The following is a 57671-nucleotide window of genomic DNA, read 5'->3' on the forward strand; positions in this document are numbered from 1 at the left end:
CCACCACTACATTGGAATCACAACGCAGGCCGGCGTGCACCAAATGATGGTGTACCGCACCGGTGGCGAGCAGAGCATCAATAGGCAGCTGGCCCTTGCGAATATCGCGGTCAGAAAGCACTGCGATTACTGTACCGGCTCGGACTGAAGCCTCAACCCGCGCACACAGCCTCTCAATTGCGGTTTTCAGGTCCAGTTCTGCAGGGTCGTAATTCAGGTCGAATATTTCCGCATCAAAGCCGGGGCGATCCAAGGATAGCAATGCGGTGTATTTCATATGGGACAGAACCGGGGAAGACAGTATCACCCGGTCTGCATGTGCTGGCGTCTCTTCAAATACTGATTTCTCACGCCCCAGGCAGGTCTCCAGGGACATCACTACAGTTTCGCGCAACGGATCTATCGGCGGGTTTGTAACCTGGGCAAACTGCTGGCGAAAGTAATCGTAAAGGGAGCGGTTGTAGCGGGATAAAACCGCCATCGGCGTATCGTCCCCCATGGAGCCGACCGCTTCCTGGCCGGCTTCCGCCATCGGGCGCACCACCTTATCGCGCTCCTCCAGCGAGGAACTGAATAGTTTTTGGTAAACCTTGAACTGTTGGTGGGAAAAATTGTTATCTACAGGGGCAGTAACCAGTTTTGAGCGAATGCGTCGCGCCTTTTCCTTCAACCAACGCTTATAGGGCTGGGCGCGCTTGAGCAAATTGTCGATATCGGCGGTGTGGTACAGCTTGCCCTCCAGAGTATCCACAGAAAGCATCTGGCCGGGCCCCAGCCGCCCCTTGGCCACCACGTCTTCAGGCGCATAATCGTAAACCCCGATCTCCGAGGCCACGGTAATAATATCGTCTTTGGTAATCACCCATCGGGATGGGCGCAGACCATTGCGGTCGAGAGTACACACCGCATAGCGGCCATCCGTCATTACCAGACCGGCTGGCCCATCCCAGGGCTCCATATGCATGGAAATATATTCGTAAAAGGCGCGCAGATCTGCGTCCATGCCCTCAACATTTTGCCATGCAGGAGGTACCAACATGCGCAGCGCACGGTGTAACTCCATCCCGCCAGCAAGCAGCATTTCCAGCATGTTATCCAGACTGGAAGAGTCGGAACCCTCACGGTTTACCAGTGGAGCCAGCTCATCCAGCTCCGGGATCAGCTCTGTGACAAACTTGTTGGTACGAGCTACCGACCAGTTGCGGTTGCCAGTAATGGTATTGATCTCACCATTGTGAGCCAGCATCCTAAATGGCTGCGCCAACGGCCAGCGCGGCATGGTATTGGTAGAGAAGCGCTGGTGGAACACACAAATTGCAGTTTCCAGGCGCGGGTCGGCTAACTCCGGGAAGAACTTTGGCAGGTCCGCGGGGATCATTAAGCCTTTGTACGAAAGAACACTAGTAGAAAGGCTGGCAATATATACATCGCTACTCAACTGCTGCTCAGCCTTGCGACGCGCAACATATAAACGCGCATTGAAGCGAGCCTCTCCCAGCGGGTCCTCGGCATCATTGATCAGCAGTTGTTCAAAGCGTGGCTGACAGTCATGGGCAATGGGCCCGAGGCACTCAGAGTTGGTTGGCAGGGTACGCCAGCCGACGACTTGCAATCCTTGGGCCTCCAGCTCTTTCTCTATCGTTACGCGAGCGCTTTGGGCTTCACCCTCATCGAGAGGCAACATTACCGAACCTACCGCATAGGCATCCGTCAGTTCAGCACCAAACAGGTCGCGGGCTTCGCCGCGCAGAAATGCATCAGGCTTCTGTAGCAGGAGGCCACAGCCGTCACCTGTTTTTCCATCGGCAGCAATACCACCGCGGTGGGTCATGCAAGTAAGGGACTCAATGGCTGTCTGCACCAACTTGTGGCTCGCCACACCATGTAAATGAGCGATCAGACCAAAACCGCAGTTGTCTTTGAACTCATCCAACTGATACAGACTGCTACCCATAGAATTCCTCGTCACTATCGATTGGGGGACCTCAGGTAATTCCAAAGCTCTACCTGTTATGGGCAAAAAATGCTCAAAGCTTGCGCTGCGCTCTCCTGCGGTCCTTAGCTAAAAGATCCCAAGATAAAAAAAGCCCTCTGGTGGGGCTTTCTTTATTGTTCTTGTTGGCGGTCGTCATGCCCCGCCATTATTGTCGGGGGGGCGCAATATTACTTGTCTAACACTGGATTTTCAATCTTTTGCAGTTTTTTTATCTGCCAAATACCAATTAAGCAGATACATTTCCTGTATCGGCAAATTCTAGTTATCTAGTCCTCCGTTTCCGGGGTCTTTTGAGGTAATCATCACTTGGCACCGCAGTTCTTTAGCGCCTCTATAACCTTTTCCCTCGGTGTATCATCAACCACTTTTGCATCACCCAGTGCCCTTAGCAGTACCAATCGCAGTTTCCCATCCACCACCTTTTTATCCACCCGCATAGCCTGCAAGAAATGATCAACGGTCATATCCGCGGGGGATTGCTGCGGTAGTTGGGCTTTAGTCAGAAGGCTACGAACCCGCACCAGCAGATCATCATCTACATCGCCTTGCAGTCGCGATAGCTCCAGTGCCATCATCATTCCTGCGGCAACCGCCTCGCCGTGTAACCAACGTCCATAGCCTTGAACGGCTTCAATGGCATGACCAAATGTGTGGCCAAAATTCAATATGGCACGACCTCCAGCCTCACGCTCGTCACTGGCCACTACTTCGGCCTTATCCCGGCAACAGCGATCGACAGCGTAGGCCAGCGCCTGTGGATTACGGCTCAACAGGGCGTCGATATTTTTCTCAATCCAGGAAAAAAATGGTTCATCGCAAATCAGGCCATACTTAATGACTTCAGCAATGCCAGCTGAGAACTCCCTATCAGGCAATGTCGTTAAGGTATCCATATCCGCCAAGACCAGGCGCGGCTGGTAAAAAGCCCCAATCATATTTTTACCAAGTGGGTGATTTACACCGGTTTTGCCGCCGACAGAGGAGTCGACCTGTGCGAGGAGAGTCGTAGGCACTTGAATGAAATCAACGCCGCGTTGATAGCAAGCTGCAGCAAAACCACACATATCTCCAACGACACCGCCACCCAACGCAATTAGGGTTGTTGTGCGGTTATGACGCTGCTCCAGCAAAGTATCGAAAATGCGATTTAGTGTATCGAGGGTCTTAAAGGACTCGCCATCGGGTAACTCGACAACGTCAACCTTATCGAAGCTGGACAGCCCCTTGAGTAATTGTTGGAGATACAGGGGCGCGACAGTTTCATTGGTAACAATACAAATCTGCTGTCCACGTATATAGGGCAGCAGGTACTGTGAATCACCCAGGAGTTTTGAACCGATAATAATGGGATAGCTACGCTCCCCCAACTCCACATTCAGGCAATGCATTGTGCTCTCCTTCCCGCCGCCGCTGAGATTCAGCGAATTGAGTAAATGAGAGGCACTTTAGCACAGAGTGCAAAAAGGTTATTGGGAGAGGGAGCCGTGCAACCGCTCAACCACCAGAGCCGCAGCCTGCTTGGGTGTTAGGTTGTCGGTATCGCAAATAACATCGGCTACCTCGCGATAGAGAGGTTCGCGCTCGCGCAATATTTCTTCGATACGCGCGCGCGGATCGGGAACCCGCAGAAGTGGTCGGTTGCTGTTTTTGGAGGTGCGCTCAAATAGCTGTTCTACACTGGCTTGCAGATAGATAACATGGCCATACTTTTGGAGTTGCCTACGATTCTCCTCAAGTAGCACTATTCCACCACCAGTACCGATAACCTGGCACTCTCCAAGGCAAAGCTCTTCGAGAACCTCACTTTCCCGGCGACGGAAACCAGCTTCTCCTTCTACATCAAAAATCCAGGGGATATCCGCGCCAGTTCTTTCTTCCAAGACCTTATCAGTATCGGCAAACGGCAGCTGCAATTGCGCGGCTAGCAATTTACCGATAGTAGATTTGCCGGCCCCCATGGGGCCGACCAGGAATATAGAGCGGTTAATCACTTAGCGTAAAAGGTCTCGTCTTCCATGATACGAGGCGTGATGAACATTAAGAGTTCACGCTTGTCATCGGTGCGGATACTTCTCTTAAATAAATTACCTAAATAAGGAATATCCCCCAACAAAGGCACTTTAGTTTCACTTTCTAGGGTATTACTTTCAAATATCCCACCCAAGACAATAGTCTCACCATTTCGCACCAGCACTTTAGTAGACAGATTGTTCACATTAATTGAGGGTATTGATGCGAGATCACTTACCTCAATCAATTCACCAACACTATTCTGCTCAATATTTAATGCCATGATAATATTGTTATCTGGGGTAATTTGGGGAAGTACCGTGAGTTCCAATACGGCCTCCCTAAAAGCAATAGATGCAGCACCTGAAGAAGTTCTCTCCAAATAAGGAATTTCCACACCAGATTGGATTGTCGCTTCCTGCTTATCCCCTGTAACTACTTTGGGCTGGGAAACTATTTCAGCCATACCCACATCCTCCATAGCCGAGAGTTCAAGCCCCAGGTAAAAACTGTCTTTCAGGATAGCATAAGCCAAACTTCCGACCGCACCTGGAGCCCCTAGATCCACCATCAAAGGATTCCATTTATTAGGGGCAGCCGTTAAAGAGCCATCGACAATTGCCAGATCATCATCGTCATTTGGCAGGAGCCCCCCTGCAGTAAGACCACCAGTAGTATCATTAATATCGTCAAAGCCAACATGATTCCACTGAATACCCAGCTCACTGGCAAAGTCACTATTAGCTGTAACAAGGCGCGCTTCTATCATCACCTGTCGGATTGGGATATCAATAACCTCTATCAACTCGCGGAACTGTGCAATTTTTTCTTCCGTATCTGTCAGTATAATTGTGTTCGTTCTCTCATCTACAATTGCACTTCCACGAGGGGATAGAATACTCATCTTACTTGAGCCTCCTGTATTCCCTCCAGTAAAACCACCCTGTCCAGAGCTTCCATTATTCTTCCCAGAGAATAGAGTGAAAATTTCTCCAGCATCGGCGTAGCGGACATGGATATATTCTGTTCGAAGAGGAGCAAGCTCTTGAAGTTGTTTGCGGGTTTCCAGTTCCTGGCGCTCCCGCTCAGCAATTTCAGCGGCAGGCGCCACCATAATTACACTGCCTTCCTGGCGCTTATCCAGGCCTTTTGCTTTCAAAATTAAAGCCAATGCCTGATCCCAGGGTACTCCGTCAAGTCGTAAAGTAATTCGCCCTTCAACTGTATCACTAGCTACAAGATTCAAATCTGTAAAGTCTGCAATTACCTGAAGGACAGAGCGTACTTCTATATCCTGGAAGTTCAGTGACAACTTCTTACCATTATATTGGAACTCTTTTTCCTTCTCCCGGATCTCGGCGGCAGTGAGAGGTTTAACACTGAGTACATATTCCGTATCTGCCTGGTAGGCGAGATAATCGTAATCAACATCGGTCGGATCAACAGCTACAACCGTATTTTGCCCATCATAATCAACGACAATGGAATTTACTGGTGTAGCAAAATCAGTGACATCAAGACGTTGACGTAGTGACTCAGGCAATTGGGCACCTAGAAAAGTTAAGTAAATTTTCCCCTTGGTGCGCTCTACATCAATATTAACTGCGGGATCGGTCAGGCTGACTATTATTTTGCCCTCCCCTTCCTCTCCACGACGAAAATCAACATTACTAATAGCCACAGAACCTGAAGTGCGGAACTGCTTTTCACCTCCAACATTAAAGCCACTGTCATGGGACATTGGGCTCGAGGGAGCCGCCACCGTTGCCTGCCCAGCCGAGCCAGCACCGATCTCCATTATTAACTGGTTGCCTTTAACTTCACTGGTATAAACCGGAAGCTGATCCAGGTTTACTATCATGCGGGTTCGGTCCTCACTCGAGACAATTACCGCACTTCTAGCTCCACCGATCCCGAGAGAATATTTCTTCTGTGGCAGCGCACTTTCAACACCAGCAAAATCCATCACGATTCGCGCCGGCTGTTCAATCGTATAACCTGTTGGTTCGGGGGGCACTTCCGTAAAAGTTAAGCGTAATTGCACCCGGCTTCCCGGCAATTCAGAGAATTGGATATCATTAAGCTGATTTACTTGGGCATGTAAGCCAGCTGGAAACACCAATAAAGCGAGCAATAATAGCTGAAACGGAGCCAAAAACCTGGCAAATTGTTTGTTAATCATTATCCGTTGTCCTTCTCTTCCAACGTCAGTGCCCGCGGCCTCTCAATCCAGCCACCAGTGCCATCAGGTACAATTTCCAATACGTCGAGCTGGTCAGCATTAGCATTTACCACACGCCCGTGATTTTTCCCAAGGTAATTACCAACTGTCACCCGATGAATACCTCCGGCACCATCATCAATGAGGCCCCATAGCTGGCCATCCCGCGACAAGGTGCCCACCATGGAAAGAGCGTCAAAGTTGAAACCTTCAAGTAACTCCCGCCGGCGATTCATATCGGGTGCAATATCCAGCTTCCTCCCCACTAAGCGTTGCTCTGACTCCAATATGGGCCTGGTAAACGGGCTTCTCAGTGCTGCTGCACTGTATACATAAGGACTATAGGGAGTAAACGTCGGAATTGGTTCTATCTGACCCTTAGGCCTTCGCTCAACCTCAGCCATTCTTTCTTTTAAGTCAGAATGGTCTGTATTCAAGCTACAGCCTGAAACTGTAAAAATTGTTATAACAAGGATGAAAAGTTTTATCATTCCTCATCCCCCTGGTCCTTATAGCGATAAGTCTTGGCATTTATTACCATATTGAGCAAACCGCCACCGTCGCGATTCGTTGAGATATTAAAGTCATGTAGAGTTACAATTCGCGGCATCCCCGCAATGCCACTAATAAAAGAGCCAAACTCATGGTATCCACCCTGAACTTGAATCTTAATTGGCAGCTCCACATAAAACTCCCCCACCAATTCATCTTGCAAGGCAACTTTTTCAATCGTTAAACCGCTACCACGGCCATACTCATCTATATCTTCAAGTAAACCTGGCACCTCTGTATCTTTGGGTAGCTGCTTGAGAAGAGCACCGAAAGTCTCCTCCATTTCTTCCAGCTGTTCCCGGTAAGCATCCAGATTCGCAGCTTCAAACTGTTTATTTTCAAACTGGGTAAATAGCTCTTGCTCTTTATTAGCGGCAACATTCAACTTGCTATATAAATCACTTACTAAAAAGTAATACCCTAGACCAACTATGATTGCCGTAATGATCGTTAGTAGCGCAACACGGCCAGGCAAGGGCCAAACTCCGACACGGCTAAAATCGATATCATTGATATCCAGATTTTCAAGCTGCTTTAACGTATCCCCCAACGCCATGATCAGAATCCTTTAATTTGCTTCAGTGGCATGTTCATTCTCTTTTTTACGTCCACTGAGATTCACCGCCAATTGAAAAGCACTAGCTTGTTCACCAAAAGCTGGACTCGCAGTGACGCCAGTTAGATTTGGGGAGTCATACCAATCAGACTGATCTAAGTTCCGCATAAAAGAAGAAACCCGGTTATTGGATTCAGCAATTCCGGATATCTTCAGGCTACTTCCCTCTCGCTTCAGGGTGCTCAACCAGAGTCCTTCCGGGGTAGCTTGGACCAACTCATCAAAATAGCGCACGGCTAAAGGTCTATTGCCCTGCAGCTCCTGAATCACTCGCATACGGTCAATCAATTCCTGGCGACGCTTCTTCAGATCTTTGATTTCACTGACTTGCTTATTGAGCGCATTAATTTTGACCTGGAGCATCTGGTTTCGGTCATGTTGGTTGTCAAGCTGCTTATTCACTGTTGACTTCCAACCAAATACGCACCCAGCTGCAACGAATACAACCAATAAAGCTACCTGCTGAAACTCCTTTTGCTTCTGTGCACGGTACTCCTGACGCCATGGAAGTAGATTAATTTTGGCCATATCAGTACTCCTTCTCTCGCATCGCGAGTCCAGCGGCGATCATTAGCGCTGGTGCTTCATTGGCCAAGGTCTGGCGGTTTATTCGCGAGGAGATATTCATTCCCTGGAAAGGGTTGGCTACCAGAGTAGGTTTGCCAAGTTTCTCTCCAACCAGATCGGAGAGCCCCTCCATAGCGGCAACACCACCACTGAGGAGGATATAGTCCACATCGCTGTATGATGTGGATGAATAAAAGAACTGCAGTGAGCGAGTAACCTGCTGGATCACGGCATCGCGGAAGGGCTCCAAAACTTCTATATAGTAATCCTCAGGTAGTCCACTTCCTCCCTGGTGCTTGGCAAGAGACGCTTCCTCCGCGGAGAGACCGTAACGGCGCTGAATCTCATCGGTAAGCTGGCGGCCACCAAATAGCTGTTCACGTGTGTATACCGTCTTTCCATCAACAAGCACTGACAGTGCGCTCATTGTGGCGCCGATATCCACTACAGCAACCACCAATTGCTCCTGTGGTGGAAATTGATCTTCCAACAGCGTGTAGGTCCGCTCGATGGCGTATGCCTCCACATCGACTACACCCGCCTCCAATTCAGCTTCGCTGAGGGCGGAAATTCGCTGCTCAATATTTTCACTGCGACATGCCGCGAGCAGTACTTCCATCTGATCTTCACCCTTTTCGGATGGACCCTGAACTTCAAAGTCCAGGCTGACCTCCTCTAGCGGATAGGGAATGTACTGGTCAGCCTCAAGCGCGATACGTGCCTCCAAATCCTCATCAGAGAGATCCGCGGGCATTTCCAGGGTCTTGGTAATCACTGCCGAGCCAGAAACAGCCACCGCAGCACGACGTAAGCGGGTCTTGGAGCGACGTATGACTTTGCGGATCGCTTCCGCTGTGGCACCAATATCATTGATGTTCTTGTCTACTACTGCATTGGGAGGTAGAGGTTCCACGGCGTAACTTTCGACACGATATTTATCACCGTTGCGACTTAGCTCCAGCAACTTTACCGCAGTAGAGCTAATATCGAGTCCCAGCATGGCCTTAGGGCCTTTATCCAGAAAAGGGAAAATCCCCATTTTTCTTATCTTTTCCGTGGGTTATGAAAGTTTGATGTTATAGCACTTTAAATTACCGCTTCAACCGGCATTTGCATAGGTAATAGCGCACAATATTCGTATAATTATTCACCGGATCACTCAATTGAAGTACACAGAAGCAGTTTCATGACCGTAAAAGCCCGAAATCGTCTACTAGCACTGCTCTGGCTCTGTCTCGCCGGAACCGCCGGCGCAGGCATGACTCTCGCCAGTATTTATCTTTACTTAAAGCCCGGGCTGCCCTCCGTGGAGAGCCTGCGCGACATTCGCCTACAGACACCTCTGCGAGTCTATTCGCAAGACATGAAGCTAATTGGTGAATTCGGAGAGAAGCGACGCAACCCGATCACCATTGAGCAGACCCCAGAACCCTTTATCAAAGCGGTTCTCGCCGCCGAGGACGCAAGCTTCTACTCTCACAATGGCGTCTCAATCAAGGGCCTGATGCGAGCAGCCTCGCAACTGCTCCAAACCGGCTCCATCCAATCCGGGGGCAGCACCCTGACCATGCAGGTGGCGCGCAACTTCTTCCTGAGCCGGGAACAACGCTTTATCCGCAAGTTCAACGAGATCCTGCTGTCCCTGCAAATTGAGCGGGAACTCAGCAAGAATGAGATCCTTGAGCTTTATATCAACAAGATATTCCTCGGCAATCGCGCCTATGGCTTCCAGGCCGCGGCTCACGTCTATTATGGCCGCGATATCAAAGACCTTAACCTGGCACAGTGGGCCATGATGGCCGGACTGCCGAAAGCCCCCTCAACCTTCAATCCAATCGCCAATCCAACCCGGGCACTAGTGCGCCGAAACTGGATACTTAAGCGCATGCTCGACCTGGACTATATCGATCAGGATGAATACAAACACTCTATTACCGCACCGGTGACCGCCAGCTACCACAGCCGCGACCTGGACTTGGATGCCCCGTACATTGCCGAGATGGCTCGCAAGGAGGCCGTAGAACTATTTGGTGACAGCGCCTATACCGATGGCTTCCAGATCATTACCACAATCGACAGTCGATTGCAGGATGAAGCGCGCAAAGCCCTACAGCACGGACTTGAAACTTATGATGCTCGCCACGGCTATCGCGGGCCCGAGCAGCGTTTGCCACCGGAGCTGCTGCATGATAGTGACCAACTGATAGATTTGCTCAACGAAATCCCCGTCCTAGGGGGCTTGGAACCCGGTGTGGTAACTGTGGTGGAACCCAAGCAGTTACAGGTGCAGCTACGGGACCGCCGGGTGGTTGAGGTTCCCTGGGAAAATGGCCTAAGCAACATCCGCCCTTATATCTCTGAAAGTGCCCGTGGGGCACGTTTGAAATCTGCGGACAAGATGTTTGCCCCCGGTGATGTAGTACGATTACGCCGCATAGAGGTAAATGATGCCAAGCCCCCTGAAAATGAGTCCCAGGCACTCAGCACAATAGGAGAAGTGATTGAACCAGATCCTTTCGCCGGTCCCAGTGACGAAGAAGATTTAGACTCCCAGGAACCGCAAGTCACGGAGGAATGGGAACTGACCCAGGTACCAGCCGCACAGGGCGCCCTGGTTTCTATAGCGCCCGAGGATGGCGCCATACGCGCTCTGGTTGGGGGTTATGATTTCCGCCAGAGCCACTTCAACCGAGTGACGCAAGCCGCCCGCCAGCCGGGTTCCAGTTTCAAACCCTTTATCTATGCATCTGCCATTGAACGGGGCTACACAGCCGCCAGTATCATTAACGACGCGCCAATCATTTTCGAGGAGACCAATTTACAGGATGTGTGGCGCCCGGAGAACGATGGTGGCACCTTCCTTGGCCCTACCCGCTTGCGCATGGCTCTTTACAGGTCGCGCAACATGGTCTCCATTCGCCTGCTACAGGCCCTGGGTCTCGACTATGCCTTGGGCTTCGTTGAACGCTTCGGTTTCGAGCGCAGTAAGCTGGCGCGCAACCTGACTATTGCCCTTGGCAGTTCCGCTCTAACTCCGATAGAAATGGCACGTGGATATGCCGCCTTCGCCAACGGCGGCTATCGGGTGGAGCCCTATCTTGTAGACAGGGTCCTGGACGTAAATGGTCAGGTGCTCTATCAAGCTCTGCCCCTCACCGTCTGTAACGAATGCCCAGTGCCGGGCAACGTCTCACTGGGCACAAATGAGGAGCCTGTTGACCTAGCGGCAATACAGGTGGAAGAAGAGGGCCCCGACCAGGGCAAGGAGCCCGTGGAGCTGGATGTGCTTCCAGTTGGCCCGCTGGATCCCTCTAAGTCTCAGGCGCTCCCCCTGGCACCTCGCGCAATGTCTCCGGAGACCGCATACATCATGGACTCCATTCTCAAGGATGTGATCAAGAAAGGAACCGGGCGCAAAGCCCTGGTCATGAAACGCGGGGATATCGCCGGCAAGACTGGTACCACCAACGGTCCCCGTGATGCGTGGTTCTCGGGCTACAGCCCGCACCTAGCAACCAGTGCTTGGGTGGGCTTCGACTCTTATGGCGAGCTGGGCAAGAATGAATACGGCGGTTCCGCCGCACTGCCCATCTGGATCGAATTTATGTCTGCGGCTTTGGAAGGGTTACCGGAGCGTCACCTGCCCCAACCAGATGATATTGTTACTGTGCGCATCAACCCTAAAAATGGCCTGCGTACTTCCTATGGCGGCATGTTCGAGATTTTCCGCACCAACCGGGTTCCCAGCAGGGAAGCCTACAACCCCTACCGTAACAGGTATACCGACGACGATATGGATATGCCTGGACAAGAGCAGCCAAATGAATCTCTGCCCGAGGAACTGTTTTAAGCCTCGTATCGGCAGGCCCTTGAGCACTTTATAGCTCTGGAGAACATTTGGAAAAAGAAATGGGGCCCTTTGGGCCCCTTAGTGCAAATCATGATACCTGAGACAGGCCCGCTCCAACCCCTGTAAATCGGGAATCACAGCCTCCTCACCAGAGAGCGCCACGTGCATCAATTCGCCGGGACTCAGGGTCTGCTCGCGCAGCGCCAGTTCATCCGGCGTTACCCGTACCAGGCGCGGCGTGCCCTGCAAGACCAGAGCGAAATACGGCAAGTCACCACTGGGATTACCGCTGCTGAGAACGGCGATCCGCCCGTTCTCAGTAGTAGTACCGAGGGGCTTTCCACGCATCACGTCAAAAGATAGCAGCGGTAGCCGCTGCTCTCGCCAGATAAGGTCTCCCAGGTACCATTCGGGAGCGTTTTGCACAGTCATTGGGGCCTGCATTGCGATGACCTCGGACAGACTGTCTACCGGCACGAGCAACTGCCCCTGCTGCAAGGGCAGCAATAGGCTGCTGACCTCCTGGGGGACATCTGCCGACAGCGCTTCAACTTCACTCATTGCCTATCTCTTGTCTGTATTCTTTCAATCCAATGCACAATTGCTTAGCTGCCAACCGCTGAGGTACCGGCGTATTCACGAATTGCCTCGAGCAATACGTCCTCCTGATAGGGTTTGCCGAGGTAGTGGTTCACCCCAAGCGACATGGCATGATCACGGTGCTTGCTACCGGTTCGCGAGGTAATCATCACAATGGGAATATCCCGCAAGCGGCTGCTGGAGCGTATGTGACGAGCCACCTCAAAGCCGTCCATACGCGGCATTTCGATATCCAACAGGATCAAATCCGGAACTTTGTCCTGCAGCTGGATTACCGCATCCTGACCGTCTTTGGCGGTGCTCACCAGATAGCCTTCACGCTCCAGGAAGCGTGTAGTTACCTTGCGCACGGTTACCGAATCGTCGACCACCATAACTGTCTGCTGACGCTCTTCCAGCTCCGGCTGGGGCTCCGATTGCAACTGCAACTGCGGCATTTCCGGGCGTGCCAACTGGGTAGCCTGGCGACGCAGCAAGGCATGGGCATCGAGAATGACCACCACAGTACCGTCACCGGTTACAGTTGCCCCGGACACCCCTTGCACCCCGGCAAATTGCGGGCCCAGACTCTTCACCACGATCTCGCGGCTGCCGCGGATCGCATCCACTTGCAGGGCCATCGCGTGCCCCTCGGAACGCACGAGCAGCACCGGCAGCTGCATATCATCGACACTGAGCTTGGGCTGGGCACCAGACTTCAGCAGAGTGCCGAAGTAGTTCACCTCGTAAAACTCACCCGCGTACTCAAAGCGGGCCTCACTGGAGCGGTAGTAGTGCTCCAGCTCGAAGGGGCTCAGACGTACGATACCTTCAATGGTGTTAAGCGGCAGAGCAAACAGATCCTCACCGATCTTCACCATCAGCGCGCGGTTAACCGAAACCGTAAACGGCAGGCGCACAATAAACTCTGTGCCAGCACCAGCCTCGGAGATGATATGCACACTGCCGCCGATTTGCTTGAGTTCGGCGGAGACCACATCCATACCCACACCGCGGCCGGAAATCTGGGTCACCTTTTCAGCAGTGGTAAAGCCTGCCTGCAGAATAAACTGCAAGATCTCATTATTTGAGAGCTCTGCATCCGGGCGCATCAGACCGTTTTCCACCGCCTTTTCACGCACTCTCATCAGGTTGACACCGGCACCATCGTCGCGGATGGTCAGAACCACCTCGCTGCCTTCGCGTGCCAGAGCCACATCAATACGGCCACGCTCGGCCTTGCCTGCAGCGAGGCGCTCCTCCGGCATTTCGATGCCATGGTCCACCGCATTGCGCAACATATGTTCCAGCGGTGCTACCATGCGCTCGAGCATGGATCTATCCAGCTCTCCCTCCACATTGGAGAACACCAGCTCCACCTGCTTGCCAAGCTCCGCACCTACCTGGCGCACAATTCTACGTAATCGGGGCACCAAGCGGGAGAAAGGCACCATGCGACTGCGCATTAGTCCCTCTTGCAGTTCAGTGTTTACCCGCGACTGCTGCAACAGCAGGGTCTCGGTATCCCGTGCCTTGTTATCGAGCGTAGAGCGTAGCTCCATCAAGTCGGAGGTGGATTCCAGCAGGGAGCGGGACAACTGCTGGATGGATGAGTAACGGTCCATTTCCAGTGGGTCAAAGTCCCCATCCTGCTCAGCCAGCTGCTCCTGACGGAACAAGATCTGCGCCTCGGTTTCACGGTCGAGACGGCGCAGCTGCTCGTTAAGACGCAGCAGAGTCGCATCCATTTCATCCAGAGCCAGCCCGAACTCGCTCATCTGCTCTTCGAGTCGCCCGCGTGAAATAGCCGTCTCACCGGCGAGGTTTACCAACTCCTCAAGCAATTCCGCAGCAACACGGACCATCTCCTGAGGTTGATTCCGAGTAGGCGCCACCACTTCATTATCCGCACTCTCGGGCTTGCGAATAAACGGCAGTACATTGCCACGCCCCTCGGCTGTTAGTGGTTCCGGTAACTGGGCAGCCACTGAAGACTGCTGTGCTTCAGTAGGAGCCTGCTGTTTCTCCGCTTCGGCTAGAAGATCCCCAGCACCCTGCCTTGAAGGCGCTTCGAGAGACTCTGCTTCAGCATTTATCTCCTGTTGCGGCAGCTCAATGGCGTCAATTTCCATTGTAGCGCCCTGTGCGGTCCTCTGATCCGCCCAGTCAGTGCTGATCAATTGCACGAAAGCTTCAAGCTGCTCGCCTGACATCCAGGCGCGTACCGTTTCAACACCATCAGTAATACGATCGTGAATACCGTGAGCATCGGTAAAAAACGCTGGCGAAGGCCGAGTATTATTACTCATACCCTCAATCACGGTTTCAAAACGGTGGGCGACTTCGCCAAGCCCCATCAGGCCAGCCATACGCGCACCACCTTTGAAAGTGTGCAGCACCCTTTTCAGGGCTTCGGACTTCTCGAGACTTTCCGGAGCATCCTCCCAACTCTGGATCAGTTCCTCCAGTTCATCAGTGAGATCGCCAGCCTCCTCCATAAAGACATCGACAACGTCTGGGTCAATATCCGCCAGTAGACGTTTTTGTTCAGCAATCTGATCCTCGTGATCCACTGGGACAGGCTCGACAGCCAAAGGAGTGACATGCCCTTCGTCTTCAGCATCTCTAACTGGGGCCTGGGCTTCAATTTCTGCCCGCGCCGTGGATCTCTCCTCGACATCGGCACGCACTTCTGAAAGCGTCTGGTATAGATCCTCCAGGGCGGGCTCATTCGCCACCGCAGGCGGCTCCTGCCTGACAGTCTCGGCAAAGCTATCTGGCTGGAACTCCACTTCGATGGACGTTTCCAACACCGGCTGAGACTCACCCACCTCTTCCGAGCCCACAAAAGAAACACCAGCAACTGGCGTGAGTCCATCAGCAGACGTCTCTACAGCATCTAGTTCCTGGGCCTCGATGCCCAGTTCACTGAGGTCGTAATCTTCTTCGGCGGCCTCGACAACTGCCTCTCCCTCGGCCAGGTAGCGCAGCGCCTCCTCCACGGCCTCACTGACTTCCGGCAGGTCCTGGGCAGCAGCAACGGCGTCCACCAGATCCAACAACTCATTGTGCCCCTGCTCGAGGGAAGCCCATAGCGCAGGCTCTTCTTCGAGCTTACCGGCCAATACTTTGCGATAAACCTCCAACAGCAACTGCGCCAACTCAGCAAGTGTCGGCAGCTGTGCACGGCTAGCAGCCTCTTGCAGGACATTCAGTTCATCGGCGACTTCTTTTATTTGGGACTTGTCTGAGGGATTAGCGCGCCACCGATTAAGCATCTGGTCCGCGTCCAAGAGGACGCGCATACCATCAGCCATCAAGACTGCGAGCAATTGCGGATCTACCGCCTTGGGTTCATTGGCCTCGCGCTCGCGAATCAAGTGACCGACAGAGCGCTCCTGCAGTTCTGCTACGCGGGCGACAAACTGTTCTGACTTTTCGACTGACAGAGGTTGCAATGCGCGGATTTGGGCGAGTACCTGACGCACGTAACTGGCGCCGTCACCGATCAACTCGAAAATATCCGCATCTATCGGCACTTGATAAATACGTAACTCTTTGGCGAAGCGCTCCAGTGGGGCCATCATTTCCGCGACAACTTTGACTTCCGCCATATGCGCGGAGCCTTTCAAAGTGTGCAGGGCACGGTGCAGCGGATCACTGGGCACCTCGTATATCGGCGCCACCGCACGCATTTGCTCGAGAAAATCATCCACAACCAGCAAGTGGGTCTCGGCCTCCTGGGCGAAGATCTCCCACAACTGCGCGCGGTCTTCACTGGTATCTTCTTCAATAACCTCGGCAGTTGGCGACTTAATTATATTGCCCACGGCCAGGGCTTCCGGAATATGCCCCCGGCTCAGTTGCTCGGCCCAAGCCTGCAACTGCAGGGTTAACGGCTGGTCCGGATCCTCGTTGCCTAAGCGGAAGGCCTCAATCATTGAGGGCAGCTTCTCCAAGACGCGTTCAATCAGGAGTACATGCGCGCTCTGCGGTTTAACACTGTCATCGATAACTCGATTCAGCATATTTTCCACCGCCCAGGCCAATTCACCGATGTCCAATGCCTCCACCATCCGGCCTGACCCCTTCAGGGTATGGAAGCCACGGCGGAATTCCGTTAGGGCATCCACATTGGTGAAATTGGCAACCCAATCCGGAAAATAGTTACCAATATGGTTGAGAACTTCACTGGCTTCTTCGAGGAAGATTTCAATAATCTCGTCGTCGATCAGGCTCTCACTGTCTTCGACCAAAACCAGGGCTTCTGCAGATTCCTGGACCTGCTTTCCTGCAGGCTCGGCAGAAGTTTGCTCTTCCCGAGCTATTTCCGAAGGCTGCACTGGGTGTTCCGCTACCATATCTGCAACGGTTTCAGCCTCTGCACTTCCCTCGGTAGCCGAGAACCATTCGTCCTCTTCCGTTACTGCAGCAGAAACCTCTCCATCAGCAGCATTCGGATTAAACCCTGCAGCACTTTCCGTTTCTGCATCAGCCAACAACGCAACATCCGTCTCCGCTTCTACCGACTTGGCCGAAACGGTAAAGTTGTCGGCCGGCTCGCTGTCAGCTTTTCCAGCATTGGCAAATTCGGGGTCAAACAGATCGAATCCATAGTCCCCACTATCACTCTCTGTATCGGTTTGGGATACTTCAACTTGAGGAGCAGCTACTTCCTGAGCTTCACCTTCGGGAGCAAAGCCCAAGTTCACCACACTATCTTCGGCCAGTGCCAGCAACATCTCGGCATCTTCCAGACCTTCAGAGCGGCGCTCCAGGTAATACTCAACGCTGGTTATCGCATCTGCCAGAGTATCGAGCATGCGCCATTCGGGTTGCTCGGCCTGCTCAACCAAAAATTTGCTGATATAGCGGTTACAGCAGGCAATGATTTCGCTGGCGCGCTGATAACCAACCATTTCCAGGCCGCCGCACACTTCCTGCAGGCGCTGCGGTACCCGACTCAGGTAACTGACATCCCAGTGACTGGCGACATATTCCATTACCGCCTCTTTGACTGCCTCAAGGCCCAGACGCGCTTCGCGCAGAACTGAGTTGGTGGCATCCCCCATAATCGGTTGTTCATCATCGACCTGTTTGTTGCGGTCGACCGTGGCCGCCAGAGCCGAATCGAGCTGTACCAGCTCACCCGCGGCACGCAGCAGGTATTCCTCGACATCAGTACCGCGCGATGCGTCGCGCAGGTATTCGTAAATGCCGCGGGCGCGGCTGCGCTGTGCTTCAAGCCCAAGCACACCGAGAGTATCCGTAATCCGTTTGGCCACTGCCACGGTCTCACTCAACGGCAGTTGCTCAACCGAAGCGCCACTTGGCTCCAGGGCTTCACGTACTAATTGCAACTCTTCGCGCAGTACAGTAATTGCGGTACCCAGGGCCTCGGGGCCCATTGCCAACACATCCTCAGTATCCGGACGCGGTGTGCCCGGCACTGCCTTGTCCAGAGCGAAACGCTGGTAAAGTTCTTGGCAACGCGGGCCGCTGGGACCTCCCAGATAAACGTAGAAAAGCAGGTTTCGCAGGAAATCCGCATCGAGACGCGCATCGAGCACCTTGGCACCGCGCCCCTGTAGCAAGCGGAACTCCACATCGACCCTGCGCAGCAGGTGACGCAGAGCCGGCTGTACGTTAAGGCGATACTCAGCGAGGGCTTCGAAGATGCCCAGTAGTATCTCCCACTGGGACTGCCGCCGGCTGCCGCTATACAGCAGTCGCATCTTTTCGATGATTTTGTTTAGGTAAGCGAGGCTCTCGCCACTGTTCACATCCCTGATCAGGCCCGCAGCTGCAACGTGATACATCTTTCGCAGCTTGGTCACCAACTCGAGCAAGCGCCTACTATCACTGGTCAGGGGCTGACGCCTGCCGGTAATACGATCCAGGGAGGACATGTCCGGGGAAAAAAGTGCGCCTTCGGTAATCAGGCGCTCGCGGCGCACCGCTCGCAGATCATTGAGCAGGGGCAACAATAAAACCGCGTTATCACGGCGCTGGAAGGAGACTTTTTCCAGGTAAAGTGGCAGTTCCAACATAGCGCGCATCAGGAACTCACGCGTCTCATCGGAGTTTTCAACACTACCGCTAGCAAGCGCCTGGACCAGCTGCTCCATTTCCTCAGCCAGCATCGCGGCGCCGCTGAGTTGTGCCATATGCAGGCTGCCGTGTACCTGGTGAACCAGAGATAAGCTGTTTTGCAACAGCGTTGCCCCCGCTTCAGGATCCGTGGCGAAAGTTTCGAGAAATTGGCGTGCTTGCGCCAAGGTCTCGTTAATTTCACCTATCAGCCAATCCAGGGCCATGAAGTTCGGATTGTCGTGACTCACGCCAAGTCCCCAATAATTCATTCTCTACGCAGGCGCTATACCCCGATGCGAACCTGCGTCCGCAGTTTTCCGGAAAGTATTCCGTGCGCCCCTTTGCGCCCGGCCGCCACCATGGTCGCCAGGCGTTTTTGTGGGTTAGGCCAGAGCCCGGTCTTCCCGGGGCTCCAAGGAATCGGTTTCTTCGCTGTCGATAGTGAAAGTATCCGCATCCATTTCCGGCAGCTCCACATCGTACAGTTCACCGTTCGTCTCAACGCTCTCATCTTGCGGCAGCTTGAAGCCGGCAACAGATTCACGCAACGCGCTGGCGGTTTGTGCCAGGTTACCAATAGACTGGGCAGTAGCCTGGGTACCGGCAGAAGTCTGCGAAGTGATTTCCTGAATCACGTTCATCGTGTTGGAAATGTGGCCAGCAGACGAGGCCTGCTGGCGAGCGGCGTTGGAGATGTTCTGAATCAAGGATGCCAGGTTGCTGGATACACTTTCGATCTCTTCCAGTGCAACACCGGCGTCCTGTGCCAAGCGGGCCCCACGCACCACCTCGGTGGTGGTCTGCTCCATGGAGATTACCGCTTCGTTAGTATCGGACTGAATCGCTTTAACCAGGCCCTCAATCTGCTTGGTCGCAGCGGCGGAACGTTCCGCAAGTCGCTGTACTTCATCCGCAACCACCGCAAAGCCCCGGCCTGCATCACCGGCCATGCTCGCCTGAATGGCGGCGTTCAAGGCCAGAATGTTGGTTTGGTCGGCAATGTCGTTAATCAGGCTCACGATATCGCCGATCTCCTGAGAGGATTCACCCAGTCGCTTGATTCGCTTGGAGGTATCCTGAATCTGTTCACGGATGTTATCCATGCCCTTGATGGTGTTCTGTACCACCTTGGCACCGTTATTCGCAATATGTACAGAGCGCTCGGCTACCTGGGCAGATTCGGAGGCGTTGGCAGAAACCTGGTCAATGGTCACCGCCATTTCATTCACTGCCGCGGAGGCTCCAGCAATTTCCTGCGCCTGATGCTCCGAGGCCTCGGCGAGATGCAGTGCGGTCTGCTGGGTTTCCTGAGACAGGCCGGATACTTCCTGTGCGGCGCCGTTGATTCGGGATACCAGAACGCGCAGCTGGTCGATGGTGAAGTTGATGGAGTCGGCAATCGCACCGGTGAATGCTTCGGTTACCGTTGCGGAGGTAGTCAAGTCACCGTCGGCGAGGTCTGCCAGCTCATCCAGCAGCTGCATAATGGCCTGCTGGTTCCGTTCGTTGGTATCGGATTCCTGCATCAAGCTTCGGCGGGTACCGGAGAAGGCCATTCCCATCATCGCGAAGATCAGAAGCACGAATGCGGCTGCCAAAATGGTGATAGTCATGTTGTTTGGCTGGCGCTCGTCGGCCAGGTTCACGATACGGTCGTTCAAGGTGCTCAGAGCTTCGAGCAGTTGCGGCGACGAGACGATAATGCCATCGGAGGCCTGACGAGTAGCAAACAGGGCCGGGGTCGCTTCGAAGATCTCGCGTACAGAAGAACTTACGAACTCAAACAACTCCGTAATTTCATCCAGAGAGCGACGCGCTTCTTCGTCGGTAACGCGGGAGATGCCCATCACCACATCACCGCTCTTCATACCGTCCACGACTTTACCAAACAGGCTGGCATCGGTGTTGAACTGGTCGGCGGCCGACTCTGCATCATCACCACCCTGCAGCATCTTATCGATATTCCGGCCAATACGCTCCGCACGCCATACCTGCAACTGCGCCTGCTCCACCTGGTTTGCTGGAGCGTTATTGGCAAGGAGGATTTCCACAATGTTGTTGTGCTCAGCCTGCAGTTCGGGCAGAGACGCGCTAAGGGTGGTGGCTACATCATTCAGGAAAATAATGGTTTCCTTGTTACCAATAATGGTGGCCACCTGCTCGCGCAATTTGCGCCAAACAGTGCCATAAGCCGCCAGTTCAGTATCGAGAGCCTTACGGCTACCCTTGTCCATGCCTTGTAACTGGTTCCAGGCAGTGGCCATTTGTGCGGAGACTTTCTCCAGTTCGGCAAATGCCTCATCATCACCGGACGTGGCCGCAGGTGCATAGGAAACCACCTGATAGGAAAGTGCACGCAATTCCGCAACTTGCTGCAGGTATTCTTTATCGCGGTCGCTACGGGTCTGCACCAAATAAATACTGACAATCAGTCCCGCCAGTACGGCGAGTACCAGCAGACCCAAACCCAACGCGGCAGGGTTACTGCGCAACGCGGAAAAGGAACTCTGGGAGCCTGTTTTCATATGTTTACTCCTAGCGGGCCCTATCATAAGGCCGGTTTATAACCACTTTTACTTTTAACACTTTAACGACTATGGCCCTCAGCCAGTGCGAACATCCCTGCACCGCTTGCGGGTCACTTCCGACACTTCAGTTCGAAGTGTCGGAAATAATCAGATTGGATTTTTAACGAACGGCTGCGTCCATAAAGCGGGAATCATTAATTAGAGCCCGCATATCGAACACCAACCATCGGTCCTTCTGTAAAATAAATTGGCCGTGCACCATTGGCGTAAATGGCTCAATCAAATCTGTTGGCGCTTCCCGGGCATATTCAAATGCCAAGTGCTGCATTCCATGCAACCTGTCGACAATCAATCCCACATAGGTTTTATCCCGCTCCAGCACCAAAATCCGACGCTGCTGGCGTGATCCGGCGAGGTGGCCGCCATAAAAAGCGGCGAGATCAACCAGGGGTAACAGGCGGCCGCGCACATTGGATACGCCCTTTACCCAAGGCTCCACACCGGGGATAAAGGTGTACTGCGGCACTTCGAGTAGCTCCACAACATCGTCCATCGAAGCGACAAAGTTATGGTTTAGAAGAGAGAAACCGATCCCGGTCCAATACGGCTTGATTTCCCGGCGGCCGGGCAGACCAGTGGCCTGCGACTTGGCACGCCGTGCGATATCAACAAGAGCTAGATAAGGTGTTTGTGACTGCACTTTGAGCAGCTGGCCGTCAGGCCAACACCTCCTCAATAGCACTTAATAGTTTGCCTTCATCCACTGGCTTGGTCAGATAGGCTTTGGCGCCCTGGCGCATTCCCCAGACACGATCCGTATCCTGGTCTTTGGTGGTGACAATAATGATTGGGATACCAGCGGTGCCACCATCTTTACTCAGCTGCCGGGTGGCCTGGAAGCCATTCAGGCCAGGCATCACAATATCCATCAGGATAAGATCCGGACGTTGGGTGCGCGCCACATCCACACCATTTTCACCATTGGGTGCGGTAATTACTGCGTGGCCATTCTTTTCCAGAATCGTGGTCAACTTGTGTGTTTCGGTAGGAGAGTCATCAACTATTAATACTCTTGCCATCATTTCCCCCATGACATTCTTTAATCGGCAACTGCTTAACAACGTCAGTGCTTGGCGGTTTTGTTGTCATTATCTTTGTTTGCGTGCGCCAAGTCTGCACTTACTACTAATTCACTGCCCTATTACAACAACTCTTGCCCCATCCAGACAGAAAAGGAATAGCGTGTGTTATTCAACTTAATCCCTCCGCCCAGTGACAGGACAGGCGGCTCTCTGAAGAGAACCCTATACTTTTTTATTCACCACAGTTCAGGCCGCATGATGTGGTTTGGCATGGGCGGAAATGGCACCCAAGAGTTCACTTTTACTGAATGGCTTAGTTAAATATTGGTCACAGCCTACTACACGCCCTTTTGCTTTATCGAACAAACCATCCTTGCTCGACAGCATTACAACAGGGGTGGAACGAAACTCACTATTATTCTTAATCAGTGCACAGGTTTGGTAGCCATCCAGGCGCGGCATCATAATATCGACGAAAATGACATCCGGACGGGAATCCGCGATTTTTGCCAGCGCATCGAAACCGTCGGTTGCAGTGACGACGGTACAACCCGCCTTTTGCAACAGTGTCTCGGCAGTGCGACGAATTGTCTTACTGTCGTCTATCACCATTACGGTCAGACTTTCCCAGTTAAGCTCCATAGTCTTTTTTGAATCCCCTGTTTACTTATTTTCGGGCACGCGAAAAGTATTTACCTGCACCCTTCTTCGGCCCATCTATGGGGTCTGGGTGTCTCGCTTAGCCAAATCGCACACTGAGTGGAACTTTTATCACAGAACCTCAGGTGAATCTACTGGAGTCGACACACCCCTAGCGATGCAGTTCAAATTATCATCACTTTACACCCCCGCGCAGTGGATGGTGCTAAAAAGTTGCACCTAGGCGAAGCTGCTCTTACCTTATCCACCCTACAAGTTGGGAGTGGCCATAATACGAAAGCCACAACCACCGCGGTGCGGGATAAAATATCCCATCAAATATGGAGGCCCATATGAATTACTCCCTCGGCGTGGTGATGGACCCCATCACCCAAATCAATTTTAAAAAAGATACGACACTTGCTCTGTTACAGGCCGCACAAGATAGCGGTTTCCAATTGTTTTATTTTGAGCAATCAGATTTGTACCTAGACAATGGCCGCGCTGTCGGCAGAGCACAACTACTAAGGGTGTTCGACGACCCTGAGTGCTGGTTTTCCCTAGGCGAACCCAAAGAAATACCATTGGGCGAACTCGACACTATTTTGATGCGCGTCGACCCCCCCTTTGACAATGAGTACATTTACTCCACTTATGTTCTTGAAGCCGCGCAACGCGAAGGCGCACTGGTGGTGAACAATCCACAAGCCTTGCGTGACTGTAACGAGAAGATTTTTGCAACCACTTTCCCGCAGTGCTGCCCGCCAGTTTTAGTGAGCAAGGATATGCGCAAGCTGCGTGAGTTCCACAAAACGCATCAGGACGTTATCTTCAAACCGTTGGATGGCATGGGTGGCGCCGGCATTTTTCACTGCAAACCGGACGGCGCGAATCTCGGCGCAATACTGGAAATGCTTACTGGAAACGGGCGCCGACAAATTATGGCGCAGCGCTATATTCCCGAAATCAAGGATGGCGACAAACGCATTCTGGTTGTCGACGGTGAAGCAGTGCCCTACTGCCTCGCTCGCATTCCCGAAGCCGGTGAAACGCGCGGCAATCTGGCCGCGGGTGGTCGCGGCGAAGCACGCCCACTGACCGATCGCGATCGCTGGATCGTGGAGCAAGTTGCCCCCACCCTCAAAGAAAAAGGTCTGTTATTTGTTGGTCTTGATGTTATCGGGGATTACCTTACCGAAATCAATGTCACCAGCCCCACATGCGTGCGCGAAATTAACGCAGCTTACGATACCGATATCGGTGCGCGACTGATGAGCGCCATCACACACCGATTGGCACAAAAGAGGTAAACTGGACACTTAAATTATTTTATACCCAGGCTGTTTGCCGATGAACGTGCCGGGCGGAAAGCTGAGCAAAACGCTCGGTAAAAAAAGCAGTAATCAATGACAATGAACTCCACTGCCAACACGACGCCATTTAACGCAGCTCAGCGCGAGCGTTTTGTGTTCTCACTATTTCTCGCCGGCGCCATCCACGCACTGCTGATTTTCGGCGTAGCTTTTACCGCGCCTGAGGGACCTAGGGCAGCACCTACGCTGGAAGTCACCCTGGCCCAGCATCACTCTGTGCAGGCGCCGGAAGATGCTGACTACCTGGCGCAGCACAACCAACTGGCTAGCGGCACCGCCGATACCCCTAGAGAACTGTCGAGCAACCGCCGCGCGGAATTTGCCGATACGCAAATTCACGATGTGAATCCGTTGCCGCAACAACAGGCTGCGCGCCCGGCAGATCAGCGCCGACAGCTGATCACTACCATTGGCGATAGTCCGCATCACGCGCCTGAACTCCCCGCCGAGGACAAATTCTCTGAAGAGAAGCGCGGCGATGCCCCCAGCGACCTATCCCAGACCAACCCAGAGATCGCCAGCCTGCAGGCACGCCTGGACAAAATTCGCCAGACTATCGCTCAGCGCCCACGGGTGCGACGCCTCACTTCGGTTGCCACCAAAGCCTCTGAGGATGCGGCCTACTTACACGATTGGCGCCAGAAAGTGGAAGCCATTGGCAGCGACAATTTCCCCGAGGAAGCCCTACAGCAACAGATTACTGGTAGCCTGCGAATGATGGTGCGACTGCTGCCCACCGGTGCGGTCGAAGAGGTGGTCGTCCTCGAATCCTCCGGAAAGCGGATTCTCGACGACGCCGCCCAGCAGATTGTGCGGCTTGCAGCCCCCTTTGCGCCCTTCCCAGCGGAGATCCGCAAGGAGGCTGATCGCCTTGAAATCATTCGTACCTGGCGTTTCGAGATGACCGGGTTCTCCACCACCGCAAGTGAGCTGCCCGAGCGCGGCTAAACTTGCCTTTCACGCAAGCGACCTAAAATCAAGCTATGCCCAATTCCAACATCGACAGTGACTTGACCCTCGGCAGTCTGCGCGGCCAGTTCCTGCTGGCCATGCCCGGTATGGAAGACCCGCGCTTCAAGCAAACCATTGCCCTGATCGTCGAGCACAATGAGGAGGGCGCTATGGGTATAGTCATCAATGCCCCCAGCAGGGTCCACTGGAAGGAAGTGTTTGAACAGCTATCCCTGCAGGACTCCAGCCTGCGTGGCGATGAGGCGGTACTGCTGGGAGGCCCCATGTCCCCAGAGCAGGGCTTTGTTCTGCACGGCGCTGGTGTTCAGTTCGATTCGACCACCGAAATCAATACGGATATCAGCCTTACAGCTTCTAAAGATATTCTCGAATCCCTCGCCGCCGGGCGCGGCCCGGACGATGTGCTATTGGCCCTCGGCTACGCAGGATGGGGAGCCGGGCAACTGGAGCAGGAATTAGTGGAAAACGCTTGGCTCACCCTGCCAGCTGAACCTGAGATCCTGTTTGCCACGCCTGTGGAAAAGCGCTGGCAGAGCGCCGCAGCGCGCCACGGCATCGACCTTTCCGGACTCGGTTCCCAATCCGGGCACGCTTAAGCATTCCCATGTCGTAAAAATTTTCACACAGCTTTTGCCATCAACCCGGACCCCCCCTTATATGAGTAAACCCTTCACTGCCCTGGCTTTTGACTTCGGCACGCGTTCCATCGGCCTCGCTTTTGGCCAAAGTTTGACCGCCAGCGCCAGAGAATTGCCTCCCTTGGCAGCAAAAGATGGCAAGCCCGATTGGGATAAGGTGCAGCATCTAATTAACGAGTGGCAACCTCACTACCTACTGGTGGGCTTACCGCTAAATATGGATGGCACTGAAAGCGAATTCGGTGCCCGTGCGCGCAAGTTTGGCCAGCGTCTGCATGGGCGCACCGGGCTGCCGGTAGAAATGGTTGATGAACGCCTCAGCACACGCGCCGCCAAAGAAGAGGCCGCTGAACGCGGTCATCGCGGCAGTTATGCCGACAACCCGGTAGACTCCATCGCCGCACGCATTATCCTTGAGGATTGGTTGCGCGCACGCAGCTAATAGATAACGATTCAGTAACCGATTTTGTACACAGCCCGCGAAAACCACAGCCGGTGCCGGTCTGATAGAATAGCCACCCACTCAACCCAAATGATTGAGCAGTATGCCCATTACCCTCATCCGCATCGCCACGCGCGAGAGCGCCCTGGCCCTCTGGCAGGCCAACTACGTCAAGGATCGCCTGCAGCAGGCACACCCTAATCTCCAAATCGAACTGTTGCCGATGACCAGCCGCGGCGACCGGGTCTTGGATATTCCCCTCACCAAAGTCGGTGGCAAAGGGCTCTTCGTGAAGGAGCTGGAAATGGCCATGCTGGAAGGCCGCGCAGATATCGCTGTGCACTCCATGAAGGATGTGCCGATGGAATTTCCCGAGGGACTGCACCTCCCGATCATCTGCGAGCGGGAAGACCCCCGTGACGCTTTTGTCAGCAACCACTACGCCAGTTTCGACGAGCTGCCCCAAGGTGCGGTAGTGGGCACTTCGAGCCTACGCCGCCAATGCCAGCTGCTGGCACGACGCCCGGATTTACAGGTCAAGTTCCTACGCGGCAACGTTAACACCCGCCTGGCCAAACTGGATGCGGGTGAGTACGACGCTATTATTTTGGCCGCCGCAGGCCTGCTACGCCTGGAAATGCGCGAACGTATTCGCAGCTTCCTATCCACAAATGTATTGCTGCCCGCTGGCGGTCAGGGCGCTGTGGGCATTGAGGCTCGCCACGATAGTGAGCTTGAAGCTTTACTGACCCCCCTGCATTGTGCCGAAACCGCCGCTCGACTCAGCGCCGAGCGCGCCTTGGTCAAACGCTTGAATGGCGGCTGTCAGGTGCCCATCGGCTGTTATGCTGAACTGGAAGGCGACAGCCTGTGGCTGCGCGGCCTAGTGGGTAGCCCAGACGGAAAAACCTTGATTCATGCCGAGTGTCGCGGCCCCGCCGACAACGGCGAAGCTCTCGGCACTCAGTTGGCTGAGCAACTTCTGGCCGATGGCGCAGGCAAGATACTTGAAGCCATCTGAGCCCCCAAGATGCCTGAATCGCTACGCGGCAAGCGCATATTAACAACGCGCCCGGCACACCAGTCTGGCAACTGGTGTGCATTGCTTCGCGCAGAGGGTGCGCAGGTCGACAATATTCCGATGCTGGCTATAGAGCCCATCGAAACGGGCGAAGCACTACAGGCCATCAAAAATCACATTCTCGACTTTGATCAAATCGACGAGGCGATTTTCGTCTCGCAAAATGCTGTTCACCATGGCGTGGATTGGCTGGAGGACTATTGGCCACAGCTACCACAGGGGCCGCGCTATTACGCCATTGGTGCAACAACGGCAAAGGCACTGCGCGCACGGGGTATTCCCTGCGAGCAGGTAGGTTCCCAAATGAACTCCGAAGACCTGCTCATGCTGCCATCGCTACAACAAGTTCACGGCAGGCGCATCCTGATCTTCCGTGGCTCCGGCGGGCGCACTTTAATCGGCGATACTCTGAATAGTCGTGGCGCTGCAGTGGATTACTGTGAACTGTATCGCCGTACCCTGCCCAGTGAGGCCCCCGGGCAGCTAAAGGAATATACCGCCACACCGGATGCAATCACCGTGCACAGTGGTGAAACCTTGATAAATCTGTCCAGTTGCATCGAACAGTCCGCCCATATGCGGTTGCGCCACACAGCGATCATTTGCCCAAGTAAGCGGGTCGCGAAACAGGCCCTGGAATTGGGCTTTACAAGGCCCCAAACGGCATCAAACGCCAGCGACGAAGCTATGCTGGAAGCTCTGGACAAAGCGCTGAGATAAATAACTATCGAATTCGCTGCCCTATTGCAGTAAAAATTCTAAAAGGGTGCCAACTCCGCTATTAAGGCCGGCGCTACTCGCTATAATTCGACGACAAATTCCAGCTGCGCCGCCATACCCATGACCAACGAAAAAACCAAGGACACCCCTTCCGCAAATGCTCCCGCACCAAACTCAGAGGTTGCGGAGCAGACGCAAAGTAAAAGCAACTTTGCCAAGGCGGCTCAGAGTAAGGCTGCAAGTAAAAAGTCTGGGACCGGAAAGGGGGCTGCCCCCTGGTGGTGGCTGGTTTTTATCCTTTTGCTTATCGCCCTGATCGCGTTCATCTGGTTCAGCTGGCCACAATTTCGCAACAGCATCAGTTCCCATTTAGACTTTTTACCCGGTAAGCAAAACGAGTCCTCCCAAGCTACGAGCAATATTGAAGAGATACCGCCCAAAAAGGTCGTCTCCAATACTGTTCCGGCCGAACAGCCGTCGCAGGATCAGCCCGAGAGCCAGCCAGGGCCAGTTTCCACTCAATCTCCGCAGGCTACCAGCCAAGCTCCCGCACTACAGCTCGATCAGCTACAGCGGGCAGATACCGCTCTAAGTAACCAGATACAGCAACAAGCGCAAACAATAGCCAAGCTGCAGCAACAGCTAGCAGTGATGCAACGCAGTATTACCGCCCAGGGCAATCGCCTGGGTGAGCTGGGCAACGTGAGCCGCGAGGACTGGCAACTGGCGGAAGCCGATTACTTACTGCGTATGGCAAACCAGCGCCTGATACTGGAGGACGACAGCCGCGCTGCCCTGGGATTAGTTGAAAAGGTTGATGCTATCCTGCGCCAGGTTAACCTGCCCGACTTATACGGGGTGCGCCAACAGCTCGCCAAAGACATCACGGCACTCAAGCTCGTGGAAAATGTCGATCGGGAAGGCTTATACCTACGCTTACGCGCCCTTGAGGAGCAACTGATCCGTGCTCGTATCCAACCCGAATTCGATATGACCCAAACCCCAGTAAAAGAGCCCCAAGTCGAGCCTGCACAAGAAAACCTGCCCGCCTGGAAACGCAGCTGGCGGCAGTTCACTCACTTCCTGCGTGAATCGGTTCGCCCCATCGACGGTGACATCAACCCGGTAATGCTCTCTCCGCAGAGTGAGGCCCGTTTTCGCCAAACCCTGCGCCTGAACATGGAGCAGGCGCAACTGGCCCTGTTACGGGGCGATTCCACGGTTTACAAGGATGCCCTCGACAGCGCCCACGACTTGCTGATGACCTATGGCACGGCTAGCACCCAGCGCAACACACTCGCCAAGCAGCTTTCCGAACTTAGCCAAGAGCGTATTCAGGCGCAGATGCCAGACCTGAACGCATCACAAGTAGCGCTTTACAACTATATTGAGCGGCTGCACAAAACCTCAGGTCAAAGCACTTCAGCACCGGGAGAGGATGCCCAGTGAGAAAGATCCTTTTTGCAGCCATTGCCTTGCTATTACTCGGCGCCCTGCTGCCACAAATCAACCACAATTACCCAGGCTATCTGGTGATCGGTTTCGGCGGCGAGCTCAACAAAGGCTACGAGATGAATCTCTGGTTCGCCATTGTCGCGCTGCTGGTTATCCTGTTGACGATATTCCTGGTTTTCTGGCTGGCACGCAGCCTGTTTCGCGCAATCAGGGGGAGTGTCGACCGGTTGCGGTTTGGCCGCCAGCGCATCGCCCGCCGGCGGCTTACCAGCGGCCTAGTGGAATTTATGGAGGGCAACTGGTCCCGTGCACGGCGGCAGCTTTTGAAGAGCGCACCTCGCTCCGAGGCACCGCTAATCAATTATCTGGCCGCAGCGCGCAGTGCCTTCGAACTTGGATTTCGCGAAGAGGCCAATGAGCTCCTGGCGAAGGCCGAGGCCTGCGGGGAAGACACCCGTCTCGCAGTGGCGCTGAGCCAGGCACGAATGCAACTGCAGGACAAACACTACGAACAATGCATCGCCAGCCTGAAGCGGGCCAAGCAAGTGGAACCCAAACACCCCGCCCTGCTGCAACTGCTTCAGCAAGCCTACTATGCCCTTGGAGATTGGAGTAGCCTGCGTGAACTTCTACCCGAGCTGGAAAAGCACGGCAATATGCGCGAGGAAGAATTACATCAGCTGGAATTGGAAGCCTATCAACACCAGCTGGGTGAGGCCGCCAACCGTCACGACAGTGACAAACTGCAAAGCATCTGGCATAGCTTAAACGGTCGCTGGCAACGCAATATGGAGCTGCGCAGTCTCTACGCCCAGCTGCTGCACCAGATTGGAGCCGATAGCGAGGCAGAAAAACAGCTGCGCTGGCTGCTGAATCGGGAGTGGAGCCCCAAACTGGCTGATCTGTATGGCTGCCTGACCGGCGCGGATGCCACCGCGCAGCTCTCCTCTGCCGAGGGTTGGCTAAAAGAATACGGTGAGAGCGCAGATTTGCTCACTTGTCTCGGCCGCCTATGTATGCGCAACGAGCTTTGGGGCAAAGCCCAACAGTATTTTGAGAAAAGCCTGCTGTTGCGCCAGGACCCGGTGAGTTCAGCTGAACTTGCCCGACTATTCCAGGCACTGGGCGAGAAGGAAAAAGCGGCACGGCTGTTCCAGGAAGGGTTGATGCTGGCAGTCAAAGATTTACCGCAGCTGCCCATGCCCAGTCAGGACAAACCCTTGCTTGGGGTGCATGCCTAAATCTGAGAACTTGTGGATATGTGGCCCTTTCCCAAAGGGGCCACATCTGCCAATAGCGCGTTTTCGTCGTCAAATAGCGGACATTCCATATTTGAACACTAGCAGCAGACTGGAGTAACACTCGAACAATTGCCCAGCGACAACAGAAAATTAAAGCAAAAGCCCAGGGGCAGGAAAAATTTAAATTGAGATTCAAGCAGGGTCCTCGGCATAAGGCTCCCTGCTTGCGATCAGAAATATTGTAAGGGTACATTTGGAAAAACGAATTACTTAGATATTCACAAACATCCCCGCAAATAACAACATCGCAAAAAAGGTAATTACTCCCTGTAGAAGAGCAATAAGTATTGCCTTTAAGAAGCCTGTCCCCAAAACCAGCATATAGGCAATAGCCGCCAATGGAATCGTCATTAAAACGCCGGCACTATCGCTCACCCCTGGCAACATGCCCCCGACAATCCGTTGAATAATCAGAGCCAATAACAGGGCAAAGAGGCAATAAAAAACCCCGGTATTTTTCGCTCCCAGCATGGCCGCTGCTAACTTTAGCGGCAAAACCAATACCGCCACCATTATGATGACAAAGATAATCAATTCCATTTTTTACCACTCCTTCACTTTGTAATTTTTAAATCAGTCTCCAAAATCAATAGGTTTTGTCAGCAGAAACACAACCATATAAACTTCGGCAATACCTGTCACCTAAAGCCAGCTTTATCAACCTTGCGAAAGCCACAGTAGCTCATCCAACAGGGCACACAACCATGTGCTCCATTAGACTAGGACACTAAAGTTCAAGATCCTGTGGATCATACTACTTTATGGGAATTGCGATGAAGCAAGCGCGTAAAAAAAGATGGCAGGAAAAAGCACTGCCGCTCTTTACTGAATAGAATAACTGTCAGTAATTTAGCTTAGAGATCAATGACAGTTTATATGCGCACTAGCGTCATCTCAGACGGCACAAAGCTGCCTGGCTCACTCTAGCCTTCTTTGCCTAGGAGTTTGCCGTATTCCAGCTACTCAAAAGCTAAGTAGTGCTGGTGGTTCGCTGGTAAATCCTCCAAGTGTGTCGGTTGTTCTGGGAATCTATAGTGAACTTTCAAACTTGGTCGTTATATTTACTTGAGCTTCACCAAATAACTTTTCGGTTTTGCAATTAGCTCCCTATATTCAGGGTGCTTAAGAGCCCCCCCCAGAATCGATCGTCCACATGACCCGCTTAAAATATTGATCGACAAAATTATTACTATATTTCCATTAGACGACTAGCAATCTTCTTCATCGCAACCGCTGATGTAGCATCAACGCCCCGATTCATCAGGATAATAAATCCATCTTTACGCTCAATATCAAAGTACATTGCCGTAAATACACCCAAATCTGATCCCATATGCCCCGTAAGCCCATTACGATCCCGCCAGAAAAAACGCTGCGAGTCGGAAATTGTCTCTGGCAATTGTAAGCGAAACATTTCCTTGTACATAGAATCAGACAGAATCTTCCTGTCAGACTTATCTCGGTTGTGCAATATAGCAAGCAAAAAGTCGCTGAGATCTGTAATAGTTGTACGAATACCTCCATCTGGATACTGAGGGTTGCCATTGTGCGGATAGGGATGGAAAGACCTATATTCAAAAGGTGGGTTGATAAATTTTCCTATAAGGTAATTTAATTTACTGGATTCACTATCAGTACACAGCCCAATAAATGGAATACATTGTTCCACCTTATAGGGAACGGCTATAGAGTCCAAATCCAGGTCATTGAGCCTCCAACTTGTACTCTCCATCTCCAACCTATTAAACAATGTATTATCACTGTAGCCAGCCAAAGATTGACCAGTAACAGACTCCACCAGAAATCCTGCCAAGCCTGCGGATAGATTACTATAGGATCTGCTTTCTCCTGGGAACGATTTCAGAAAATAATTTCCATTGTTGTAAAGACTACCAGTATTAATGAGCAGTGAGCGGAGATGCTGCTCCAAGCTGATTTCTGGATCACGATTCTCTGAATAATTATTATAATCGTAATAATCTGCAATACCTGCGGAGTGACTTGCCAAATTCCTTAAGGTAATTTGTTCTCCATCTATGTGTGGGTTATCGATTACAAATGGTAGATATACATTAACATCCTTGTCGAGCCCCAGTTTTCCCTCATCTACTAACTGCAGTAAGGTAACACCCATAATCGGTTTACTGATTGAGGCAATATTAAATAGGGTATCCAGGGTGACTGCTTTGCCAGATTCCAAGTCCGCCATCCCGTATACTTGTTGAAAAACAAGTTCGCCACCCTTTACTTTCGCCACCGCCATACCGGGAATGGCCGCCTCATGCATGATCGCCGGCATGAACTCCTCAATATTATTAATAGTGGCACTTTTCTCCTGCTCACTTGGTAATATCGCCCAAATCCCCAAAATACCAATAGTCAAAAAGCCAATTGTATAAATTATTCTCATCAAAATTTCTCATCCACATTTATTTAAAAAGCCGTAAAGACATGACATAAAAGTATTTGACGTCGTTGGTTTGGCTTATAGATGCAGATAAATTGAACTGCGATAAAGCATGGGAAATAGCGAGCTACGACTGCTAGTTCGATGAACTGGCAGTCTTTAGCGAAGCACCTCAATGGCGCCCTGATGGGAAAGGAGTAGCAAACGGAAACTGCTAAGAATGGCGTTATCCAAGACCCAACTTGGACCAGATTTCATCCACTTTTTTGACCACCTCTGGATCTTTCTCAATGGGAATACCCCACTCTCGGTCGGTCTCACCTGGCCACTTATTGGTAGCATCAAAGCCAATCTTGGAACCCAGGCCCGATACCGGTGAGGCAAAATCCAGGTAATCGATCGGGGTGTTTTCAACCGTTACTGTATCTCTTACCGGGTCCATCCGGGTCGTCATGGCCCAGATAACATCATTCCAGTCCCTTGCATTAACATCGTGATCAGTGACGATCACAAACTTGGTATACATAAACTGGCGTAGAAAAGACCAGATTCCCATCATCACTCGCTTGGCATGGCCGGCATACTGCTTTTTCATAGTCACTACAGCGAGGCGGTAGGAGCAGCCCTCTGGTGGCAGATAGAAATCGACAATCTCAGGGAATTGCCTCTGTAAAATCGGTACGAATACCTCATTGAGTGCCTCTCCCAAAATTGCCGGCTCATCCGGTGGCCGCCCAGTATAAGTACTGTGATAAATAGGATTCCTGCGGTGAGTCACCTTCTCCACGGTAAATACCGGAAAGCGATCTACCTCATTGTAATAGCCAGTATGGTCCCCATAGGGCCCCTCATCTGCCATATCATCGGGGTAGATAAACCCTTCCAGCACATATTCTGCACTGGCAGGCACCTGGAGCTCGCTTAACAAGGCATTCGTCACTTCAGTTTTATCACCGCGCAACAGGCCGGCAAAAGCATACTCAGACAAAGTGTCTGGTACCGGGGTTACAGCCCCCAAAATCGTAGCGGGATCCGCACCCAAAGCAACGGCCACAGGGTACGGCTCACCGGGATGTTGCTTGCACCAGTCGCGGTAATCCAGTGCACCGCCACGGTGACTGAGCCAGCGCATAATCAAGCGGTTTTTACCAATCAACTGCATACGGTAAATCCCCAGATTCTGGCGTTTTTTCTCAGGTCCACGGGTAATTACCAGCGGCCAGGTTACCAGCGGCGCTGCATCGCCCGGCCAACAGGTTTGAATAGGTAACGCGTGTAAATCTACCTGCCCTTTATCCAATATCACTTGCTGGCAGGCAGCTCCCTTGAGCACCTTTGGTCCCATATTCAAGACCTGCTTGAAGACAGGCAGTTTCTCCCAGGCATCACGCAGATTCTCCGGTGGTTGCGGCTCTTTGAGAAAAGCTAGGAGCTCCCCTACCTCGCGCAACTCGTCGATACTCTCACGCCCCATGCCCAATGCCACTCGCTCGGTGGTACCAAACAGATTCGCCAATACTGGGGTCTCATAACCCACCGGATTTTCAAACAGTAAGGCGGGGCCCCCACTGCGCAGCACGCGATCGGCTATCTCCGTCATCTCCAGATTCGGATCGACAGGATGCTGAACTCGCTTTAACAGGCCGCGTTTTTCTAACAGCTTGATAAAGTCACGCAGGTCTTTGTATTTCATGAGCTACCGGCCGAAAGAATAATCCAGCGCGCAGTGTAAAACAGAACAGACAAAATGGGGAATGGCGCCCTATTCAGGGTGCAAAAAGGAAAGAAGAAAGAAACGGCCCGCTAGCTAAAAGCTGCGGGCCGAAAAAATCTTAAGCTTGTCGCAAGCTTAGAAGCGAGGACGACGCGGACGATCTTCGCGAGGCTTAGCTTCATTAACGCGGATGTTACGGCCAGACATAGGCTGGTCGTTCATCTCTTCGATTGCTTTGCGCGCTTCATCGTCGTTAGGCATTTCTACGAAACCGAAGCCTTTAGAGCGGCCAGTCTCACGGTCGGTGATCACAGTAGCCCGAGAGATTTCTCCGAATGCGCCGAAAGCTTCGTGCAGGTCATCAGAGGTTACCGCGTAGGCCAGATTTCCAATATAGATATTCACAAAAGGTTCTCACTAGATGTGTGGGCTGTCGTGCAGTCACAAATGGATAACCAGCTCCACCAGATTATCCATTTGAGATTGGCCCTTTAACGGAGTAACTCCTGAGCCAATTCGGTCGGGCGCTGCTCAATAAAATTCATATCCAGCGCCACGATGTGGAACTTTATATGCCTAATAGCTCGCCTTTTCAACATTAATTAGCGCAAATATTCGCCTTATTCAATCCAGAATATAAAAGGCGCCTATACTGGCGCCTTTTATATATAAAAATTATTTCCGTTTCATGGACAGGAAGAATTCATCATTTGTCTTGAAATCTTTCAATTTATCCACTAAGAATTCAGTTGACGCTACATCTTCCATATCGTGAAGTAGCTTGCGCAAAATCCATACTCTTTGCAACTCACCTTCAGGCATCAATAGCTCTTCGCGGCGCGTACCGGAACGGCGCACATTTATCGCCGGGTATACCCGCTTTTCAGCGATCTTGCGATCCAGTTGCAACTCCATATTACCTGTACCCTTGAACTCCTCGAAAATAACTTCATCCATCTTCGAGCCGGTATCAATCAGTGCAGTAGCAATAATAGACAGACTTCCGCCTTCTTCAATGTTTCGCGCGGCACCGAAGAAACGCTTGGGGCGCTCCAGAGCGTGAGCATCCACACCACCTGTCAGCACCTTACCAGAGCTCGGTACAGTGGTGTTGTACGCTCGCGCCAGACGGGTAATGGAATCCAATAGGATCACTACGTCTTTCTTGTGTTCCACCAAACGCTTGGCTTTCTCAATCACCATTTCAGCAACTTGTACGTGACGGGCGGGTGGCTCATCAAAGGTAGAAGCCACAACTTCACCGCGCACTGATCGTTGCATCTCAGTCACTTCTTCCGGGCGCTCGTCAATCAGCAGTACGATCAAGTGACACTCAGGGTTATTGCGTGTAATGGCCTGTGCCATATTTTGCAGCATGATTGTTTTACCCGCTTTTGGTGGTGCCACAATCAAACCGCGCTGCCCCTTACCAATCGGTGCAACCAAATCAATAATTCGGCCAATCAAATCTTCCGTGGCACCATTGCCACATTCAAGAGCAAGACGATCGTTAGGGAAAAGCGGGGTGAGGTTTTCGAAAAGAATTTTATTACGGGCATTTTCCGGTTTATCGAAGTTAATTTCGTTAACTTTTAATAAAGCGAAATATCTCTCGCCCTCTTTGGGTGGGCGAATCTTTCCGGATATCGAGTCACCCGTACGCAAATTAAAGCGGCGAATCTGGCTGGGGGAAACGTATATATCGTCCGGTCCCGCAAGATAAGAGGAGTCAGCGGAACGCAAAAATCCAAAACCATCCTGAAGGATTTCCAATACGCCATCGCCATAAATATCTTCACCGCTTTTGGCGTGGCGCTTGAGGATATTGAAAATAATATCCTGTTTGCGCGACCGGGCCAGGTTTTCCAGGCCCATACCTTTGGCTATTTCAATCAACTCTTCAATGGGTTTGGTTTTTAATTCGGAGAGATTCATACCAATTGCTTATTAAGGTTTCAGTTGTCATATGGCGCGGACACGCCGGAAATTATTTTAGGGAGGGGTTTGAAAATCAGAGGTTTGCTCTTTTATTTGCCCGGTACACCGAGGTAGCCTTGCCTATCAAAAGCGTAATACCTATTCAAGCTTCAGCTCTCCATAATCAAAAGGTAGAGCACTATCAATTAAGCTCAATTTGAGGAATATACACGCCGGGAATGGTCAGGGACCCTGTGGAGGGGCGTTTTCTTCAGCTGTTCGTCACTGATTCACAGCTGGCTCAACTATTACAGAATTACAGCCAGTATAACGGGTGTTTTCCATCCTGCAAAGAAATTTACCTTCTTTACAGGATGGACTGGCCAGATTACAGCTGGCTGTCGATAAACTCGGTCAGCTGGGCACGGGAAAGGGCACCAACTTTGGTTCCTTCCACATTGCCGCCTTTAAATAGCAGCAAGGTGGGAATACCGCGTACATTGTATTTTGCCGGAGTTTCCTTATTGGTATCCACGTCGACTTTGACGATCTTTAGTTTGTCACCATAGTGACCTGCAAGGTCATCCAGGACTGGAGCGATCATTTTGCACGGACCGCACCACTGTGCCCAGAAGTCTACCAGCACCGGGCCGTCAGCCTTGAGAACCTGAGCTTCGAACTCTGCGTCAGTTACATTGATGATTGCGTGCTCGCTCATATTGCTTTCCTGTTCTTTAGTTACTCAATGCGGGGCCACCGCAGACGCATCATCTCATGATGCAGGTTGTGGTAACACAACCAGGATGCGCCATTATGTGCGTAGATTGGGGCGCTGATCCGCTTTTCAAGTCCCCAGGGCTTCACGGCTGCTCCAGAAAGCACTGCAGAATCTCATCAAGATAGTTGAAGCCAAACGCGCTGGCGGCGATGCGTTGTTCAAGAGGCTGCACCAGTTCCATAGCTTCCAGGGTCGGCCACTGCCGCTGCAGCCGCTCCAGGGGCAGGCCGGTATAACGAGCAAAAGTATCCAGGGACACCCCATCGACCAGACGCAGAGCGTTCATCAGGAATTCCAACGGCAGGTCCTGCAACTCAACAGCATCCACGTGGGGTGCCGCCAGTTCCCAAGGCAGTAATTCATCCTTGGTTGAAGAGATTGAAAGATAGTCCCGCGGTGTACGTGTTCGGCGACTGCGTACCACTTGCCTTTCCCGCGGTAGTGTCACTTTGCCATGGGCTCCAGCCCCAATGCCCAGGTAGTCACCAAATGACCAGTAGTTGAGATTGTGGCGGGATTCCAGTCCCCGCCCACTATAAGCCGACACTTCATAGCGGAAATATCCCTCTGAGGCGAGGAGCTCACGGCCACTGCCCTGCATGCTGGCAATCAGCTGTGATCCAGGAGTGCAAGGTGGTGCACTATAGAAGGCCGTATTGGGCTCAATAGTGAGTTGGTACCAGGAGATATGCTCAGGTGCCAGGGACACAGCGCGACGCAGGTCTTCCAACGCCTCCGCCTCCGTCTGTTCCGGTAGACCGTGCATCAGATCCAGGTTGATATTGTCGAAACCGGCCCTGCGTGCCATCTCCAAAGCGCCGGCTGCCTCATCACCGCTGTGAATACGGCCAAGGTTATATAACTGCGTACTATTGAAGCTCTGCACCCCAATCGACAGGCGATTGACCCCAACTGCACGGTAGCCCGTGAATTTTGCCTGCTCAAAGGTACCCGGATTCGCTTCCAATGTAATCTCGATACCCTTTGCAAACCCCACAAGCTCTTCAGCCATTTCCAAGATTTGCCCAATTGCTTCGGGAGAGAACAGACTCGGGGTGCCACCGCCAAAGAAGATAGATTGTAGTTTTCGCCCCTGTACCCAAGGTAACTGGCTCACCAAATCACGCCGCAGCTGTGCCACATAATCGGCCTGAGGTAGGGCGTATTCAGTATCGGTATGGTCCTGGGCAGCCTGGTGAGAATTGAAATCACAATAGGGGCACTTGCGTACACACCAGGGAATATGCACATAGAGACTCAGAGGTGGCAACTGCAGTGTGCCCCTACTTTCAGGCAAGGTCGGCACCTGACATATTTTCACGCCACATCACATCAAATTGTGCCATTGCCTGAGCACGATGGCTAAGGCGGTTTTTCAGCTCGCGCGGCAGTTGCGCCGAAGTCATACCCTCCGAGACCACAAAGAACAAGGGATCGTAGCCAAAACCCTGTTCTCCCATGGACTTCTCCAGTATGCGTCCTCGCCATTGGGCGCTACATACAAGGGGCACAGGGTCATCATAAGCGCGCACAAAAGCCAGCGCACAGTGGAAACTGGCGCCCCGAGCCGATGTTTCGACACCCTGCAGGGCATCGAGCAATTTGCTGTTATTGCGGGCGTCTGTGGCCCCTTCACCGGAATAGCGCGCCGAGTAGATCCCCGGTGCACCGCCGAGCGCATCCACCGCCAGCCCAGAGTCATCAGCCAGGGCGGGCAGTCCGCTGATGCGGCTGGCGTGGCGGGCCTTGATCAACGCATTCTCAATAAAACTCAGGCCTGTCTCCTCAGCATCGGCAACGCCGAACTCCGATTGGGGCAGAACCTCAATATCCCAGGTACTGAAAAGCTGGGAAAACTCGCGCAATTTGCCGGCGTTGCCGCTGGCCAGAACAATTCTTTTTAGCATGCTATATCAAACAAAAAGCGGGCCCATGGCCCGCGATGGATTCTCGGGAGCGTTTAGGTATCGCCACGCCGCACTGGGAGCAGAACTCGGCAGTCCCACTATGGCCTTTCCAGCTTGCGCCGGAATGTCACTCTCTCTTTTTTACCATTGGGCAGGGTCACATCTACATTGAAAGTGAGAGTCTCTTCATTCTCAAACCGTAACGGTGCCAAATAATAAACCGCATCACCCTCCCGAATCTCAAGGAATTTCAGTGGCCGCGACTGCTGGATCAGGTTAGTTGCATTGCCCGACAGCTCAGCACTCAGGCCGCGGGTGCCACCATCTTTCTTCACCACTGAAACATTGACGAAAGCGCGGTCTCTGGCCCGTACCAGCTGGTACTTCTGCGCGATATCTGGCTGGATAAAGTCACTGTTAAATACCGAATAGACTACCCGGTAGTCACCGAAATCCTCATAGTTCTTGATAACACGGGCCTCTTGCGCAGCAGCGCTGGCGGTCCAGAAAAGCAAGGCCAGGGTAGCGGCCGCGGCAAGGATTCGTTTCACACTTCACCTCCAATTGTTATGAGCGCCAGCCACTGAGAGCCCTGGCGCTGTATCCCGGTGGTAGGCCAGCCCATCGGTGGCATCCACCAAAACCTGCGCCTTGTCCCAAAACTGGGGACAAAAACTTGGCGCAGATATTAGTTTAGCGAGTCAGATGATATATCGCGGTTTCACCGAACAAATTTGGTGAAAAGTCTTTGAGGGCCACACCTAGTTTCGACTCGGATACTACCTGGCGGTGCAAAATAGTCCACTCGTTCTGTTTGCATAGCACTTCAAAATCTCGAAAAGTGCAAAAATGAATATTGGGCGTGTTATACCATTCAAATGGTAATAAATCGGAGACCGGCATACGTCCAGAAAAAGCGAGGTGCCAACGTGCCTTCCACTGCCCAAAGTTAGGGAAAGTGATAATACAATCACGCCCTACCCGCAGCATCTCCCCCACTACCAGATGCGGGTGACGCAATGTCTGCAGCGCTTGGGTCATCACCACCGCGTCAAAGCTGCCATCGGCAAAGTTACTGAGTCCGGCATCCAGATTTTGCTCAACCACATTGACTCCGCGTTCCACACAGCGCGTTATCTGCTCAGGGTCAATCTCCAGGCCGTAGCCTATCACCCCCTTGTTCTTGCCGAGCTGTTCCAGCAGAGTTCCATCACCACAACCCAGGTCCAACACACGACTATGGGGCGCTATCCACGCTTGGATAACATCGAGATCTATACGCATCAATCCCTGTCCTCTAACTGCTCAACAGCAACCCGCTGCATATAAGTGCGAAAGATTCCCTCATAGCGCTCATTTGGCAATAGGAAAGCATCGTGGCCCATAGCAGATTCGATTTCGGCGTAGCTTACCGGCACATTGGCATGCATCAGGGCGTCGGTAATCTCCCGTGAGCGTTCGGGTGCAAAGCGCCAGTCGGAGGTGAAGGCAATCAGCAGGAAGCGACAGCGGGCGTTGGCAAATGCCGCCACCGGGTCATCACCATACTCCCGCGCCAAGTCGAAATAATCCAACGCCCTGGTCATCAAAATATAAGTATTCGGATCAAAGCTGTTAGAAAAGGTATCCCCCTGATAGCGCAGGTAGCTCTGGATCTGGAACTCAACTTCCTCATCGGCCCCCTGTTGGAAGCTGCCGGAACGCAGCTCGCGACCAAATTTATTGGCGAGACCGTGATCGGATAAGTAAGTGATATGGCCGATCATACGCGCCACTGCCAGACCACGGCGCGGCAACTTGTTCAGCTCCAGGTAGCGCCCCTCACAGAAATCCGGGTCCGAGGTGATGGCTTGTCGCGCAGTTTCATTGAAAGCGATATTCTGCGCTGACAGTTTCATTGCCGAAGCAATCACTACGCAGTGACGCAACCGCTCTGGGTATTCCAGTGACCAGCGCATGGCCTGCATCCCTCCCAGGCTGCCGCCAATCACTGCCGCCCATTGTTCTATACCCAGTAAATCCGCCAAACGCGCCTGGCTGTGCACCCAATCGCGCACCCGTAACGAGGGGAAATCAGGTCCCCAGGGCTTGCCGCTAGCCGGGTTGGTGGAAACCGGTCCGGTAGAACCATGACAGCCACCCAGGTTATTGAGAGAGACGACAAAAAATTTATCGGTATCGATAGGCTTACCGGGGCCGATGTAGTGATCCCACCAGCCAGGTCGCTTGTCATCGGGGCCGTGCCGACCAGCAGCGTGGTGGTGGCCCGATAGCGCATGGCAAATTAAAACCCCGTTGCTTTTATCGGAATTCAATTCGCCATAGGTTTCATAAACCAGGGTGTAGTCCTGCAATATGCGCCCACAGGCCAGCTGCAGTGGCTCGCTAAACCGGTGGCTCTTCGGCGCAACAAGACCAACAGAGCCCGTAGTGACGGTGCTCTGAGCCTCTCGGGAGGCGGTGGGGTTTTCCGTAGACAAGGCGTTTATATCTGTCGGGTTGTTAAGCGGTTGGCAAATGCCGAGACAACAAGTGTACGGGAGCACCGTAACTTATGACAATTGCCGAAACCGCCGCTAAGAAACCGCCACCCCACTTAGCTGTTGAGAGAGGCCTTCAGCGGCGTAACATTGTGAGCGCGGGGCGCCGGGGCCAGCGGCTGTGGTGCCGAACTGCTGTGGCGCAGCAACTCTTCCAATCCCGAGAGGGCCCGATCATTGCGTAATACCTCATCTTCGAGAGTGCGCAAATCGGTGCGTCGGCTGCGGGTTTTCTGCTTCAGCTCAGTGAGCTTGATCAAGTGACGGTTAAGCAGGTGCTTTTGGTATTGAGCGTGTTGCTTCAGTGGCTCGAGTGCCTGTTCCAGCCAGTTTTCCGCAACATTAGCTATCTCATTGTATAAGCGTCCCACCTCACTGGCCAAGGTGGTAACAAAGCGCTCGCTCAAACGGTTACGTCGCGCCAGCAACAGTTGCGGCGAACGGCGTAACTGGGCCGCTTGGCGGTGTAAACCACGCAGGGCGGCACGGAATTTTCGAACAGTGAAATACTGTTCAACAGTCTCTACCTTCCTCAGACTGGAGCGCTCGAAAATCGCATCCAACAGGCGATTTGCCTGATCCACTTCCCGCTCAAGATTCACAAGCTGGTGATCGACCCCTTCCATAAAGCTGTCGATGGCCTTAGCCAGCCCCATGGGCGTCCAGCGTTTGTGCAACGCCTTGTTGGTATCATCGATCAGAAGTTGCAGTTGCTGTGTCGATATCGGTGCGAGCAGGGAAGTGCTCTGGCGCATCAACATACGCTGGCTGGACTTAAGCGTAAGTAGCTCCTGGTGGCACAGCTTGTGCTGTTCACGCACTGTCTGCTGCAACTGGCCCAGTTCGGCCAACTGCTCCTCGCTATTAGCGCTATTGCGCTGCAAGTGCACCAATGCGGCGCGACCGCTATTGAGGCGACGCTTGAGCAGGTCGCGAGTGTCCGCCATTAGGGTAAGGGCCTGATGCAGTGAGCGGTGCTCCGCCACTTTCTGGCGATGCTCCAGCAGGCGCTGCACCAATAGTTTTTCAAAATCGGCAAAGCGACTGTTGCGCAGCAGGTCCGCATCACGCTGCTGGCGCGCTAGTAACGCCATTTTCGCCGAGACACCGGCGACACTCTCCTGCGGCACAGACAGCAACTTGGCAACCTGGGCGCTCATGCGCCGCAATAATAACTCCGCATCCTCATCGGGATCATCCCAAAGCACATCCACTTTATTCAGCAGCGCCATCACCGCAGTGCCGCGATGCTCGCGTAGTGGTGCCAGGTGAGTCTCCCACATATTCATATCAGTGCCACTGACACCAGCATCCGCAGCCAGCAGGAAGGCCACTGCCTGGGCGCTGGGCAAGGTACTGAGGGTCAACTCAGGCTCATTGCCTAGAGCATTCAGTCCAGGCGTATCAATAATACGCAGCCCCTGATCCAGCAACGGATGCGGCAGGCAGATCAACGCATAGCGCCACGCGGGGATTTCCACCAAGTTACCTTTGTCATCCAAGTGGCGACGATCAAAGCCGTAGCGCGCTGCCTCCTCAGGCTTTACCGATTTAGTCGCAGCCACCTTTAACAAAGTGGTGCGGGTGGCCTCGGGATCATTAGAGTCGAACTCCTGGGTGACCCACTTCTGTGGAATCCGGCGAAAGCTTTCCAGGCTGGTATTGGTGGCTAGGGTTTCTATGGGCAACAGACGCAAACTGGCGCGCTCGCACCCATCACTGAAAATTTCCGTGGGGCACATGGTGGTGCGTCCAGGCTTGGAGGGCAGCAGCCGCTGACCGTAGGTCTGCGACAGCAAAGCGTTGATCAGCTCCGTCTTGCCGCGGGAGAACTCGCCGACCAAGACGAGGGTAAACTGATCATCGGTGAGCAGTGCTCGAGCCTGTTGTACCACTTGGCAGGCACCGGCGGAGTTTGGGAAGTGTTGCTGTAACCACTGGTTGAACTGGGCAAACTGGCGATCCAGATTCTTCTTCCAACGGTCGTAATCGGCAATATGCTGGCGTAAGAGTGCGTCTTCCATTTCACGGTGTTCTTGTTATTTATACCCTGCGGACAGGGCCCCAGCCATTTGTCGCTCGGGGCGGGGCCATCGGCGATTAGTATAAGAGTCTAACACCGCGCCAGATGCGATCCAGTGCGCGCGCCGGAAGAAAACTTGCGGCAGGGCCTCTCAGAAACCGGGGATATGCCAGAACAGCCTGTAAACAAAAGCCGGCATATTAGCCATCTGCGCGAAACCGACCAGAAGTTTGTCCGCCACGGTAAGCAGGATAAACACAAAAATCGGGCTGATATCAATCACCCCCAAAGGGGGTATCAAGCGCCGCACCGGTGCGCAGAATGGCTCCAGTAGCTGGCGCAATAACATCAATGCCGGGTGTCCGCTATGGGGCGCAATCCAACTGAAGACAATGGAAACCAATAGACCAACAAATACCACCGCAATAACTGTGGCCACGCAACCGATCAGGGACCAGAGCAAAGCACTGAGAGGATTGAAGAGTCCAAAGCCGGCAAACATGCCGCAAACCAGGATCATCACCAGCCCCACCAACAGCGCCAGAACTACCGAGGCCATATCCAGCCCAAAAAGTCCCGGCACTACCTTGCGCAGCGGCAGCAACAGCGGGTTGGTAACTTTCACAATGCCCTGGGAAATAGGGTTGTAGAAATCCGCACGGGCCAGCTGTAGTAAGAAACGCATCAACACTGCAAACAGATACAGGATACCTAGGGTTGCTACCAGGAAAACGCCGATACTACTGAAGGTATTTGTCATTGAAAAACCCCAAAGAGTGAATGACTTGCAGCGCTGTGCGCTATTTTTTACTCGTTTTTTTAGCGGTCCAGTTCCCTGGCCATTTCCGCGGCACGCTCGGCACAATCGCGCATCGCAGCCGCCACCAACTGGGGAAGGCCACCCTGCTCGAAGCGCTGTACCGCGCGTTCGGTGGTGCCACCCGGTGACATCACATTGCGTTTCAATTGGGCCACATCCACTTCGCTAACCATGGCCAGTTTGGCGGCGCCCAGGGCAGTTTGCAACACGAGACGTTCGGCATCAGCACGGTCAAAGCCACTGGCAGATGACGCATCAATCATCGCTTCCATAAACTGGAAAAAATATGCAGGAGCGGAACCCGCAACGGCGATGACCTGGTCGATACCTTCTTCCTGATCCACCCATAGGGAAATACCTACAGCATTGACTATACGCTCGGTAATAGCGCGGTGTTCAGCGGTCACCGCCGCATCAGCGTATAGACCGGTGACCCCCGCCTGAACCAGCGCTGGGGTATTTGGCATAGCACGCACAATTGGCAGGTGCTCTCCGAGCCAGCGCTGATAGGCAGCCAAGGGTATACCGGCAGCCAGGGTTATCACCAGGGGGTTGCGTCCAGCCAGATGGGGACGCAGATCCATACACAAATCGCGCATGACCTGGGGTTTAACTGACAGCACGATAACATCGGCTTCATCGATTGCAGCAATATTGTCATCGTGTGCTACAACGCCATGGCGTTTGGCAAATGCCTCCAACTTGAGAGGGTCGCGCCCGGTAGCAACCACTTTTTCAGTCGGGTACCCCGCCGCAAGCAGGCCGCCAATCACTGCTCCGGCCATATTGCCGGCGCCGCCGATAAAAACGATTTTGGGATTTTTTGCAGTCACTCGGGTTACCTCGGCGAGCACTCGGCTCAGCTGCTGTGAATTTCAGTCGCTATTCTCCCCAACGGGGATTTCGTTAATATGTGGTCGCTCAATTCCAATAACAAGAGAAACGCGCCCCGCGCGTTGCCAAGGAGAATGATATGCATAAATGGCGCTCTTTAGTGACCGCCGCACTGCTTTGCGCGACGGGCGCTGCCGGTGCGGTGGAAACTCGTACCCTAAACAACGGCCAACTGATATTGCAAGACATTCCACAGATACCCCAGAGCATCATTGATGAACTGAACCGCTATCAAAATGTACGCTCAGCCAGCTTCCGCGGCTGGGATATAGATGGCAACGGAATGTATGTCAGCACCCGCTTTGGCGAGGTGAACCAATTACACAAAGTAGGTCGCGCCGGTGGCGCCCGCCGTCAGTTGACCTTCTTCGAAGAGCCTATCGGCAGTGTCGCCACGCGCCCGGATCACGAGCAACTGGCATTCACTATGGATGCTGGCGGGAATGAGTATACGCAGATCTTTCTATTTGAAACGCAGAGCGGCCAGAGTGAGATGATCACTGATGGCGAATCCCGAAACGGCGCCATCCTCTGGAATAAGCAAGGCTCAGCCATGGCTTATCAGAGTACTCGCCGCGACGGCAAAGCCAATGATATCTGGCTCACCACTTTTGACGGAGCTAAGAAAGAAGACCGCCTGATCCTGAAATCAACAGATGGCAGTTGGTGGGGGCCTAGCGGCTTCTCACAATCCGGTAGCCAACTGCTCTTGTTGCAGTATGTTTCCTCCACTCGGTCCAAAGTCCACCTGCTGGACCTCGATAGCGGAGAACTGAAACTGCTCGCCGGGGATGACGATGTAGACTCCCGCAATTTTCCCGTTGGCTTCAGCTATGACGACCGTTCCGCATTCCTGATGAGTGACAAAGGGGGAGAATTCACCCAGCTGATTCGCAAAGACTTAGCCAGTGGTGATGAAAAAGTTATTACTGTTGATATTCCCTGGGACATCAACGACTTTGTTCTCAGTAAAGATGGTCGCCGGGGCGCCTTTGTGGTTAACGAGGGCGGCGTGTCCTCACTCTATCTCTTTAACCCGCGCAATGACCGCTATCGCAAGGTTGATTCCCTCCCGATTGGCGTTATCGGCGGCATCGAGTTCAACCCTCGAGGCGATAAGCTGGCGATGTCCCTGAATACCCCAAAAACTCCAACAGATACTTTCGTTTTAGAGCTGGGCCGTCGTCCACTCTCCAGTGGCGACCTCAACCGCTGGACATTCAGCGAAGTCGGCGGCCTCGACACCGAGCAGTTTGTCGAACCCCAGCTGGTGCACTACCCAACTTTCGACAAGGTAGACGGCAAACCTCGGGAAATCCCAGCTTTTGTGTACAAACCACGCAACACTAAAGGTCCGGTACCAGTCATTATTTCCATTCATGGCGGACCCGAAGGGCAATATCGTCCGCTGTTCTCCAGCACCTATCAAATGTGGTTGGAGGAACTTGGCGCCGCAGTAATTGCACCCAACGTACGCGGTTCTGCCGGCTATGGTAAAAGCTACCTGGCCATGGACAACGGCTATAAGCGCGAGGACTCCGTGAAAGACATCGGTGCCTTGCTGGACTGGATCGCCACACAGCCAGACTTGGATGCCGAGCGGGTTGCTGTCTTCGGCGGTAGCTATGGCGGCTATATGGTGCTGGCCAGTAGTGTCTACTACTCGGACCGCCTAAAAGCTGCTGTGGATATTGTCGGCATCTCTAACTTTGTCACCTTCCTCACCAACACTAAGAGCTACCGTCGCGACTTGCGCCGAGCAGAATATGGTGATGAGCGCGACCCTAAGATGCGGGCCTTCCTGGAAAAAATCAGCCCCAACAATAATGTGGGGAAAATCCAGGTGCCCATGTTTGTGGTACAGGGACAAAATGACCCTCGAGTACCTGTTACAGAAGCCGAGCAAATCGTGGATGCCCTGCGTGAAAACGGCAACCAGGTTTGGTATATGAATGCATTAAACGAGGGGCACGGTTATCGCAAAAAAGAGAACAGCGATGCCTTCACTCAAGCTACAGCATTCTTCTTTGCAGAGCATTTGCTCAGCGAGGAACGGAAAAAGAAGCTAGCGCTAAACAATTAATATTAGGTCCCTATCGAAATGAAAACGGTCCCCTGGACCGTTTTCATTTCAATTCTACTACCACTATTATCGCAAACAGGCTTAGGGCAATTATCATCATCCACAACCAGTGTCGGCTCCGGTCACAGCGACCTGGTTACCGTATTATTGAGCAAGTTGGTAATCATGGAAATCCTAGGAAAGAAAAATGATTGCAGACAAATACTACTGGGTCAGAAGGAAAGAATACACTGCACTCGAGATGCCCTGTGAATACATCCCTGTAAGCTCGTAATCGGCATCCATGCCTCATACAGCCCTGAGCGCAGTGTATTCTTTCCTTCCCTCTTTTTAGTAAATGCCAACCACTCAAGCGCCAACCGAGTAGTCCACAAGTTCTGTGCCATTGATTAAGCCATCTCCGCACACAGGGTTAATCCCAGTAATACCACCTCGAGAAGCCCCGATTTCATCATTCCATTTCCCTAGCAAATATCGGGTAAAACACAGCCTCTTTCACGCAGAATAATTACGCGCGCCAAAAATATCTGTGCCAATGCGCACAATGGTGGCGCCACAGGCAATCGCCGCCTCCATATCCCCGGACATTCCCATCGACAGGGTATCCATGGTTTCGCTAGGAAATTCTTCACGTAAGTGCTGAAGCAAGCTGGCCAGCCTGGCAAAAGGCTCTTGTTGAGCGGAAATACCTTGTCGCTCAGCGGGAATCGCCATCAGTCCGCGCAAACTCAGCCCGGGTAGTTTCACCACTTCGCGCGCCAGTGCCGCCAAATCCTGTGGAGCTATGCCAGACTTGCTCTGCTCGCCATCGATATTCACTTGCAGACAGATATTGAGAGGGTCCAGATTTTTGGGGCGCTGTGATGAAAGACGCTGAGCAATTTTCAGTCGGTCCACTGTGTGCATCCATTGGAACCTCTCGGCCACTGCACGGCTCTTGTTCGACTGTAACGGCCCAATGAAATGCCAGTGAATATCCAGGTCAGACAGGGCCTCCTGTTTTTCCAGGGCTTCCTGCAAATAGTTTTCGCCAAAGTGGCGCTGGCCTGCCGCGTAGGCGATGCGCAGATCTTCTGCCGGTCGCGTTTTGGAGACCGCCAGCAGAGTGATTTCTGCCGGGTTGCGATCGCAGTTGTTGCAGCATGTCACAATCCGTTCACCTACTGCATTCAGGTTTTCGACGATTGTCTCTTTGCGCATATACTGGGGCCCTCACCGAATTGAGTGGCGATTTTACCTGAGCCCAAACAAGAACCATAAGGTAGCAGTATGGATATCACTGAACTTCTCGCCTTCAGCGCCAAGCAGAACGCCTCGGATCTGCACCTCTCCGCCGGCCTGCCACCGATGATTCGTGTGGACGGCGACGTGCGCCGTATCAACCTGCCAGCCATGGAACACAAGCAGGTGCACAGCCTGATCTACGAGATCATGAACGATAAGCAACGCAAGGATTATGAAGAGCTGCTGGAAACGGACTTCTCCTTTGAAGTGCCTGGCGTGGCCCGTTTCCGTGTGAATGCCTTTAACCACAACCGCGGGGCCGGCGCTGTATTCCGGACCATTCCCTCCAAGGTACTGACCATGGAAGACCTGGGCATGGGCCAGGTCTTCAAGCAGATCTCTGACACCCCTCGCGGCCTTGTATTGGTAACAGGGCCTACCGGTTCCGGTAAGTCCACCACCCTGGCCGCGATGATGGACTACATCAACGACAACAAGTACGAGCATATCCTTACCATTGAAGACCCGATTGAATTCGTACACGAATCGAAAAAGTGCTTGGTGAACCAGCGCGAGGTACACAGGGATACCCACGGCTTCGCCGAAGCACTGCGTTCGGCACTGCGTGAAGACCCCGATATTATTCTCGTGGGTGAGATGCGGGACCTGGAAACCATCCGCTTGGCACTGACTGCCGCAGAAACCGGCCACCTGGTATTTGGTACCCTGCACACCACCTCTGCAGCGAAAACCATTGATCGGGTTGTAGACGTATTCCCTGCGCAGGAAAAAGCGATGGTGCGCTCCATGCTGTCGGAGTCCCTGCAGGCGGTAATCTCCCAGACCCTACTGAAGAAAAATGGTGGCGGCCGTGTCGCCGCCCACGAGATCATGCGCGGCACCCCCGCAATCCGCAACCTGATCCGCGAGGACAAAATTGCGCAGATGTACTCCGCTATCCAGACTGGTGCCAGCGTCGGCATGCAGACCATGGATCAGTGCCTGGAAGACTTGGTTGCACGCCGTATTGTCAGCCGCGAAGTCGCGCGGGAAAAAGCCAAGATGCCGGAAAACTTTTAGTCGGTATTGCACTTGGGCCCATAACAAGGGCCCATCTCTGTCAAAAATAAAACGCGGTAAACACCATGGAAATTGAAAGACTCCTCCAACTGGTTGTAGAGAAAGGCGCTTCGGACCTGTTTATCACCGCTGGCATACCCCCCTCCATCAAATTGCATGGCCGTGTTGTACCCTGCAGTAGCACCTCGCTCACACCGGAGAAAGCCCGCGAACTGGTGGTGGGCACCATGAATGAGAAACAGCGGCGCGAATTCGCCGAGCAAAAAGAACTGAACTACGCCATTGCTGTGCGCAACGTAGGCCGCTTCAGGGTCTCGGCATTTTTCCAGCGCAATCTGGTGGGCATGGTATTGCGTCGTATTGAGACTAAGATCCCCACTATCGATGGACTCAACCTTCCGGATGTACTCAAAGACCTTGCGATGACAAAGCGCGGCCTGATTATTTTCGTAGGGGCCACCGGTACCGGTAAATCTACTTCTCTCGCCTCGATGATTGGCCATCGCAATGAAAATTCCAAAGGCCATATCATTACCATTGAGGACCCGATCGAATTTATTCACCAGCATCGCGGCTGTATTGTGACCCAGCGTGAAGTTGGCCTGGATACTGAGTCCTTTGAGGTGGCCCTGAAAAATACACTGCGTCAGGCGCCGGACGTCATTCTGATTGGTGAGGTTCGCTCACGCGAGACCATGGACCACGCCATCGCCTTTGCCGAGACCGGCCACCTGTGTCTCTGCACCCTGCACGCCAACAATGCCAACCAGGCCCTGGACCGTATCATTCACTTCTTCCCCGCAGATCGCCACCAACAGCTGTTTATGGACCTGTCTCTGAACCTGAAAGCCATGGTGGCACAGCAGCTGGTGCCGACACCCGACGGCGACGGCCGCCGCGCCTGCCTGGAGGTCATGATCAATACCCCGCTGATGTCAGACCTGATCCGCAAGGGCGAGGTTCATAAAATGAAAGAATTGATGAAGCGTTCCGGCGAACAGGGTATGCAGACCTTCGACCAGGCCCTGTATGAACTCTATGACCGCGGCGAAATCACCTACGAAGATGCCCTCGCCCACGCCGACTCCTCCAATGACCTGCGCTTGATGATCAAGCTCAAGTCGGAGTCCGATGCGGAGTATTTGAATAGCGCCGCTGGCGAGTTGAGCCTGCAAAACGACTCAGAATATGGCGACGGTGGGCCGCAGTTGTATTAAAGCCCATTAAGTCCGATCTCATCCAAGGGCACTGGCAGCGCTGCCGCCAGTGCCCCCTCCGTATTTTTCGGATACCCCCCCTCATTCTTTAACAACAATAGAAAAAATCAAAGGTACCCCTCTTTATTCCCAATAGTTCCCCCCTTTTAGGAGTTGAAAAGTGCCCCTTAAAAATAATATTGCCTTAGTCACCGGTGGAAGCCGTGGGATCGGTGCCGCAACGGCACGACTACTTGCCCAGCACGGATACCATATCGCTATCAGTTATCGGGAGAGAAAAGACTCGGCCGAAAGCCTGCTCAATGAACTCAAGGCCTTAGGTACTAAAGCAATCGCCGTACGCGCTGATATTTCATCAGAAGCCGATATCACCCACTTATTTAATGAAGTCGACCGGCAACTCGGCCCTCTTCAATACCTGGTGAACAATGCCGCGACCCTCAAACCCCAAATGCGCGTTGAAAAAATGGAAGCGGAGCGAATTAACCAGGTACTTCGCACAAATGTCACCGGCACCCTACTCTGCTGCCGCGAAGCCATAAAAAGAATGTCGACCAAACAGGGGGGCGACGGTGGAGCCATTGTCAATATCTCATCCGCTGCCAGCCGCTGGGGATCACCCAACGAATATATTGACTATGCAGCGAGTAAAGGGGCAGTAGACACCTTGACCATCGGGCTAAGCCAGGAACTTGCCAGCGAGGGAATCCGGGTAAATGGGGTACGGCCAGGGTTGATCTATACGGAAATGCATGCGGATGGCGGGGAACCAGGCAGGGTGGAGCGGCTAAAATCGACAACGCCCCTCAAACGAGGAGGCCAGCCAGAAGAAGTGGCTGCTGCGGTGGCTTGGCTTCTAAGCAATGAGTCTTCGTTTACCACTGGCTCATTTATTGATGTCGCAGGCGGGAAATAGGATAAGAGTTTATGTTAGAAGCATTATTTTCCCTGGTTGCCGCCACAGGTCTGTTACTCGGTTCTCCCGGCCCGGCGCCACTCGCGCTGGCAGCTTCAGGAGCAACCTTTGGAGTTAAGGAAAGTACCGGTTTCCTTATCGGTATCCTGCTCGGACTGTGCGTAGCTATTGTCGGTGCCACCGCCGGCGTAGCTGCGCTGCTTTCTGCCTGGCCCGAGGCTCGATTGACAGTGCAGGTGTGTGGGGCACTTTATATTGGCTACATCGCATTCAACATTGCCACGGCCCCGGTATTGGTTCAGGAGCACTCGGCAGCAGCCCAACCGCCATCCCTTTTGGATGGATTTATTTTTAATCTGCTCAACCCAAAAGCCTACGCTGCTTTTTTAGCGATCTTTTCCCAATTTCTACTGCCTATCGAAGAGAGTGGTTTCAGCTATATCGCCACAGGATTGGTCTGCTTGATTGTCGCTGCTGTGGTGGATTTTACCTGGCTATGCCTGGGGGGCAGCCTGCGGCCACTTTTCCACAAACCAAAACAGGCGAAAGTGATCAGAGTGAGTTTTGCTCTATTAATGGTAGCTGCAATACTGTTTGTTTTTCTGCGTTAAAAACTGAATGCTCAGCATATCTCCGTAATGAGTGCTTTTACAGAAGGCAGCATGCGTCGGCTCACCAACGGCGCTTCTGGCACTCCATCCAGTTCCACTCGATAATTCCCACCATCCCTGCGCAATCCGATAATAAAATCCACGGCCACCAAAGCACCCCGGTGCACACGCACGAACCGCTCACCGAATTCACTTTCCAATTCCTTTAAAGATTCATCCAGAATCGTCTCACCTGAGAGGTGGTGGGCTACGACATATTTACTGTCTGCGATCAAGCATCGAATAGTATCCACTTCCAACAACTCCACCCCACGACGGCTCACCGCTTTGATCCGGCTTCGACCATGAGATTTCTCTGATTCCTGCTCCTCTAGTCGCCTTTGTTGAGGTTTACTAAGGCGTTGTACTTTCGCAACAGCTTGGCGCAACTGCTCCAGATTAATCGGCTTTAACAGGTACCCCACTGCCGAGGTTGCAAATGCCGGCAAGGCAAATTCATCGTGGGCGGTGCAAAAAATTACTGCTGGCGGGCAGTCTCTAGCGGATAGCTGCTGCGCCAACTCCAAGCCGCTGCTACCGGGCATTTCAATATCGAGTAAAACCAGATCCGGGTCGAGGTTCTGCACTTGCATTAGTGCTGCTTCGGTATTTGCCGCCTCACCCACAACAACACAGCTGTCTATCACCGCGAGCTGCCTATCTAAGCGTGCACGGGCCAGAGGTTCGTCATCGACAATTAGGACACGCAACTGGGTCACTCTATCACCTCGACATATCTCCTGGAATTTGCGGCTTCAGTATCTCGCTGCACCGACTCTCGGGGAAATAAGGGTAGCTGTAGAGCCACCCGATAGTGGCCTTCCTCCCGACGGGCGGTAAATTTGAACCGATCACCGTAATAGGCGACGAGACGCTGTCGAATATTCTCCATCGCCATGCCGTTACTTTCCCAGGAAGGGCGCACAGTTTCCTGCGGTAGGGGATTTTTGATAGCAATCCTGAGAGTGCCCTCTTCAACCCCCAGTTTCACCGTGATTTCCCCACCCTCGCGTATCTTTGCCACGCCGTGCAGAACAGCATTTTCCAACAAGGGCTGCAGCAACATACTGGGTAGCTGGATCTCCTCAAGCCCTTCATCCAACTGCCAATGCTGTTTCAAGCGTTCTCCCAGGCGCAGAGCTTCAATTTCCAAGTAGCGCTGTGCCAGACTGACCTCCTGCTGCAGCGGCACCAACTTTGGGTCGGCAAGGCTGGCCCGGAACAACGCACACAGATTCTCCACCAGGCGCTCAGCACGATCCGGATCCACGGCGATCAGGCTGGCCAAGCTATTCATACTGTTAAACAGGAAATGTGGGCGTATTCGGGACTGCAGCGCTTCGATACGTGCTCCCAGCTCCGCCTGCTGCTGATTGTAAAGTTGCTGTTGCAAATAGGCGTAGCGCAATACTACCCCGGCGCAGATAGCCCCCAACAGGCAATCGCTGATAAATCCCCACCAATCAAAACCAGCCTGAAGCAATACCGCGCGCAGGTAACGCTGAACTCCCATCACTGTACCCAGTACCGCCAGAGCTACAATAAAGCTGATGGCGCCCGCATGTTTTTGCGGCAACTTGGCCAGGTAGGGGCGCAAGCGACACAGCACTGCGGCGGAAGGAAGTACTACCCACTGAATCACCAGTGACACTAATCCCAGTCGCTGCCAACTGAACTCACGCAGGCCATCGAGACCCAGTACCAGCACCAGCGCCAGCAGTTCTCCCATCAACACCAGTGCGGCCAGGGCGGTGACATTGCACAGATCAGGCAAGAATGGCTGCGAACCAGTAAGCGCAGAATCCTTACAATCTATGTCTTTTTTTCGAATTTTCTGCGATATAATGCCTGCCGGCCCAGGAAATGACATGCAGTTGTTATTCTTGATTGTCTGTAAATTCGAAGCGCAAGATACCATCAAGCTCCCCGGCCTTTCACCTCACTGCAGCCAGGAAAACCATGAGCAACGACAAAGCCCCTACCGACTCCACCAGCAACCCAGCCGCCAAACTCTGGGGCGGACGCTTCAGTGAAGCCACCGATGCATTTGTAGAGCGATTTACCGCCTCGGTCACCTTTGATCGACGCATGGCGCTAGAGGATATCCAGGGCTCCCTTGCCCACGCGCAGATGTTGTCGGAAATAGGCGTGTTGAGCTCAGATGAATATCACAAGATCGCCGATGGCTTAAAGGATATCGCTGAGGAAATAAAGGAGGGGGAGTTTCCCTGGTCAGTACAGTTGGAGGACGTGCACATGAATATCGAGGCACGCCTAACCCAGCGTATCGGAGCTACCGGAAAAAAGCTGCACACCGGCCGCTCCCGCAACGACCAGGTGGCAACCGACATTCGCTTGTGGCTGCGCAACCGTATCGACTTGATCGCCGCCGAGTTAACCCGCCTGCAGAAAGGCTTGGTGGCACTGGCCGAGCATGAAGCGGACACCATCATGCCGGGCTTTACCCACTTGCAAAGCGCGCAGCCGGTGACTTTCGGCCACCACCTACTGGCCTGGAATGCGATGCTGACACGGGATTACGAGCGGCTGATGGATTGTCGCAAGCGGGTAAACCGCTCGCCCCTGGGCGCCGCCGCACTGGCCGGTACCAGCTATCCTATTAACCGTGCCCGTACAGCCGAGCTTCTCGGCTTTGATGCTCCCACCGAAAATTCCCTGGACTCCGTCAGCGACCGGGATTTCGCCATCGAATTCTGTGCCTTCGCAGCCCTTTTACTCACACACTTGTCCCGCGCCAGTGAGGAGCTGGTACTCTGGACTTCCAGCCAGTTTGACTTTATCGACCTGCCGGACCGCTTCTGCACCGGCTCCTCCATCATGCCGCAGAAGAAAAACCCGGATGTACCAGAACTGGTGCGCGGCAAGACCGGCCGTGTCAACGGGCACCTGATCGCCCTGCTAACCCTGATGAAGAGCCAACCATTGGCCTACAACAAGGACAACCAGGAAGACAAGGAGCCGCTATTCGATGCTGCCGATACCGCTCTGGATTGCCTGCGTGCCTTTGCGGACATGGTGCCGGCACTCAAAGCGAAAAAGGAAAATATGCTAGAGGCCGCGGCCAAGGGTTTCTCCACTGCCACAGATCTAGCCGATTACCTGGTGCGCAAGGGCGTAGCCTTTCGCGATGCACATGAGATTGTCGGTCAGTCAGTCTCTTTTGCCATCGAACAGGATAAGGATCTGGCGGAACTCAGCTTGGGACAGCTGCAGCAATTTTCCGCAGAAATTACTGAGGATGTATTTGAAGTCCTCACCTTGGAAGGCTCAGTAGCGGCGCGGGACCATATCGGTGGCACCGCGCCAAATCAGGTGCGAGCGGCCTGTGCATCCGCGCGCGAAGCAATTGCCCAGCGATAACAGTCAAAAAAAGATTTACAATATAAAAAGCCTGGAAGACACCGCTCTTCCGGGCTTTCTAATTAAAGTCCCTGCCCGGTTTGCCGCTCCAACTCAAAGTCCAACCATCAGCTACTCGCTCTTGCTCCTTATCAGAGTAAAGCCCATGTTTGTCGTGGGACCATTAATCGCATAATCACAAGGAATAAAATTAGGAAATCACACGATGACTACTGCCCAACAACATCGGGTTTGGAACGCACATTTTAAATGTCTAAAGCGGTAATCTTTCGATGTACGAAAGGGTCAAGAATATTTTCCTCCTGGCAGCCTTTAAGTAGCTAAGGAGCCTTGCCGCAATTATTGTTGGCTAATTTCTAAACTAACGGCTTCACCCTGCTGTTCGCTCAGCACGCGATTGAGCAATGTGGGCAAGGACTCTCCGGTAGTGCCGCACTTCCAGCCCGGATTTTCAAAAGCCAGGTGGTAGCCACCGGATTTGGCAGCTACCCATAGCTCGCGATTGGCGGACTGGCGGGAAAGGATCACTTGGCTGCCGTTATCCTCTAAGGTCAGGGTCAACACCGCTCCATTGCGCTCGTAATCAATATCCCAGGCGCATTCGTCCAAGGCATCCTCGATCGCTACCAGGGTCTGCTCAATGGCCGATTCGAATTCCGTTTGGCTCATCATATGTTACTTCTGTTACCGTCTACTGTGATGAATTTATTCGGTCGCTATACTATCAGGCTTTTGCCGAGCACCGCTTCGCCCCCTCAGCGCAGGATGTCACCCATGCCGAAAAAACTGTTTTTCTCCTCTCTCGCCCTGCTAGGCGCTTCCGCCCTGTTTACAGGCTGTGGTCAAAAGGGGCCGCTGTACCTGCCCCAGGCACCGGCTGAACCTGCGCCGAGCATTACCACTGGCCCGCCTGACACTGCGCCCACCAGCAGTACCGCTGTAGAACCCAGTGGGCCTGTTGTTGAACCTGCCGTTGAGCCAACTGTTGAACCGGTTGGAGAGCAGCCCGAATTTGAAGAATACCCAGAGGAGCAAGAAACGGAGAAATGAGCGAGTTCAGCTATCGTGACGGCAGCCTCTGGGCTGAGCAAGTCTCACTGGAACAGGTTGCCGAGCGTTTCGGTACCCCCACTTATGTCTACAGCCGTGCACATTTTGAGCAACAATATCAAGCCTATGCCAATGCTCTGGGTAACCATCCCGGCTTGATCTGCTATGCGGTCAAGGCGAACAGCAACCTGGGCATATTGTCATTGCTGGCACAGCTGGGAGCCGGCTTCGATATTGTCTCCGGCGGCGAGCTGGACAGAGTCTTGCTCGCCGGGGGAGACCCATCGCGCGTTGTGTTTTCCGGCGTAGGCAAAAGTGCCAACGAGATGCGCCGCGCCCTGAAAGTGGGTGTGCA

At 53.1% G+C, this 57671-nt stretch carries 49 protein-coding genes (2 of these 49 cut by a window edge); 17 read left to right on the plus strand and 32 right to left on the minus strand.

Going from position 1 to position 57671, the window contains the following annotated elements; all coding sequences use genetic code 11:
• The 8 genes from gltB to ACCI49_RS05210 form a co-directional block, all read right to left on the minus strand.
• Window positions 1-1954, minus strand: the 5' portion of a protein-coding gene (gene gltB / locus ACCI49_RS05175; protein ID WP_371837912.1) for a glutamate synthase large subunit. 2495 nt of this gene lie to the left of the window's left edge; only the first 1954 of its 4449 coding nucleotides appear in the window; its start codon is at window positions 1952-1954; the stop codon falls past the left edge of the window.
• A 344-nt stretch (window positions 1955-2298) separates the two neighbouring features.
• Window positions 2299-3384, minus strand: coding sequence for a 3-dehydroquinate synthase (aroB, locus tag ACCI49_RS05180; protein ID WP_371837913.1), 1086 nt, complete (start codon window positions 3382-3384; stop codon window positions 2299-2301).
• A gap of 78 nt (window positions 3385-3462) precedes the next feature.
• The gene (aroK, locus tag ACCI49_RS05185) at window positions 3463-3987 is read right to left on the minus strand and encodes a shikimate kinase AroK (protein WP_371837914.1); all 525 of its coding nucleotides are present in this window, start codon (window positions 3985-3987) and stop codon (window positions 3463-3465) included.
• Window positions 3984-6188 carry a type IV pilus secretin PilQ gene (locus tag ACCI49_RS05190; RefSeq protein ID WP_371837915.1) on the minus strand — a complete coding sequence of 735 codons (2205 nt, stop codon included), beginning with the start codon at window positions 6186-6188 and terminating at the stop codon, window positions 3984-3986. Before ACCI49_RS05190 ends, aroK begins: the two co-directional genes overlap by 4 nt.
• On the minus strand, window positions 6188-6718 hold the full coding sequence (locus tag ACCI49_RS05195) for a pilus assembly protein PilP (RefSeq protein WP_503629699.1): 531 nt from the start codon (window positions 6716-6718) through the stop codon (window positions 6188-6190). The genes ACCI49_RS05190 and ACCI49_RS05195 overlap by 1 nt, the downstream gene beginning before the upstream one ends.
• Entirely contained in the window at window positions 6715-7335 is a 621-nt protein-coding gene (locus tag ACCI49_RS05200; RefSeq protein ID WP_371837917.1) for a type IV pilus inner membrane component PilO, read from the minus strand. The genes ACCI49_RS05195 and ACCI49_RS05200 overlap by 4 nt, the downstream gene beginning before the upstream one ends.
• A gap of 12 nt (window positions 7336-7347) precedes the next feature.
• Window positions 7348-7923 (minus strand): PilN domain-containing protein, encoded by a 576-nt coding sequence (locus ACCI49_RS05205; protein ID WP_371837918.1) that lies wholly within the window; start codon window positions 7921-7923, stop codon window positions 7348-7350.
• A 1-nt stretch (window position 7924) separates the two neighbouring features.
• Window positions 7925-9001: a pilus assembly protein PilM gene (locus tag ACCI49_RS05210; RefSeq protein WP_371837919.1), complete on the minus strand. Its 1077-nt coding sequence runs from the start codon at window positions 8999-9001 to the stop codon at window positions 7925-7927.
• Between the two features lie 147 nt (window positions 9002-9148).
• Here ACCI49_RS05210 and ACCI49_RS05215 point away from each other — a divergent pair, with 147 nt between their 5' ends.
• The gene (locus ACCI49_RS05215) at window positions 9149-11812 is read left to right on the plus strand and encodes a penicillin-binding protein 1A (protein WP_371837920.1); all 2664 of its coding nucleotides are present in this window, start codon (window positions 9149-9151) and stop codon (window positions 11810-11812) included.
• A 78-nt stretch (window positions 11813-11890) separates the two neighbouring features.
• Here ACCI49_RS05215 and ACCI49_RS05220 read toward each other — a convergent pair whose 3' ends face one another.
• The 6 genes from ACCI49_RS05220 to pilG form a co-directional block, all read right to left on the minus strand.
• The gene (locus ACCI49_RS05220; protein ID WP_371837921.1) at window positions 11891-12373 is read right to left on the minus strand and encodes a chemotaxis protein CheW; all 483 of its coding nucleotides are present in this window, start codon (window positions 12371-12373) and stop codon (window positions 11891-11893) included.
• Between the two features lie 44 nt (window positions 12374-12417).
• Window positions 12418-18732, minus strand: coding sequence for a hybrid sensor histidine kinase/response regulator (locus ACCI49_RS05225; protein WP_371837922.1), 6315 nt, complete (start codon window positions 18730-18732; stop codon window positions 12418-12420).
• Between the two features lie 135 nt (window positions 18733-18867).
• The gene (locus tag ACCI49_RS05230; protein ID WP_371837923.1) at window positions 18868-21009 is read right to left on the minus strand and encodes a methyl-accepting chemotaxis protein; all 2142 of its coding nucleotides are present in this window, start codon (window positions 21007-21009) and stop codon (window positions 18868-18870) included.
• A 163-nt stretch (window positions 21010-21172) separates the two neighbouring features.
• Window positions 21173-21712 carry a chemotaxis protein CheW gene (locus tag ACCI49_RS05235; protein ID WP_371837924.1) on the minus strand — a complete coding sequence of 180 codons (540 nt, stop codon included), beginning with the start codon at window positions 21710-21712 and terminating at the stop codon, window positions 21173-21175.
• Between the two features lie 16 nt (window positions 21713-21728).
• The gene (gene pilH, locus ACCI49_RS05240; protein WP_143729661.1) at window positions 21729-22091 is read right to left on the minus strand and encodes a twitching motility response regulator PilH; all 363 of its coding nucleotides are present in this window, start codon (window positions 22089-22091) and stop codon (window positions 21729-21731) included.
• Between the two features lie 249 nt (window positions 22092-22340).
• Window positions 22341-22736 (minus strand): twitching motility response regulator PilG, encoded by a 396-nt coding sequence (gene pilG, locus ACCI49_RS05245; protein WP_020413651.1) that lies wholly within the window; start codon window positions 22734-22736, stop codon window positions 22341-22343.
• 350 nt (window positions 22737-23086) lie between these two features.
• Here pilG and gshB point away from each other — a divergent pair, with 350 nt between their 5' ends.
• The 8 genes from gshB (at window position 23087) to ACCI49_RS05285 (ending at window position 30655) form a co-directional block, all read left to right on the plus strand.
• Complete coding sequence (gene gshB / locus ACCI49_RS05250; protein WP_371837925.1) at window positions 23087-24043, plus strand: glutathione synthase; 957 nt, start codon at window positions 23087-23089, stop codon at window positions 24041-24043.
• Window positions 24044-24145: 102 nt separating this feature from the next.
• On the plus strand, window positions 24146-25054 hold the full coding sequence (locus ACCI49_RS05255; protein ID WP_371837967.1) for an energy transducer TonB: 909 nt from the start codon (window positions 24146-24148) through the stop codon (window positions 25052-25054).
• A gap of 35 nt (window positions 25055-25089) precedes the next feature.
• Window positions 25090-25674, plus strand: a complete 585-nt coding sequence (locus ACCI49_RS05260) for a YqgE/AlgH family protein (protein WP_371837926.1) — start codon at window positions 25090-25092, stop codon at window positions 25672-25674.
• Between the two features lie 61 nt (window positions 25675-25735).
• Window positions 25736-26158 (plus strand): Holliday junction resolvase RuvX, encoded by a 423-nt coding sequence (gene ruvX, locus ACCI49_RS05265; protein ID WP_371837927.1) that lies wholly within the window; start codon window positions 25736-25738, stop codon window positions 26156-26158.
• Between the two features lie 103 nt (window positions 26159-26261).
• A complete protein-coding gene (gene hemC, locus ACCI49_RS05270; protein WP_371837928.1) occupies window positions 26262-27179 on the plus strand; it encodes a hydroxymethylbilane synthase in 918 nt (305 codons plus the stop codon).
• 9 nt (window positions 27180-27188) lie between these two features.
• Window positions 27189-27959 (plus strand): uroporphyrinogen-III synthase, encoded by a 771-nt coding sequence (locus ACCI49_RS05275; RefSeq protein ID WP_371837929.1) that lies wholly within the window; start codon window positions 27189-27191, stop codon window positions 27957-27959.
• A 120-nt stretch (window positions 27960-28079) separates the two neighbouring features.
• Entirely contained in the window at window positions 28080-29408 is a 1329-nt protein-coding gene (locus ACCI49_RS05280) for a uroporphyrinogen-III C-methyltransferase (RefSeq protein ID WP_371837930.1), read from the plus strand.
• Window positions 29405-30655 (plus strand): heme biosynthesis HemY N-terminal domain-containing protein, encoded by a 1251-nt coding sequence (locus ACCI49_RS05285; RefSeq protein WP_371837931.1) that lies wholly within the window; start codon window positions 29405-29407, stop codon window positions 30653-30655. Before ACCI49_RS05280 ends, ACCI49_RS05285 begins: the two co-directional genes overlap by 4 nt.
• Window positions 30656-30925: 270 nt before the next feature.
• On the opposite strand, the gene ACCI49_RS05290 is transcribed toward ACCI49_RS05285, so the two are convergent.
• From ACCI49_RS05290 to proC, 14 genes are all read right to left on the minus strand, one after another.
• Entirely contained in the window at window positions 30926-31255 is a 330-nt protein-coding gene (locus ACCI49_RS05290) for a hypothetical protein (RefSeq protein WP_371837932.1), read from the minus strand.
• A 649-nt stretch (window positions 31256-31904) separates the two neighbouring features.
• A complete protein-coding gene (locus ACCI49_RS05295; RefSeq protein ID WP_371837933.1) occupies window positions 31905-33125 on the minus strand; it encodes a serine hydrolase domain-containing protein in 1221 nt (406 codons plus the stop codon).
• Between the two features lie 223 nt (window positions 33126-33348).
• Window positions 33349-34815: a 4-hydroxy-3-polyprenylbenzoate decarboxylase gene (gene ubiD, locus ACCI49_RS05300; protein WP_371837934.1), complete on the minus strand. Its 1467-nt coding sequence runs from the start codon at window positions 34813-34815 to the stop codon at window positions 33349-33351.
• 156 nt (window positions 34816-34971) lie between these two features.
• Window positions 34972-35241, minus strand: a complete 270-nt coding sequence (gene rbp, locus ACCI49_RS05305) for an RNA-binding regulator (protein WP_108731407.1) — start codon at window positions 35239-35241, stop codon at window positions 34972-34974.
• Window positions 35242-35511: 270 nt separating this feature from the next.
• Window positions 35512-36771, minus strand: coding sequence for a transcription termination factor Rho (rho, locus tag ACCI49_RS05310; protein ID WP_371837935.1), 1260 nt, complete (start codon window positions 36769-36771; stop codon window positions 35512-35514).
• A 370-nt stretch (window positions 36772-37141) separates the two neighbouring features.
• On the minus strand, window positions 37142-37471 hold the full coding sequence (gene trxA, locus ACCI49_RS05315; protein ID WP_371837936.1) for a thioredoxin TrxA: 330 nt from the start codon (window positions 37469-37471) through the stop codon (window positions 37142-37144).
• Between the two features lie 142 nt (window positions 37472-37613).
• Complete coding sequence (hemW, locus tag ACCI49_RS05320; RefSeq protein ID WP_371837937.1) at window positions 37614-38828, minus strand: radical SAM family heme chaperone HemW; 1215 nt, start codon at window positions 38826-38828, stop codon at window positions 37614-37616.
• Window positions 38821-39438, minus strand: a complete 618-nt coding sequence (gene rdgB / locus ACCI49_RS05325) for an RdgB/HAM1 family non-canonical purine NTP pyrophosphatase (protein WP_371837938.1) — start codon at window positions 39436-39438, stop codon at window positions 38821-38823. Before rdgB ends, hemW begins: the two co-directional genes overlap by 8 nt.
• Window positions 39439-39536: 98 nt before the next feature.
• Window positions 39537-39989 carry a DUF4426 domain-containing protein gene (locus tag ACCI49_RS05330; protein ID WP_371837939.1) on the minus strand — a complete coding sequence of 151 codons (453 nt, stop codon included), beginning with the start codon at window positions 39987-39989 and terminating at the stop codon, window positions 39537-39539.
• Window positions 39990-40131: 142 nt separating this feature from the next.
• Complete coding sequence (gene metW, locus ACCI49_RS05335; protein WP_371837940.1) at window positions 40132-40722, minus strand: methionine biosynthesis protein MetW; 591 nt, start codon at window positions 40720-40722, stop codon at window positions 40132-40134.
• Window positions 40722-41918 carry a homoserine O-succinyltransferase MetX gene (gene metX / locus ACCI49_RS05340; RefSeq protein ID WP_371837941.1) on the minus strand — a complete coding sequence of 399 codons (1197 nt, stop codon included), beginning with the start codon at window positions 41916-41918 and terminating at the stop codon, window positions 40722-40724. Before metX ends, metW begins: the two co-directional genes overlap by 1 nt.
• A gap of 116 nt (window positions 41919-42034) precedes the next feature.
• Window positions 42035-44002 (minus strand): dynamin family protein, encoded by a 1968-nt coding sequence (locus ACCI49_RS05345; protein ID WP_371837942.1) that lies wholly within the window; start codon window positions 44000-44002, stop codon window positions 42035-42037.
• Window positions 44003-44152: 150 nt separating this feature from the next.
• Window positions 44153-44761 (minus strand): YggT family protein, encoded by a 609-nt coding sequence (locus tag ACCI49_RS05350; RefSeq protein WP_371837943.1) that lies wholly within the window; start codon window positions 44759-44761, stop codon window positions 44153-44155.
• A 59-nt stretch (window positions 44762-44820) separates the two neighbouring features.
• Entirely contained in the window at window positions 44821-45654 is an 834-nt protein-coding gene (gene proC / locus ACCI49_RS05355) for a pyrroline-5-carboxylate reductase (protein WP_371837944.1), read from the minus strand.
• 140 nt (window positions 45655-45794) lie between these two features.
• On the opposite strand from proC, the gene ACCI49_RS05360 reads away from it, so the two are divergent.
• Complete coding sequence (locus tag ACCI49_RS05360) at window positions 45795-47798, plus strand: S9 family peptidase (protein WP_371837945.1); 2004 nt, start codon at window positions 45795-45797, stop codon at window positions 47796-47798.
• Window positions 47799-48293: 495 nt separating this feature from the next.
• Here the strand turns inward: ACCI49_RS05360 and ACCI49_RS05365 are convergent, their stop codons facing one another.
• On the minus strand, window positions 48294-48998 hold the full coding sequence (locus ACCI49_RS05365) for a YggS family pyridoxal phosphate-dependent enzyme (RefSeq protein WP_371837946.1): 705 nt from the start codon (window positions 48996-48998) through the stop codon (window positions 48294-48296).
• A gap of 69 nt (window positions 48999-49067) precedes the next feature.
• On the opposite strand from ACCI49_RS05365, the gene ACCI49_RS05370 reads away from it, so the two are divergent.
• The 4 genes from ACCI49_RS05370 to ACCI49_RS05385 all read left to right on the plus strand — a co-directional run bounded on the left by ACCI49_RS05370 (window position 49068) and on the right by ACCI49_RS05385 (window position 52846).
• Window positions 49068-50102, plus strand: a complete 1035-nt coding sequence (locus ACCI49_RS05370) for a type IV pilus twitching motility protein PilT (RefSeq protein WP_371837947.1) — start codon at window positions 49068-49070, stop codon at window positions 50100-50102.
• Window positions 50103-50167: 65 nt separating this feature from the next.
• On the plus strand, window positions 50168-51319 hold the full coding sequence (locus ACCI49_RS05375; RefSeq protein ID WP_371837948.1) for a PilT/PilU family type 4a pilus ATPase: 1152 nt from the start codon (window positions 50168-50170) through the stop codon (window positions 51317-51319).
• 160 nt (window positions 51320-51479) lie between these two features.
• The gene (locus ACCI49_RS05380; RefSeq protein WP_371837949.1) at window positions 51480-52235 is read left to right on the plus strand and encodes an SDR family oxidoreductase; all 756 of its coding nucleotides are present in this window, start codon (window positions 51480-51482) and stop codon (window positions 52233-52235) included.
• An 11-nt stretch (window positions 52236-52246) separates the two neighbouring features.
• Window positions 52247-52846 (plus strand): LysE family translocator, encoded by a 600-nt coding sequence (locus ACCI49_RS05385; RefSeq protein WP_371837950.1) that lies wholly within the window; start codon window positions 52247-52249, stop codon window positions 52844-52846.
• A gap of 11 nt (window positions 52847-52857) precedes the next feature.
• Here the strand turns inward: ACCI49_RS05385 and ACCI49_RS05390 are convergent, their stop codons facing one another.
• Window positions 52858-53604: a LytR/AlgR family response regulator transcription factor gene (locus tag ACCI49_RS05390; RefSeq protein ID WP_371837951.1), complete on the minus strand. Its 747-nt coding sequence runs from the start codon at window positions 53602-53604 to the stop codon at window positions 52858-52860.
• Window positions 53601-54659 (minus strand): sensor histidine kinase, encoded by a 1059-nt coding sequence (locus ACCI49_RS05395; protein WP_371837952.1) that lies wholly within the window; start codon window positions 54657-54659, stop codon window positions 53601-53603. Before ACCI49_RS05395 ends, ACCI49_RS05390 begins: the two co-directional genes overlap by 4 nt.
• A gap of 185 nt (window positions 54660-54844) precedes the next feature.
• Between ACCI49_RS05395 and argH the strand changes: the two genes are divergently transcribed.
• Window positions 54845-56266, plus strand: a complete 1422-nt coding sequence (gene argH, locus ACCI49_RS05400; protein ID WP_371837953.1) for an argininosuccinate lyase — start codon at window positions 54845-54847, stop codon at window positions 56264-56266.
• Window positions 56267-56605: 339 nt separating this feature from the next.
• Here argH and cyaY read toward each other — a convergent pair whose 3' ends face one another.
• Entirely contained in the window at window positions 56606-56935 is a 330-nt protein-coding gene (gene cyaY / locus ACCI49_RS05405) for an iron donor protein CyaY (RefSeq protein WP_371837954.1), read from the minus strand.
• A 105-nt stretch (window positions 56936-57040) separates the two neighbouring features.
• On the opposite strand from cyaY, the gene lptM reads away from it, so the two are divergent.
• Both lptM and lysA read left to right on the plus strand, forming a co-directional pair.
• Window positions 57041-57316 (plus strand): LPS translocon maturation chaperone LptM, encoded by a 276-nt coding sequence (gene lptM / locus ACCI49_RS05410; RefSeq protein WP_371837955.1) that lies wholly within the window; start codon window positions 57041-57043, stop codon window positions 57314-57316.
• A protein-coding gene (gene lysA / locus ACCI49_RS05415; protein WP_371837956.1) for a diaminopimelate decarboxylase crosses the window boundary here: on the plus strand, window positions 57313-57671 show its beginning. It continues 895 nt past the right edge of the window; only the first 359 of its 1254 coding nucleotides appear in the window; it begins with the start codon at window positions 57313-57315; its stop codon lies off the right edge, out of view. Before lptM ends, lysA begins: the two co-directional genes overlap by 4 nt.

Origin of the sequence: Microbulbifer epialgicus, assembly GCF_041447265.1 — a bacterium.
Classification (GTDB): domain Bacteria; phylum Pseudomonadota; class Gammaproteobacteria; order Pseudomonadales; family Cellvibrionaceae; genus Microbulbifer; species Microbulbifer epialgicus.

Bases quoted from the DNA above. Each gene is read 5' to 3' on its own strand.
- aroB (WP_371837913.1), bottom strand. From the start codon at position 3,384: ATGCATTGCCTGAATGTGGAGTTGGGGGAGCGTAGCTATCCCATTATT.
- ACCI49_RS05190 (WP_371837915.1), bottom strand. From the start codon at position 6,188: ATGATTAACAAACAATTTGCCAGGTTTTTGGCTCCGTTTCAGCTATTA.
- ACCI49_RS05195 (WP_503629699.1), bottom strand. From the start codon at position 6,718: ATGATAAAACTTTTCATCCTTGTTATAACAATTTTTACAGTTTCAGGC.
- ACCI49_RS05200 (WP_371837917.1), bottom strand. From the start codon at position 7,335: ATGGCGTTGGGGGATACGTTAAAGCAGCTTGAAAATCTGGATATCAAT.
- ACCI49_RS05205 (WP_371837918.1), bottom strand. From the start codon at position 7,923: ATGGCCAAAATTAATCTACTTCCATGGCGTCAGGAGTACCGTGCACAG.
- ACCI49_RS05210 (WP_371837919.1), bottom strand. From the start codon at position 9,001: ATGGGGATTTTCCCTTTTCTGGATAAAGGCCCTAAGGCCATGCTGGGA.
- ACCI49_RS05215 (WP_371837920.1), top strand. From the start codon at position 9,149: ATGACCGTAAAAGCCCGAAATCGTCTACTAGCACTGCTCTGGCTCTGT.
- ACCI49_RS05220 (WP_371837921.1), bottom strand. From the start codon at position 12,373: ATGAGTGAAGTTGAAGCGCTGTCGGCAGATGTCCCCCAGGAGGTCAGC.
- ACCI49_RS05230 (WP_371837923.1), bottom strand. From the start codon at position 21,009: ATGAAAACAGGCTCCCAGAGTTCCTTTTCCGCGTTGCGCAGTAACCCT.
- pilH (WP_143729661.1), bottom strand. From the start codon at position 22,091: ATGGCAAGAGTATTAATAGTTGATGACTCTCCTACCGAAACACACAAG.
- pilG (WP_020413651.1), bottom strand. From the start codon at position 22,736: ATGGAGCTTAACTGGGAAAGTCTGACCGTAATGGTGATAGACGACAGT.
- gshB (WP_371837925.1), top strand. From the start codon at position 23,087: ATGAATTACTCCCTCGGCGTGGTGATGGACCCCATCACCCAAATCAAT.
- ACCI49_RS05255 (WP_371837967.1), top strand. From the start codon at position 24,146: ATGAACTCCACTGCCAACACGACGCCATTTAACGCAGCTCAGCGCGAG.
- ACCI49_RS05260 (WP_371837926.1), top strand. From the start codon at position 25,090: ATGCCCAATTCCAACATCGACAGTGACTTGACCCTCGGCAGTCTGCGC.
- ruvX (WP_371837927.1), top strand. From the start codon at position 25,736: ATGAGTAAACCCTTCACTGCCCTGGCTTTTGACTTCGGCACGCGTTCC.
- hemC (WP_371837928.1), top strand. From the start codon at position 26,262: ATGCCCATTACCCTCATCCGCATCGCCACGCGCGAGAGCGCCCTGGCC.
- ACCI49_RS05275 (WP_371837929.1), top strand. From the start codon at position 27,189: ATGCCTGAATCGCTACGCGGCAAGCGCATATTAACAACGCGCCCGGCA.
- ACCI49_RS05280 (WP_371837930.1), top strand. From the start codon at position 28,080: ATGACCAACGAAAAAACCAAGGACACCCCTTCCGCAAATGCTCCCGCA.
- ACCI49_RS05290 (WP_371837932.1), bottom strand. From the start codon at position 31,255: ATGGAATTGATTATCTTTGTCATCATAATGGTGGCGGTATTGGTTTTG.
- ACCI49_RS05295 (WP_371837933.1), bottom strand. From the start codon at position 33,125: ATGAGAATAATTTATACAATTGGCTTTTTGACTATTGGTATTTTGGGG.
- ubiD (WP_371837934.1), bottom strand. From the start codon at position 34,815: ATGAAATACAAAGACCTGCGTGACTTTATCAAGCTGTTAGAAAAACGC.
- rho (WP_371837935.1), bottom strand. From the start codon at position 36,771: ATGAATCTCTCCGAATTAAAAACCAAACCCATTGAAGAGTTGATTGAA.
- trxA (WP_371837936.1), bottom strand. From the start codon at position 37,471: ATGAGCGAGCACGCAATCATCAATGTAACTGACGCAGAGTTCGAAGCT.
- rdgB (WP_371837938.1), bottom strand. From the start codon at position 39,438: ATGCTAAAAAGAATTGTTCTGGCCAGCGGCAACGCCGGCAAATTGCGC.
- metW (WP_371837940.1), bottom strand. From the start codon at position 40,722: ATGCGTATAGATCTCGATGTTATCCAAGCGTGGATAGCGCCCCATAGT.
- ACCI49_RS05345 (WP_371837942.1), bottom strand. From the start codon at position 44,002: ATGGAAGACGCACTCTTACGCCAGCATATTGCCGATTACGACCGTTGG.
- ACCI49_RS05350 (WP_371837943.1), bottom strand. From the start codon at position 44,761: ATGACAAATACCTTCAGTAGTATCGGCGTTTTCCTGGTAGCAACCCTA.
- ACCI49_RS05360 (WP_371837945.1), top strand. From the start codon at position 45,795: ATGCATAAATGGCGCTCTTTAGTGACCGCCGCACTGCTTTGCGCGACG.
- ACCI49_RS05365 (WP_371837946.1), bottom strand. From the start codon at position 48,998: ATGCGCAAAGAGACAATCGTCGAAAACCTGAATGCAGTAGGTGAACGG.
- ACCI49_RS05370 (WP_371837947.1), top strand. From the start codon at position 49,068: ATGGATATCACTGAACTTCTCGCCTTCAGCGCCAAGCAGAACGCCTCG.
- ACCI49_RS05375 (WP_371837948.1), top strand. From the start codon at position 50,168: ATGGAAATTGAAAGACTCCTCCAACTGGTTGTAGAGAAAGGCGCTTCG.
- ACCI49_RS05385 (WP_371837950.1), top strand. From the start codon at position 52,247: ATGTTAGAAGCATTATTTTCCCTGGTTGCCGCCACAGGTCTGTTACTC.
- argH (WP_371837953.1), top strand. From the start codon at position 54,845: ATGAGCAACGACAAAGCCCCTACCGACTCCACCAGCAACCCAGCCGCC.
- cyaY (WP_371837954.1), bottom strand. From the start codon at position 56,935: ATGAGCCAAACGGAATTCGAATCGGCCATTGAGCAGACCCTGGTAGCG.
- lptM (WP_371837955.1), top strand. From the start codon at position 57,041: ATGCCGAAAAAACTGTTTTTCTCCTCTCTCGCCCTGCTAGGCGCTTCC.